This is a genomic window from Streptomyces sp. NPDC059010 (genome assembly GCF_042740355.1).
Lineage (GTDB): Bacteria > Actinomycetota > Actinomycetes > Streptomycetales > Streptomycetaceae > Streptomyces.
The window spans coordinates 26,403-81,363 of the sequence record NZ_JBHYJA010000017.1 but is presented as its reverse complement, the minus strand read 5'-3'; the positions used below and the strand labels follow the sequence as shown (position 1 = coordinate 81,363).

Annotated in this window: 53 protein-coding genes, 1 other RNA gene, 3 pseudogenes and 2 riboswitches (1 of these 59 running past the window's edge); of the genes and pseudogenes, 32 read left to right on the top strand and 25 right to left on the bottom strand. The window is 70.8% G+C overall.

From position 1 onward, the window contains the following. A protein-coding gene (locus ACFWYS_RS20135; RefSeq protein WP_384770390.1) for an esterase/lipase family protein crosses the window boundary here: on the bottom strand, positions 1-270 show its beginning. The gene continues 1,257 nt to the left of window position 1, outside the view; the window shows 270 of its 1,527 coding nt (coding positions 1-270); the start codon lies at positions 268-270; the stop codon falls past the left edge of the window. Between the two features lie 153 nt (positions 271-423). Between ACFWYS_RS20135 and ACFWYS_RS20130 the strand changes: the two genes are divergently transcribed. From ACFWYS_RS20130 to ACFWYS_RS20065, 14 genes are all read left to right on the top strand, one after another. Next, complete coding sequence (locus ACFWYS_RS20130) at positions 424-1,473, top strand: hypothetical protein (RefSeq protein ID WP_384770387.1); 1,050 nt, start codon at positions 424-426, stop codon at positions 1,471-1,473. 146 nt (positions 1,474-1,619) lie between these two features. Further along, complete coding sequence (locus tag ACFWYS_RS20125) at positions 1,620-2,666, top strand: lytic transglycosylase domain-containing protein (protein ID WP_384770721.1); 1,047 nt, start codon at positions 1,620-1,622, stop codon at positions 2,664-2,666. Between the two features lie 54 nt (positions 2,667-2,720). After that, positions 2,721-3,740 carry a sigma-70 family RNA polymerase sigma factor gene (locus ACFWYS_RS20120; protein ID WP_384770384.1) on the top strand — a complete coding sequence of 340 codons (1,020 nt, stop codon included), beginning with the start codon at positions 2,721-2,723 and terminating at the stop codon, positions 3,738-3,740. A 122-nt stretch (positions 3,741-3,862) separates the two neighbouring features. Next, the gene (locus ACFWYS_RS20115; RefSeq protein ID WP_384770381.1) at positions 3,863-4,810 is read left to right on the top strand and encodes an ABC transporter ATP-binding protein; all 948 of its coding nucleotides are present in this window, start codon (positions 3,863-3,865) and stop codon (positions 4,808-4,810) included. Next, entirely contained in the window at positions 4,807-5,586 is a 780-nt protein-coding gene (locus tag ACFWYS_RS20110) for an ABC transporter permease (protein WP_272115347.1), read from the top strand. Before ACFWYS_RS20115 ends, ACFWYS_RS20110 begins: the two co-directional genes overlap by 4 nt. A gap of 3 nt (positions 5,587-5,589) precedes the next feature. Next, entirely contained in the window at positions 5,590-6,393 is an 804-nt protein-coding gene (locus tag ACFWYS_RS20105) for an MlaE family ABC transporter permease (RefSeq protein WP_384770378.1), read from the top strand. Between the two features lie 23 nt (positions 6,394-6,416). Further along, entirely contained in the window at positions 6,417-7,667 is a 1,251-nt protein-coding gene (locus tag ACFWYS_RS20100; RefSeq protein ID WP_384770375.1) for an MCE family protein, read from the top strand. Further along, on the top strand, positions 7,664-8,719 hold the full coding sequence (locus ACFWYS_RS20095; protein ID WP_384770372.1) for an MCE family protein: 1,056 nt from the start codon (positions 7,664-7,666) through the stop codon (positions 8,717-8,719). The genes ACFWYS_RS20100 and ACFWYS_RS20095 overlap by 4 nt, the downstream gene beginning before the upstream one ends. Next, complete coding sequence (locus tag ACFWYS_RS20090) at positions 8,716-9,876, top strand: MCE family protein (protein WP_384770370.1); 1,161 nt, start codon at positions 8,716-8,718, stop codon at positions 9,874-9,876. The genes ACFWYS_RS20095 and ACFWYS_RS20090 overlap by 4 nt, the downstream gene beginning before the upstream one ends. Then, the gene (locus ACFWYS_RS20085; protein WP_384770367.1) at positions 9,873-11,021 is read left to right on the top strand and encodes an MCE family protein; all 1,149 of its coding nucleotides are present in this window, start codon (positions 9,873-9,875) and stop codon (positions 11,019-11,021) included. Before ACFWYS_RS20090 ends, ACFWYS_RS20085 begins: the two co-directional genes overlap by 4 nt. Further along, positions 11,018-12,304, top strand: coding sequence for an MCE family protein (locus ACFWYS_RS20080; protein WP_384770364.1), 1,287 nt, complete (start codon positions 11,018-11,020; stop codon positions 12,302-12,304). Before ACFWYS_RS20085 ends, ACFWYS_RS20080 begins: the two co-directional genes overlap by 4 nt. Continuing rightward, positions 12,301-13,578, top strand: coding sequence for an MCE family protein (locus ACFWYS_RS20075; protein ID WP_384770361.1), 1,278 nt, complete (start codon positions 12,301-12,303; stop codon positions 13,576-13,578). Before ACFWYS_RS20080 ends, ACFWYS_RS20075 begins: the two co-directional genes overlap by 4 nt. Then, complete coding sequence (locus ACFWYS_RS20070; RefSeq protein WP_384770358.1) at positions 13,575-14,063, top strand: hypothetical protein; 489 nt, start codon at positions 13,575-13,577, stop codon at positions 14,061-14,063. Before ACFWYS_RS20075 ends, ACFWYS_RS20070 begins: the two co-directional genes overlap by 4 nt. Positions 14,064-14,087: 24 nt before the next feature. Then, complete coding sequence (locus ACFWYS_RS20065; protein ID WP_384770355.1) at positions 14,088-14,843, top strand: hypothetical protein; 756 nt, start codon at positions 14,088-14,090, stop codon at positions 14,841-14,843. 28 nt (positions 14,844-14,871) lie between these two features. On the opposite strand, the gene rnpB is transcribed toward ACFWYS_RS20065, so the two are convergent. From rnpB to ACFWYS_RS20050, 3 genes and pseudogenes are all read right to left on the bottom strand, one after another. Further along, an RNA gene (gene rnpB, locus ACFWYS_RS20060) (RNase P RNA component class A) lies at positions 14,872-15,278 on the bottom strand. A 115-nt stretch (positions 15,279-15,393) separates the two neighbouring features. Next, positions 15,394-16,173 (bottom strand): annotated as a pseudogene (locus ACFWYS_RS20055) (DMT family transporter); the annotation flags it as partial. Positions 16,174-16,193: 20 nt separating this feature from the next. Beyond that, positions 16,194-17,018, bottom strand: coding sequence for a helix-turn-helix domain-containing protein (locus tag ACFWYS_RS20050; protein ID WP_384770352.1), 825 nt, complete (start codon positions 17,016-17,018; stop codon positions 16,194-16,196). A gap of 107 nt (positions 17,019-17,125) precedes the next feature. On the opposite strand from ACFWYS_RS20050, the gene ACFWYS_RS20045 reads away from it, so the two are divergent. Then, positions 17,126-17,911 (top strand): MerR family transcriptional regulator, encoded by a 786-nt coding sequence (locus ACFWYS_RS20045; RefSeq protein ID WP_384770350.1) that lies wholly within the window; start codon positions 17,126-17,128, stop codon positions 17,909-17,911. Beyond that, complete coding sequence (locus ACFWYS_RS20040) at positions 17,911-18,522, top strand: hypothetical protein (RefSeq protein WP_384770347.1); 612 nt, start codon at positions 17,911-17,913, stop codon at positions 18,520-18,522. The genes ACFWYS_RS20045 and ACFWYS_RS20040 overlap by 1 nt, the downstream gene beginning before the upstream one ends. Here ACFWYS_RS20040 and ACFWYS_RS20035 read toward each other — a convergent pair. Continuing rightward, positions 18,473-19,918, bottom strand: coding sequence for an RNB domain-containing ribonuclease (locus ACFWYS_RS20035; RefSeq protein WP_384770345.1), 1,446 nt, complete (start codon positions 19,916-19,918; stop codon positions 18,473-18,475). The genes ACFWYS_RS20040 and ACFWYS_RS20035 overlap by 50 nt on opposite strands. Positions 19,919-19,991: 73 nt before the next feature. Here ACFWYS_RS20035 and yaaA point away from each other — a divergent pair, with 73 nt between their 5' ends. Beyond that, complete coding sequence (gene yaaA / locus ACFWYS_RS20030; RefSeq protein WP_384770342.1) at positions 19,992-20,774, top strand: peroxide stress protein YaaA; 783 nt, start codon at positions 19,992-19,994, stop codon at positions 20,772-20,774. A 94-nt stretch (positions 20,775-20,868) separates the two neighbouring features. Further along, positions 20,869-21,546, top strand: a complete 678-nt coding sequence (gene eda / locus ACFWYS_RS20025) for a bifunctional 4-hydroxy-2-oxoglutarate aldolase/2-dehydro-3-deoxy-phosphogluconate aldolase (protein ID WP_384770339.1) — start codon at positions 20,869-20,871, stop codon at positions 21,544-21,546. On the opposite strand, the gene ACFWYS_RS20020 is transcribed toward eda, so the two are convergent. Genes ACFWYS_RS20020 through ACFWYS_RS20010 form a run of 3 tightly spaced genes read right to left on the bottom strand, consistent with a single transcriptional unit; the run spans position 21,529 to position 24,352 of the window. After that, entirely contained in the window at positions 21,529-22,743 is a 1,215-nt protein-coding gene (locus tag ACFWYS_RS20020; RefSeq protein ID WP_384770336.1) for a bifunctional RNase H/acid phosphatase, read from the bottom strand. The genes eda and ACFWYS_RS20020 overlap by 18 nt on opposite strands. 11 nt (positions 22,744-22,754) lie before the next feature. Next, on the bottom strand, positions 22,755-23,498 hold the full coding sequence (locus ACFWYS_RS20015) for a zinc ribbon domain-containing protein (RefSeq protein ID WP_384770718.1): 744 nt from the start codon (positions 23,496-23,498) through the stop codon (positions 22,755-22,757). Then, positions 23,495-24,352 carry a Nif3-like dinuclear metal center hexameric protein gene (locus ACFWYS_RS20010; protein WP_384770333.1) on the bottom strand — a complete coding sequence of 286 codons (858 nt, stop codon included), beginning with the start codon at positions 24,350-24,352 and terminating at the stop codon, positions 23,495-23,497. The genes ACFWYS_RS20015 and ACFWYS_RS20010 overlap by 4 nt, the downstream gene beginning before the upstream one ends. Positions 24,353-24,597: 245 nt before the next feature. On the opposite strand from ACFWYS_RS20010, the gene ACFWYS_RS20005 reads away from it, so the two are divergent. Then, positions 24,598-25,764 (top strand): hypothetical protein, encoded by a 1,167-nt coding sequence (locus tag ACFWYS_RS20005; protein ID WP_384770715.1) that lies wholly within the window; start codon positions 24,598-24,600, stop codon positions 25,762-25,764. Positions 25,765-26,103: 339 nt separating this feature from the next. Here the strand turns inward: ACFWYS_RS20005 and ACFWYS_RS20000 are convergent, their stop codons facing one another. The 3 genes from ACFWYS_RS20000 to ACFWYS_RS19990 are packed head-to-tail and all read right to left on the bottom strand — an operon-like array spanning position 26,104 to position 29,093. After that, a complete protein-coding gene (locus ACFWYS_RS20000; RefSeq protein WP_384770330.1) occupies positions 26,104-27,066 on the bottom strand; it encodes a 3-oxoacyl-ACP reductase in 963 nt (320 codons plus the stop codon). Between the two features lie 25 nt (positions 27,067-27,091). Next, positions 27,092-28,168: a Zn-dependent alcohol dehydrogenase gene (locus tag ACFWYS_RS19995; protein WP_384770327.1), complete on the bottom strand. Its 1,077-nt coding sequence runs from the start codon at positions 28,166-28,168 to the stop codon at positions 27,092-27,094. Positions 28,169-28,217: 49 nt separating this feature from the next. Beyond that, entirely contained in the window at positions 28,218-29,093 is an 876-nt protein-coding gene (locus ACFWYS_RS19990) for a MaoC/PaaZ C-terminal domain-containing protein (RefSeq protein WP_384770324.1), read from the bottom strand. A 339-nt stretch (positions 29,094-29,432) separates the two neighbouring features. Here ACFWYS_RS19990 and ACFWYS_RS19985 point away from each other — a divergent pair, with 339 nt between their 5' ends. After that, complete coding sequence (locus ACFWYS_RS19985) at positions 29,433-30,065, top strand: response regulator (RefSeq protein ID WP_384770712.1); 633 nt, start codon at positions 29,433-29,435, stop codon at positions 30,063-30,065. A 17-nt stretch (positions 30,066-30,082) separates the two neighbouring features. Here ACFWYS_RS19985 and ACFWYS_RS19980 read toward each other — a convergent pair whose 3' ends face one another. From ACFWYS_RS19980 to ACFWYS_RS19960, 5 genes and pseudogenes are all read right to left on the bottom strand, one after another. Further along, positions 30,083-30,847 carry a hypothetical protein gene (locus ACFWYS_RS19980; protein ID WP_384770321.1) on the bottom strand — a complete coding sequence of 255 codons (765 nt, stop codon included), beginning with the start codon at positions 30,845-30,847 and terminating at the stop codon, positions 30,083-30,085. A gap of 17 nt (positions 30,848-30,864) precedes the next feature. Continuing rightward, positions 30,865-31,686 (bottom strand): inositol monophosphatase family protein, encoded by an 822-nt coding sequence (locus ACFWYS_RS19975; RefSeq protein ID WP_384770319.1) that lies wholly within the window; start codon positions 31,684-31,686, stop codon positions 30,865-30,867. 10 nt (positions 31,687-31,696) lie between these two features. Further along, complete coding sequence (locus ACFWYS_RS19970) at positions 31,697-32,704, bottom strand: NAD-dependent epimerase/dehydratase family protein (RefSeq protein WP_384770316.1); 1,008 nt, start codon at positions 32,702-32,704, stop codon at positions 31,697-31,699. Positions 32,705-32,879: 175 nt separating this feature from the next. Beyond that, positions 32,880-33,254 (bottom strand): annotated as a pseudogene (locus ACFWYS_RS19965) (hypothetical protein); the annotation flags it as partial. 49 nt (positions 33,255-33,303) lie between these two features. Beyond that, positions 33,304-34,647, bottom strand: coding sequence for an RNA-guided endonuclease InsQ/TnpB family protein (locus tag ACFWYS_RS19960; protein ID WP_384770710.1), 1,344 nt, complete (start codon positions 34,645-34,647; stop codon positions 33,304-33,306). 26 nt (positions 34,648-34,673) lie between these two features. On the opposite strand from ACFWYS_RS19960, the gene tnpA reads away from it, so the two are divergent. After that, a complete protein-coding gene (gene tnpA, locus ACFWYS_RS19955; protein WP_384770312.1) occupies positions 34,674-35,105 on the top strand; it encodes an IS200/IS605 family transposase in 432 nt (143 codons plus the stop codon). 99 nt (positions 35,106-35,204) lie between these two features. Here tnpA and ACFWYS_RS19950 read toward each other — a convergent pair. From ACFWYS_RS19950 to ACFWYS_RS19935, 4 genes and pseudogenes are all read right to left on the bottom strand, one after another. Beyond that, positions 35,205-35,318, bottom strand: a pseudogene (locus tag ACFWYS_RS19950) (SAM-dependent methyltransferase); the annotation flags it as partial. A 238-nt stretch (positions 35,319-35,556) separates the two neighbouring features. Beyond that, positions 35,557-36,396, bottom strand: coding sequence for a hypothetical protein (locus tag ACFWYS_RS19945; protein ID WP_384770309.1), 840 nt, complete (start codon positions 36,394-36,396; stop codon positions 35,557-35,559). Further along, positions 36,393-36,935 (bottom strand): SigE family RNA polymerase sigma factor, encoded by a 543-nt coding sequence (locus ACFWYS_RS19940; protein WP_384770306.1) that lies wholly within the window; start codon positions 36,933-36,935, stop codon positions 36,393-36,395. The genes ACFWYS_RS19945 and ACFWYS_RS19940 overlap by 4 nt, the downstream gene beginning before the upstream one ends. A 166-nt stretch (positions 36,936-37,101) precedes the next feature. Beyond that, positions 37,102-38,544 (bottom strand): MFS transporter, encoded by a 1,443-nt coding sequence (locus tag ACFWYS_RS19935; protein ID WP_384770304.1) that lies wholly within the window; start codon positions 38,542-38,544, stop codon positions 37,102-37,104. A gap of 198 nt (positions 38,545-38,742) precedes the next feature. Here ACFWYS_RS19935 and ACFWYS_RS19930 point away from each other — a divergent pair, with 198 nt between their 5' ends. The 6 genes from ACFWYS_RS19930 (at position 38,743) to ACFWYS_RS19905 (ending at position 44,902) form a co-directional block, all read left to right on the top strand. Further along, on the top strand, positions 38,743-40,485 hold the full coding sequence (locus ACFWYS_RS19930) for an MFS transporter (protein WP_384770301.1): 1,743 nt from the start codon (positions 38,743-38,745) through the stop codon (positions 40,483-40,485). A 188-nt stretch (positions 40,486-40,673) separates the two neighbouring features. After that, positions 40,674-41,324 (top strand): class I SAM-dependent methyltransferase, encoded by a 651-nt coding sequence (locus ACFWYS_RS19925; protein ID WP_384770299.1) that lies wholly within the window; start codon positions 40,674-40,676, stop codon positions 41,322-41,324. Between the two features lie 143 nt (positions 41,325-41,467). Next, positions 41,468-42,421 carry an N-acetylmuramoyl-L-alanine amidase gene (locus ACFWYS_RS19920; RefSeq protein ID WP_384770296.1) on the top strand — a complete coding sequence of 318 codons (954 nt, stop codon included), beginning with the start codon at positions 41,468-41,470 and terminating at the stop codon, positions 42,419-42,421. 164 nt (positions 42,422-42,585) lie between these two features. After that, entirely contained in the window at positions 42,586-43,404 is an 819-nt protein-coding gene (locus ACFWYS_RS19915; RefSeq protein ID WP_384770293.1) for a hypothetical protein, read from the top strand. 107 nt (positions 43,405-43,511) lie between these two features. After that, a complete protein-coding gene (locus ACFWYS_RS19910; RefSeq protein ID WP_384770291.1) occupies positions 43,512-44,525 on the top strand; it encodes an LLM class F420-dependent oxidoreductase in 1,014 nt (337 codons plus the stop codon). A gap of 83 nt (positions 44,526-44,608) precedes the next feature. After that, positions 44,609-44,902 (top strand): hypothetical protein, encoded by a 294-nt coding sequence (locus ACFWYS_RS19905; protein WP_384770288.1) that lies wholly within the window; start codon positions 44,609-44,611, stop codon positions 44,900-44,902. A 20-nt stretch (positions 44,903-44,922) separates the two neighbouring features. On the opposite strand, the gene ACFWYS_RS19900 is transcribed toward ACFWYS_RS19905, so the two are convergent. The 3 genes from ACFWYS_RS19900 to ACFWYS_RS19890 are packed head-to-tail and all read right to left on the bottom strand — an operon-like array spanning position 44,923 to position 48,148. Further along, entirely contained in the window at positions 44,923-45,996 is a 1,074-nt protein-coding gene (locus ACFWYS_RS19900; protein ID WP_384770285.1) for a prenyltransferase/squalene oxidase repeat-containing protein, read from the bottom strand. After that, entirely contained in the window at positions 45,993-46,727 is a 735-nt protein-coding gene (locus ACFWYS_RS19895) for a class I SAM-dependent methyltransferase (RefSeq protein WP_384770283.1), read from the bottom strand. Before ACFWYS_RS19895 ends, ACFWYS_RS19900 begins: the two co-directional genes overlap by 4 nt. Continuing rightward, complete coding sequence (locus tag ACFWYS_RS19890; RefSeq protein WP_384770280.1) at positions 46,721-48,148, bottom strand: glycosyltransferase family 4 protein; 1,428 nt, start codon at positions 48,146-48,148, stop codon at positions 46,721-46,723. The genes ACFWYS_RS19895 and ACFWYS_RS19890 overlap by 7 nt, the downstream gene beginning before the upstream one ends. Positions 48,149-48,358: 210 nt before the next feature. Here ACFWYS_RS19890 and ACFWYS_RS19885 point away from each other — a divergent pair, with 210 nt between their 5' ends. Next, the gene (locus ACFWYS_RS19885; RefSeq protein WP_384770278.1) at positions 48,359-48,991 is read left to right on the top strand and encodes a TetR family transcriptional regulator; all 633 of its coding nucleotides are present in this window, start codon (positions 48,359-48,361) and stop codon (positions 48,989-48,991) included. A gap of 18 nt (positions 48,992-49,009) precedes the next feature. Further along, positions 49,010-49,188: riboswitch (TPP riboswitch) on the bottom strand. Positions 49,189-49,253: 65 nt separating this feature from the next. Here the strand turns inward: ACFWYS_RS19885 and ACFWYS_RS19880 are convergent. Together ACFWYS_RS19880 and ACFWYS_RS19875 are read right to left on the bottom strand one after the other, a co-directional pair. Next, positions 49,254-49,487: a ferredoxin gene (locus ACFWYS_RS19880; RefSeq protein ID WP_384770707.1), complete on the bottom strand. Its 234-nt coding sequence runs from the start codon at positions 49,485-49,487 to the stop codon at positions 49,254-49,256. 16 nt (positions 49,488-49,503) lie between these two features. Then, on the bottom strand, positions 49,504-50,961 hold the full coding sequence (locus tag ACFWYS_RS19875) for an aldehyde dehydrogenase (protein ID WP_384770275.1): 1,458 nt from the start codon (positions 50,959-50,961) through the stop codon (positions 49,504-49,506). Between the two features lie 174 nt (positions 50,962-51,135). Here ACFWYS_RS19875 and ACFWYS_RS19870 point away from each other — a divergent pair, with 174 nt between their 5' ends. The 4 genes from ACFWYS_RS19870 (at position 51,136) to ACFWYS_RS19855 (ending at position 54,857) form a co-directional block, all read left to right on the top strand. Continuing rightward, positions 51,136-52,164, top strand: coding sequence for an MBL fold metallo-hydrolase (locus ACFWYS_RS19870; RefSeq protein WP_384770272.1), 1,029 nt, complete (start codon positions 51,136-51,138; stop codon positions 52,162-52,164). A gap of 53 nt (positions 52,165-52,217) precedes the next feature. Then, the gene (locus tag ACFWYS_RS19865) at positions 52,218-52,658 is read left to right on the top strand and encodes a nuclear transport factor 2 family protein (RefSeq protein ID WP_384770269.1); all 441 of its coding nucleotides are present in this window, start codon (positions 52,218-52,220) and stop codon (positions 52,656-52,658) included. An 82-nt stretch (positions 52,659-52,740) separates the two neighbouring features. Further along, a riboswitch (cobalamin riboswitch) is annotated at positions 52,741-52,863 on the top strand. A gap of 114 nt (positions 52,864-52,977) precedes the next feature. Continuing rightward, positions 52,978-54,186 (top strand): prenyltransferase/squalene oxidase repeat-containing protein, encoded by a 1,209-nt coding sequence (locus ACFWYS_RS19860; protein ID WP_384770267.1) that lies wholly within the window; start codon positions 52,978-52,980, stop codon positions 54,184-54,186. Continuing rightward, on the top strand, positions 54,183-54,857 hold the full coding sequence (locus ACFWYS_RS19855; RefSeq protein ID WP_384770265.1) for an SCO2322 family protein: 675 nt from the start codon (positions 54,183-54,185) through the stop codon (positions 54,855-54,857). The genes ACFWYS_RS19860 and ACFWYS_RS19855 overlap by 4 nt, the downstream gene beginning before the upstream one ends. Positions 54,858-54,961: the final 104 nt, after the last annotated feature.

Genomic DNA, 54,961 nt, shown 5'->3' with positions numbered 1-54,961 from the left:
GCGGACCTCGTTCGCCTGACGGGCGGCCAGATAGGCCCGCTGGTTGCCCTTGACGAGGAGGTCGTAGCCCTCTTCCTGCATCAGCCGCAGCAGCGGGCTCTCGAACTGGCGGAAGAGCGGCTCGTTGTCGGCGCCGACCCGGACGTGGGTGGAGCCCTCGTTGAAGCCGTAGAAGGGGTCGTCCACGGCCTTGTTGATCCCGCTCGTGCCGCCGGCGAATCCGCGGACGTAGACGATGGGGAGTTTGCGGTTGTCGCGGTTGTCGTCCACGCCTTGCCTCCAGAATGCCGGGGTCCACCACTCCTGAGTAGATGAACTCCGGAACATCGGCCTCCAGGAATAGCCCGGAACGGTGATGGAAGTGGCGGGCCAGGTGGGGGCGTGTCGTACTGGAGGTTCCCGAGGGAAGGCACGGAGGCCCGGATGTCCGCGCGGCAGAGGATCAATCTCGCGCCCTGGCTGGAGCTGCCGCTGACCGTGATCTCCCGGCTGCGCACCCAGCTGGCCATGGCGGAGAGCGGCGGCGCGGGGGACGTCGACGGCCGGCGCCGGGCGGTGCTCGACGGGGCGCGGGGGCATCTGGACGAGGCCGAGCAGGCATGCCTGAACGTGCCGAGGTTCCAGCCGAGAGCCGGCACGCTGGAGCGCATCTGGTCGAATATCCGGGCCGCCGACGCCGATCTGCTCTCCATCGCCTCCGACGACGAGGTCCGCGCGAGGACCCCCGAGATCCTGGGCATGGTGCGCCGGAACCTGTCGGAGACAAGTCCCCAGCGGGAGGCCGTGCAGGACGTCGCCGACAAGGTCGAGGCCGGTCAGGCCCCCCTCACGGACCGGGACCGCAGCATCCTGGTCAGGGCGCTCGCCTTCGCCTACGCGTCCCTCGGCGGCAGGCACCGACGCGTACGCGTCCTGGCGGACCTGCTCTGGATCTTCACGGGAGCGGCGATCCTGGGCCTGATCGCGCTGGCGGTGTGGGGCTACGCCGACGAGGACGCGGTGGACCTGTGCTTCCAGCCGCAGCCGCCCGGCAACCGGGTGGTCTGCCCCACCGGCGAACACCAGGTCCCGCCCGAGGGCCCGCCCCCCATGGCCGAGGCCCCCGCCGTCACGGACGTCGTCACCAGCAAATACGCCAGGAACCAGGACGTCCTCACCGTGGAGTTCGCGGGGCTCATCGGAGCGTCCCTCACCGTGGTCACGGCGGTGCGCCGGATCCAGCCGGACCACGCCACCCAGTACCAGTTCCGTCTGCCGCTCGCCGCCGCCGTACTGAAGTTCCCCATGGGCGCCCTGTCCGCCGTCGCCGGAATCCTGCTCATCAAGGGCGCCTTCGTCCCCGGCCTGAGCAACCTCGACAGCTCCGCCCAGATCATCGGCTGGTCGATCGTCTTCGGAGCGGCCCAGCACCTGGTCACGCACATCGTGGACCAGCGGGCGGAGGAGGCGCTGAGCGGCGTACGGAAGCCGTAGCGGCGAGGCGGCGCACGAACCCGTGCGACGGACCTGCCGCCCTTCCCCGTAGAGCAGACGACAGGCATCCGTCTGCGGGGAGGGGACAGCACGTGGCAGGGCACGGAATCAAAGCCGCCAAGGGTACGGCGGCCGCGGTCGCGGCGATGGTCGCGCTGACGGCGTCAGGGGCACCGGGGGTGGTCGCGGATCGGGCCCCGGCACCGGGCCGGCCCCCCGCCGAGCACGGTCCCAGCGTCTCCGGCGACACCCCGTACCGCACCGAACTGCCCCCGCTGCGGACCACGCAGCGCACCGGCGAGGCGGCGCCGGCCGACGCGGCACCGGCCGACGCGGGCGCCCCGCTTCCGGCGAGCGTGTTCGCCGCGTACCGCCGTGCGGAGGACCGCCTCGCGCGCGAGGCACCCGGCTGCCGGCTGCGGTGGCAGTTGCTGGCGGCGATCGGGCAGGTGGAGTCCGGGCAGGCCCGGGGCGGGCGGGTGACCTCGGACGGTACGACCGTGACGCCGATCCTCGGACCACGGCTGGACGGCGTCGCCTTCGCACGGATCCGGGACACCGACGGCGGCGTCCACGACGGGGACGCGGTGTACGACCGTGCGGTCGGGCCGATGCAGTTCATCCCGTCGACGTGGGCCCGCTGGGGCGCGGACGGCAACGGTGACGGGCGTGCGGATCCGAACAACGTCCATGACGCGGCCCTCGCCGCCGGGCGCTACCTGTGCGCGGGCGGGCGGGATCTGTCCGTTCCGGCCGAGCTGGACCGGGCGGTCCTCGGCTACAACCACTCGGCGGCCTATCTGCGCACGGTGCGGGCCTGGTACGCGTACTTCCTGGACGGGCACCGGGTGGTGCCGGACGGTTCGGCCGGTTCCCCGGTACGTCCCGAGCCGTCGCGTTCGCCCGCGAAACCGAGGGAGGTCTCGTCGCCGCGCCCCTCCGCCCACCCGGCACCGACCCCGTCCCCGTCGGCCCCCGCCTCGCCGACCCCCGCCTCGCCGACCCCCGCCCCGTCACGGCCGGTCACCGCCCCCGAGGAGCCGGAAGAGACGGCACGGCCCCAACTCCCCCGCCCCGCCCCGGACATCGAGCTCCACGCCGACGATCTGCTCTCCGACGACGCCCCGCTGACCAGTAACAGCGCGAAATCGATGACCGCCTCCCCCTCCACAACCTCCGATACTCGGCGGTAATGTCGCCCCCCGCCGGACGGGACGAGACCGGCGGATGAGTGCGAAGGGGCCCTCATGGCGACGGAGAGGTACGCGGCCGACGAGCGTTGGCAGCGCATGTGGAGTCATCGCGAGCAGCTGCTCAAGGTGGCCCGGCGCAGGTCGATGAGTGCGGAGGACGCAGAGGACGCGGTGCACGAGGCGATGCTGCGCGCCGCGGAACGCCCCGACCTGGACGACCAGCGCCTCGCGGCCTGGCTGACGACGGTCACGATGCGGCTGTGCGTCGACCGCTACCGGCAGGTGAACCGCGAGGCCGAGGTCCGCACCAGCCCGCCCCTCGTCGCCCCCGGCCCTGTGCCCGTCGATGAGGCGGTGTGCGACCGGGCCGAGGCGAAGTGGCTGGCGGTGCGCAGCGGTGAGCTGCCCGCGCGGCAGGCCGAGGCGCTGCGGCTGAAGTCGCAGGACCTCGACGTCGGGCAGGTCGCGGTCCGGATGGGGCTCAGTTACCGGACCGTCGAGTCGCTGCTGGCCCGGGCGCGACGGACGCTGCGGCAGTCGCTGGCGGCGACGCTCGGGTTCGCGCTGTTCCTCATCGGGTGGGGCCGGCCCCGCGGCGCCGGCCGGGTGCAGGCCGTGGGGGTGGCCTCGACGGCGGCGACGCTGGTGGTGGCGGGGTTCGTGCTGCCGTACGCGCTCGACTCGGACGGGGGTGCGGGCGGGGGCGGTACGGCTCCGCGGCCCGTCGTCGCCACACCGGGTGTGGAGGCGCTGCGGACGGACGGGAGTGGTGAGGGCCGTACGCCTCGGCGGAACGCCCCCACGGCCACGGCGGCCGAGCGGAAGGCGGTTGAGTCGCCGTCCGGCGAATCGATCCTCCCGCTGTCCGTGCCGTCGCTGCCTCAGGCGTCGGTGCCGGAGGTCCCCGTGTCGCCGCTGCCGGAGCTGTCGGCGCCGGAGGTCGCGGTCCCGCGGGTGCCCGACGCGCCCGAGGTACCCGAGGCACCCGACGTTCCGGAGCTGCCCGAAGTACTCGACGTTCCGGTCACACCCTCTGCCTCGCTCCCCCTTCCGACGGCGACGCCCCTGCCGTAGATCCGCGCAAATCCCCCACCCGAAACCCGCCCGAAAAAAATCCGCCACAGAAACGACGGACTCCCGCCCCCTCCCCGTAGAGCAGATGTCAGAACTGCTCCACAGGCTGAAGGGCGGACCGGATGGGTGTCGAGATCTGTGTGGAAGGGCTGACCAAGTCCTTCGGTCACCAGGTCATCTGGCAGGACGTCTCGCTGACGCTGCCCGCCGGGGAGGTCTCGGTCATGCTCGGCCCCTCGGGCACGGGCAAGTCGGTGTTCCTCAAGACGCTCGTGGGGCTGCTGAAGCCGGAGCGCGGATCGATCACGATCCAGGGCCGGGACATCACCAGGCTGCGCGAGCACGAGCTGTACGAGGTGCGGAAGCTGTTCGGCGTGCTGTTCCAGGACGGCGCGCTGTTCGGGTCGATGAACCTGTACGACAACATCGCGTTCCCGCTGCGCGAGCACACCCGTAAGTCCGAGAGCGAGATCCGGCGCATCGTGCTGGAGAAGATGGACATGGTCGGGCTGATCGGCGCCGAGGGGAAGCTGCCCGGTGAGATCTCCGGCGGGATGCGGAAGCGGGCCGGGCTGGCCCGGGCGCTGGTGCTCGACCCGGAGATCATCCTCTTCGACGAGCCGGACTCGGGTCTCGACCCGGTCCGGGTGGCCTACCTCAACCAGCTGATCGTCGACCTCAACGCCCAGATCGACGCGACCTTCCTGATCGTCACGCACGACATCGCCTCGGCCCGCCAGGTGCCGGACAACATCGGGCTGCTGTTCCGCCGCGAGCTGGTCATGTTCGGACCCCGCGAGGAGCTGCTGACCAGCGGCGAGCCCGTCGTACGGCAGTTCCTCAACGGCAGGATGCAGGGCCCGATCGGCATGGCGGAGGAGAAGGACGCGGCCCAGGTCGAGCAGGAACTGGCCGCCCTCGGCGCCGACGGCAACCTCACACAGTCTCCCGGCAGTCAGGCTCTCACTCCCCGCCTGCTGCCGGGGCCGGGCATCCCGCGGCCACCGCGCTGGGAGGCGATCGCCCGGCGCGAGGCGGCGCTGCACCAGAAGGCGGGGGCGAGCGCATGAGCCTGTCCCGTCTGTCTCCGATCGGAGCGCTGCGGCACTCGGGGAGCCTGTTCGCGATGGCGCTGGACGTCGTCCGGACCGTCCCCCGACGGCCCTTCCAGGCAAGGGAGTTCATCCAGCAGGCGTGGTTCGTCGCGAGCGTGACGATCCTGCCGACGGCACTCGTCTCCATCCCCTTCGGCGCGGTCATCGCGCTGCAGATCGGCAGTTTGACCCGGCAGCTCGGCGCCCAGTCCTTCTCCGGGGCCGCCTCGGTGCTGGCGGTGCTGCGCGAGGCCTCGCCGATCGTCACGGCGCTGCTGATCGCGGGTGCGGGCGGCACGGCGATCTGCGCGGACCTCGGGGCGCGGAAGATCCGGGACGAGATCGACGCGATGCAGGTGCTGGGCATCGACCCGATCCACCGGCTGGTGGTGCCTCGGGTGCTGGCGTCGATGGTGGTGGCCGTGCTGCTCAACGGCCTGGTGTCGGTGGTCGGCGTGGCGGGCGGCTACTTCTTCAACGTCGTCCTGCAGAACGGCACCCCCGGCGCCTACCTGGCCTCCTTCACCACGCTCGCCCAGCTCTCCGACCTGTGGGCGGCGGAGGTCAAGGCGCTGGTGTTCGGCGCGATCGCCGCGATCGTCGCCTCGTACAAGGGGCTCACGGCGAAGGGCGGTCCGAAGGGCGTGGGCGACGCGGTGAACCAGTCGGTGGTGATCACCTTCATGTTGCTGTTCGTGACCAACTTCGTGATGACCGCGGTGTACTTCCAAGTCGTCCCGCAGAGGGGCTGAGGCATGGCGCTCTTGAAGAGTCTTGAGAGTCTGGGTACCCAACTCTCCTTCTACGGCCGCTCGTTGGCGTGGACCGGCCGCACCCTGCGCCGCTACAAGAAGGAGATCCTGCGGCTGCTCGCCGAGGTGAGCTTCGGCCGGGGCGCGCTCGCGGTGGTGGGCGGCACGGTCGGTGTGATCGCCTTCCTGTCCTTCTTCACCGGCACGGAGGTCGGTCTCCAGGGCTACGCGGCCCTCAACCAGCTCGGCACCTCCAACTTCGTCGCCTTCCTCTCGGCGTACTTCAACACCCGCGAGATCGCCCCGCTGGTGGCGGGACTCGCCCTCTCCGCGACGGTCGGCGCCGGGTTCACGGCGCAGCTGGGCGCGATGCGGATCAGCGAGGAGACCGACGCGCTGGAGGTGATGGGGGTGCCCTCGCTGCCGTTCCTGGTGACGACGAGGATGATCGCCGGGTTCGTGGCCGTGATCCCGCTGTACGTGATCGGCCTGCTCTCCTCCTACCTGGCCGCCCGCACCATCACCACCGGCTACTACGGGCAGTCGGCCGGCACCTACGACCACTACTTCCAGCAGTACCTGCCCCCGGTCGACGTGCTGTGGTCGTTCGGCAAGGTGCTCGTCTTCGCCGTCCTGATCATCCTCGTCCACTGCTTCTACGGCTACTACGCGAGCGGCGGGCCGGCGGGCGTCGGCGTGGCCGTGGGCCGTGCGGTGCGGACCTCGATCGTGGCGATCAACGTCCTGGACTTCTTTCTGTCGCTGGCGATCTGGGGCGCCAGCACGACCGTACGGATCGCGGGGTGAGCCGCCGAATGAAGGTGCGCCGTATGAGGGTGCTGAGACTGCGGCTGTACGGCGTCGTGTTCATCGCCGTACTCGCACTGCTGCTGTCGTTGTCCGTCGCCGTGTACCGCCAGGCCTTCACGCCGGTGGTACGGATCACGCTGGAGGCCGACAGCCTCGGCAACCAGCTCGATCCACAGGCCGACGTCAAGCTGCGCGGGCTGCTGGTCGGCGAGGTGCGCGAGGTGCACGCCGACGGGACGAAGGCGCGGCTCGACATCGCGCTCAAGCCGGAGCATGTCGGGTACATCCCGTCGGACGTGCACGCACGGCTGCTGCCGAAGACGCTCTTCGGCGAGAAGTACGTCGACCTGGTGCCGCCCACCGGCACCGGGTCCGCGTCGGCCCGCCCGATCCGCGCCGGTGACGTCATCACCCAGGACCGCACCCGGGTCGGCATCGAGATGCAGCAGCTGATGAACGACCTGCTGCCCCTGCTGCGCACGGTCCGGCCCGGCAAGCTCAACGCCACGCTCTCCGCCTTCGCCACCGCCCTCGAAGGCCGCGGTGACCGCATCGGCGACAACCTCACCCGCCTGGAGGCCTACCTGCGCCGCCTCAATCCCCATCTGCCGTCCCTCACCGCGGACATCGCCCGCTTCGCCGAGGTCGCCGAGGTGTACGGCGACGCGGCGCCCGACCTGATGGAGCTGTTGCGCAACACGGTCACCACCAGCCGCACGCTCGTGGAGCAGAAGGACCGGCTGGCGGCCGCGCTGAAGACCACGGCGACCGTCGCGGGCACGACCGAGGACTTCCTCGACGTGAACGGCGGCCGGCTGATCACCCTCGGCAGCGTCTCGCGCCCGACGCTTGAGCTGTTCGCCCGCTACTCCCCCGAGTACCCGTGTCTGCTGGCCGGCCTGGTCCGGCAGGAGAGGGCCTCGGAGGAGGCGTTCCGGGGCGGGAAGATGCACATCACCCTGGAGGTCGTACGGCCGCAGGGGGCGTACGAACCCGGCGAGGAGCCGCGCTACGGCGAGCGGTCGGGGCCCGACTGCCGCGATCTGCCGAGTCCCCCGGTGCCGGCGCCCGGCGTTCACCTCAACGACGGTTCACGGTCGGTGAGTTCGTCCGCGTCCGGGCCGCGCGGGGCGTCCGCCACCCGGGCCGAGCAGCGGGCCGTCGGCTCGCTCGTGGCGCCCGTCCTGGGCGTGCCCGCCGACGAGGTGCCGCCGGTCGCGACGCTGCTGTTCGGGCCGTTGGCACGCGGGACGGCGGTGAGTGTGGCATGAGGAGCACCGGAGGGGCCCGGCAGACGGCTGCCCCGCTCATCAAGTTCTGCCTCTTCGCGCTGGTGACGGTGGTGGCGACGGCCCTGCTGGCCGCCACCATCGTGAACATCTCCCTCGCCCGGGAGCATCGCTATCACGCGGTGTTCAGCGACGTCACCGGACTGGAGGAGGGCGACGACATCCGGGTGGCCGGGGTGCGGGTCGGCGAGGTCGAGGGCATCCGGATCAAGGGCCGGACGCTGGCCGAGGTCACCTTCACGGTCACCGAGAACCGGCCGCTGCTGACCAGCACGGGCGCGGTCATCCGGTACCGCAACCTGGTCGGCCAGCGGTACGTCGCGCTCACCGAGGGCACGGGCGACGGCACCCGGCCGCTGCGCCCCGGCGCGACGATCCCGCTGTCGCGCACCCAGCCCGCCCTTGACCTCAACGCGCTGCTGAACGGCTTCAAGCCGCTGTTCGCCGCGCTCAGCCCGAACGACGTCAACCAGCTCGCCACCGAGATCATCAGGACCCTTCAGGGCGAGGGCGGCACCGTCAACAGCCTGCTGATGCACACGGCGTCGCTCACCTCGACGCTGGCCGGCCGCGACAAGCTGATCGGCTCGGTGATCGACAACCTCGGCACCGTGCTGGAGACCCTCGACAAGCGCGGCGCCCGCTTCTCCGGCCTGCTCAAGCAGCTGCGCCGGGTCATCTCGGGGCTGTCCGCCGACCGCAAGCCGATCGGGCAGTCCCTGGTGAGCATCGGCGATCTGACGGAGGCCACCTCGGGCCTGCTGAAGGACGCGCGCCCGCCGCTGAAGGACGACCTCGCCGAGCTGACCGATCTCACCGGAACGCTGAACGACAACGACAAGACCGTGGAGGGCGTGCTGAAGCGGCTGCCGAACAAGCTGGGCGAGCTGACGGGGACGGCGTCCTACGGCTCGTGGTTCAACTTCTACCTGTGTGACTTCGACGGCCGGATCGTGCTGCCGAAGACGAAGTCGGCGTCACAGCGGGCGCTCACGCCGGAGATGCATGTGGCGAGGGCGAGGTGCGGGGCATGAGCCGCAAGAACCGCCCGGAGCCGCTGTTCAAGGTCCGCGTGGAACCGCCCAGGCTGCCGCGGATACGGCTGCCGAAGGTACGGCTGCTGCCGCGCCGCAAGCCCCGCCCACAACCGCTGTTCAAGGTGCGGGTCGAGCCGCCCCGCATACGGCTCCCCCGTATCCGGCGCCCGCGCCTCTCCCCCTTCCGCGAGCGCAATCCCGTCGTCATCGGCGCGGTGGGCCTCACCGTCCTCGCGCTGCTGGCCGTGGCCGCGTTCAACGCCGACCGCCTGCCGGTGATCGGCGACGGCGAGACGTACAGCGCGGCCTTCGCGGAGGCGGGCGGGCTCAAGCCGGGTGACGAGGTGCGGATCGCCGGGGTCAAGGTCGGCAAGGTGAAGGAGGTCGACCTGGACGGCGACCACGTCAAGGTCACCTTCAAGATCAAGGGCGAGCCGGGCTTCGGCACCGACACCGGCGCGTCGATCCGGGTCAGGACGATCCTCGGCGCGAAGTACCTCGCCCTGCACCCGAAAGGGAAGGGCCAGTTGCAGCCCGGTACCGAGATACCGCTGAAGCGCACGGTCCCCGCGTACGACGTCGTACAGGCGTTCAGCGATCTCACCACCACGACGGAGAAGGTCGACACCGACCGCGTGGCGAAGGCCCTGGACACCCTCTCCACCACCTTCGAGGACTCCCCGGAAGAGGTACGGGCCTCCCTCAACGGCCTGTCGCGGATCTCCCGGACCGTGGCCTCGCGCGACAAGGCGCTGCGCGAGCTGCTCGCCCACGCGAAGGGTGTCACGGGCGTCCTGGCCGACCGCTCCGGGGACTTCACGGCCCTGGTCAAGGACGGCGACAAGCTGTTCAAGGAGATCAGCAGGCGCCGCGAGGCCATCCACCGGCTGCTGAAGAGCTCCGCCGCGCTCGGCATCCAGCTCTCCGGCCTGGTCCAGGACAACGACAAGGAGATCGGGCCCGCCCTCAAGGGCCTGAACGGCGTGGTGGACATGCTCGAACGGAACCAATCCAGTCTGGACCGGAGCATCAAGCTCCTCGCGCCATATGTACGGCTCTTCACCAACACCCTGGGCAACGGCCGCTGGTTCGACTCCTACGTCCAGAACCTGGTCGCCGCTCCGGTGGAGCCGAGGACGGGAGGGGTGCGGTGAGCGGCCGTCGGTATTGGAAGAGGTGGGCGGCCCTGTGCTTGGCGCTGGTCCTGGTCGCCGCGCTCATGTACGTCCTGTGGCCGCGCCCGGAACCGGTCCGTGTCACCGCGTACTTCCCGCGCACGGTCGGCATCTACCCCGGCTCGGACGTCCGTGTGCTGGGCGTCCGGATCGGTGAGGTCGAGACGATCACGCCGGAGGGCGGCCGGGTCCGGGTGGAGCTGAAGTTCGACGCGGACCGCAAGGTCCCGGCGGACGCCCAGGCCGCGATCATCAACTCCTCGGTCGTCAGCGACCGTTACGTACAGCTGCTGCCGGTGTACCGGGGCGCCGGTCCGGTGCTGCGGTCCGGGGACGAGATCCCCGAGTCGCGTACGGCCGTACCCGTCGAACTGGACCGTGTCTTCGACAGCCTCCACACCACCGCCGAGGCGCTCGGCCCCAAGGGCGCCAACAAGGACGGCGCCCTGTCCCGGCTGCTGGGCGTGAGCGCGGACAACCTGGACGGCCAGGGCAAGAACCTCAACCAGACGGTCGAGGACCTCTCGAAGGCGGTCACCACCCTCTCCGACGGGCGCACCGACATGTTCGGCACGGTCCGCAACCTCCAGGTCTTCACGGCGGCGCTGGCGGCCGACGACAAGAGCGTGCGGTCGTTCAACAGCAGCCTCGCGAAGGTCGCCGACCAACTCGCCGGTGAGCGCCAGGACTTGGCGGCCGCGCTGAAGAACCTCGGGACGGCGCTGGGCGACGTGTCCGCCTTCGTCAAGAGGAACAAGAACTCACTCACCTCGAACGTGGAGGGTCTCAGCAAGGTGACCAAGGTGCTCGTCACCCAACGGGCGGCGCTGCAGGAGCTGCTGGAGGTGGCGCCGACCGGCCTGTCGAACCTCAACAACGCCTACAACCCGTCGGCCGGCACCCTCGACACCCGCAACAACGCCGACCAGGCGCAGGATCCGGCGTCGCTGCTGTGCTCGGTACTGAGGACGACGGGAGACGAGGGCGGCAAGAACCCGGACTGCGCGGAGCTGAGGGAGTTGTTCGACTCCCTGCCGGAGGTACCGGCGGTGCCGCAGGACGGCGCGGCGGTCACGGGCACGGTCGACCGCACGCTCGGCGGAATCCTGGGGGCGAGGGCATGAGCGGGCTGCGCAAGGGCGGAGCGGTGGCCTGGGCGGCGGTCGGCTCGCTGTTCCTCACCGGCTGCGAGTTCAACGGCTGGTACGACGTCCAACTACCCGGCGGCGCGGCCTCGGACGGCCACGCCTACCACGTCACCGTCGAGTTCCGTGACGTACTCGACCTGGTGCCGCAGTCGGCGGTCAAGGTCAACAACGTGACCGTCGGTGCGGTCGAGAAGGTGCAGCTGCGGGGCTGGCACGCGCGCGTACGCCTCCGGGTCGCCGACTCGGTGCGGCTGCCCGGCAACGCGATCGCGGAGCTACGGCAGACCAGCATGCTCGGCGAGAAGTACGTGGCGCTGTCGAAGCCGACGAGCACGGCGCCGGTCGGCCGCCTCACCGACGGCGATGTGATCCCCCTGTCCCGCAGTGGCCGCAACCCGGAGATCGAGGAGGTGCTGTCCGCGCTGTCGGCCCTGCTCAACGGCGGCGGGGTGGCCCAGCTCAAGACGATCACCGTGGAGCTGAACAAGGCGATGGAGGGGCGGGAGAACCGGGTCAGGTCGCTGTTGAAGGAGCTGGACGTCTTCCTGGGCGGACTGGACCGACAGAAGGCGGACATCGTCCGCGCGCTGAAGGCCGTGGACCGGCTCGCCGAGCGACTCGGCAAGGAGAAGAAGACCATCGCCGAGGCGGTGGAGGAGATGCCACCCGCTCTCAAGGTCCTGGCCGACCAGCGCCGCGACCTGACGAGGATGCTGACGGCCCTGTCGAAGCTGGGCCGGACCGGCACCAAGGTGGTCAACGCCTCCCACGACGACACGGTCGCCAACCTCCAGCAGCTCCGCCCGATCCTGCAACAGCTCAACAAGGCGGGCGACGATCTGCCCAACTCCCTTGAGCTGATGACGACTTACCCGTTCCCGCGCAACGCCGTGGACGCCATCAAGGGCGACTACGTCAACCTGCACATCACGGCGGACCTCGACCTGGCCGGGATCTACGGCAACCTGACGGACAAGCCGGGCGGAGACGGGGGCAAGGACCGGCCCGAGCTCCCCGGGACTCCGGACGCACCTGATCTCCCGGATGTCCCGAACCTCCCGGAGCTGCCCGGCGTGCCGACGCCCACGGCGTTGCCGAACCGCCCGAGCGCGCCGTCGTCACCCTCGGCCCCGTCCGGGGGCGGCGGAGACCCGCTGTGCCCGCCGGTCTGCACGGCCGGCTATGCGACCGAGGGCGACTGGCCCGAGGGAATCGACCTGGAACTCGCCGAGCTGATGCTGAAGGGGGTCCAGCCGTGATCACCCGTACCGTCAAGGTCCAACTCCTGGCCTTCGCCACCCTCACCGCCGTAGGAGTGTCGTACGTGGGCGCCGAGTACACGGGGCTGGTGGACGACGTCCTGGACCGCGGCTACACGGTCCGCGCCGACTTCGCCGACTCCGGGGGCGTCTTCCCCGGCGCCGAGGTGACGTATCGCGGGGTGCCGGTGGGCAAGGTGGGCGCGATGCACCTGACGGGCAAGGACGGCGTATCGATCGCCCTGGACCTGGACGACGACGCGCCCCGCATCCCGGAGAACACCCTCGCCGTGGTGGCGAACCGCTCGGCGGTGGGCGAGCAGTACGTCGACCTCCAGCCGCGCGCCTCCCACGGCCCGTACCTTCTGGACGGCAGCGGCATCCCGCGTCGCAACACCCGCGTACCGCTGCCGACGACGGACATGGTCCTCAGCCTGGACCGCCTGGTGAACTCGGTCGGCAGGAAAGACCTCCAGGTGACGGTCGACGAGCTGGGCGAGGCCTTCGCCGGAACCGGCCCGGACCTGAGCCGCCTGGTGAACTCGGGCAACGAGCTGGTGGAGTCGGCGTCGGACGCCCTGCCGGAGACGATCACGCTGATCGAGGACTCCCGGAAGGTCCTGAAGACACAGGCGGACCAGGGCTCGTCGATCAAGTCCTTCGCACACGATCTGGCGGCCCTGTCGGCCCAGCTGAAGGCGAGCGACGGGGACCTGCGCAAGCTGATCGGCAACGCGCGACCGGCGGCGCAGGAGGTGAACTCGCTGCTGAAGTCGGCGGGGCCCGAGCTGTCGGTCCTGCTGGCGAACCTGATCAGCGGCGGCCGGGTGACGCTGGCCCGCCTCCCCGGCGTGGAACAGGCCCTGGTCACCTTCCCGGCGATGGTGGCGGGCAGCTACACGGTCATCCCGGGCGACGGCACCACCCACTTCGGCCTCGTGGTGAACGCGGACGACCCACCCGCCTGCACCCAGGGCTACGGCACGACCCGCCGCGACCCGTCGGACACCAGCACACGCGAGGCGAACACGAACGCCCGCTGCACGCTGCCGCGGGGCAGCGAGTCCTCGGTGAGGGGCGCGCAGAACGCGCCCGGCGCATCGGCCTCGTACGGCAGCTCGAACCAGTCGGCGTACGTCACCCCGTACGACCCACAGACCGGCACCACCACCGGCCCGGACGGAAGGGCCCTGAAGATCGGCACGACGGGCGGCCAGCGGGCCGTGTTCGGAAAGGAGTCGTGGCAATGGCTGCTCGTTGGCCCCATGGCATGAAGCTGAAGCGACCGAGGACGCTGACGGCCGCCCTCGTCACGGCGACCACCGTGACCGCGGCCCTGGCGATCTACCTGTCCCTGGGCCTGCACGCCCAGCACGAGACGGACCAGCGCCGCCAGGACATCCTGTCCGCGGCCCGCCAGTCGGCACTGAACTTCACCTCGCTCGACTACCGGCACTACGGCCGCGACAGCGCGAACGTCCTGTCGGGCGCGACCGGCGACTTCAAGAAACAGTTCGCGGCACAGACGGCCCAGCTGACGAAGCTGGTGGCCCAGAACAAGTCGGTCTCCGAAGGCCAGATCCTGGAGGCGGGCATCGTCCGCTCCGACACCGACTCGGCCCGCGTCCTGGTGGTGGCCGACAGCAGGGTGACGAACACGGCGGTACCGAAGGGCGAGGCACGCACGTACCGCCTCCAGCTCGACCTGGTCCACCGGGACGGCCACTGGCTGACGTCGGACGTCGAGTTCGTCGGCTGACAAGCACCAACGAGGAGTACGACCATGACGAAGACGACAGCCGGCCGCGCCCCCGGCACCCGGCGCACCATGACGGCGGCGGCCCGCGCCGCGGCCAAGCGCGCCGAGCGCGGCCACAGCGAACCGGCCCCGGAGCCCACGTCCGCCGGACGCACCGTACTCATCGACGCCCCGAAGAACGGCTGGACCGACCCGCCCGAGCCGTCACCGGAGTCCTTCGAGCCCGAGGGAGCCGCCCCGCCGGAGGAGCCGGACAGCCCCCGACACCAAAGGCTGCTCACCGCACTCCCGCTCACCGCACTGCTCACGGTCCTGCTCACGGCGGGCCTGGTGGCGGCGGCCGTACTGGGGTGGCAGTACCGGGACGGACACCTGACGGAGAGCGCCCGGGCCGAGGCGGTCGCGGCGGCCCGCCGGGCGGCACCGGCCGTCCTGTCCTACGACTACCGCCACCTGGACCGGGACTTCGCGACGGCCCGCACCCATCTGACCGGCGACTTCCGCGACGAGTACGCGAAGACCACGAAGGCCGTGGTCGGCCCGACAGCCGAGAAGTACCACGGCGTGGTGAAGGCAACGATCGCCGCCCCTGCCTCCGGCGGTTCCCCGGCGACGTCCGTCGTATCAGCCACGCCGGAGAAGGTCGTCGTCCTCCTCTTCGTCAACCAGGTCACCGAGAGCACCCAGGTCTCGGGCTCGCGGGTGGATCTGAACCGAGTGCGGATGACGATGTCCCGCACGGACGACGGGTGGAAGGTGAGCGCGGTGGACGCGCTCTGAACCTGTCGGCGGCGAACAGGCCGAGCGGCAGACGAGTCGGGCTGTACGCCGGGTTCTGTTCCCAGGGTTCCTCGCGGAGCCCTGGGCGACGGCCATCCATCTAGGACCGGTGTTGCCACCGGCCTCGTGCGGTCTACCCGCGGACTCGGGCGGGCAGCCCTCGAACGTCCGCGCAGGGTCGCCTTTTACAGCGGCCCCTTCTTGACCTTGCTCCGGGTGGGGTTTACCTAGCTGCCCAGGTCGCCCTGGGCACTGGTGGTCTCTTACACCACCGTTTCACCCTTACCGAGGACCGAGGTCCCCGGCGGTTTGCTTTCTGTGGCACTGTCCCGCGGGTCACCCCGGGTGGCCGTTAGCCACCACCCTGCCCTGTGGAGCCCGGACGTTCCTCGGGGAGGTCCACAAGGGCCTCCACGCGGCCGTCCGCCCGGCTCGTCTGCCGTGTCGACCATGTTACCGGGCGGGCGTCCCTCTTCGGTCCACCGCTCGTCGCCAGGACCGATCCCGCCAGGATCAGGGCGAAGGCCGCCACGATGCCGGTGGTCAGGGGCTCGTCCAGGAACACCGCCCCCGCCGCCACCGCGACCGCCGGGTTGACGTAGGTGAAGACCGTCGCCCGGGTCGGGCCGACCTCCTTGATCAGCTCCAGGAAGGCCACGAAGGCGACCGCCGTGCAGATCACGCCCAGGGCGGCCAGGGCCGTCAGGACCTCGGCCGACGGGAGCGAGGACGGCCGGGTCAGGGCGGCCGCCGGCGCGTAGACCAGTGCGGCCAGCGCCAGGCACGGGGCCGTGAGCTGGAGGGACGGTATGTCCTTCAGCCAGCGCGCCGCGATCAAGGGGGCCGTGGCGTAGCCGAGCACCGTCAGCAGCACCTCGCCCAGCGAGCGGGCGTCGCCGCCGGTGAGGTGCGGGACGGTGAGGACCGCCACGCCGGCCAGGCCGAGGCCGAGGCCGGTCAGCCGCCGGGCGCCCAGGTGCTCGGCGCTGCCGAAGAAGCGGGCGAGGGCGATGCCGACGATCGGTACGCCCGCGATCAGCAGGCCGGCCGTGGAGCTGGAGAGGTGGCGTTCGGCGTCGGTCAGGGTCCACCAGGGGCCCATGATCTCTATGCACGCGAAGGCCAGCATCGGGCGCCAGTGGCGTCGTATCGTGCGGGTCAGTCCGCCCTGCCGGATCGCGAAGGGGAGCAGGAGCGCGGCGGCCAGCGCACATCGCGTGAACACCACCACCGACGGGGAGACCGCCTCCACCGCCACCTTGATCATCAGATACGGGATGCCCCAGACCACGCCCATCAGGGCGAACAGAAACCAGCCACGTGCAGTCATGCGGCCGAGTTTCGGCCGGGTCAGCGTCCGCTGTCTTGAACGCTGTTGCGGTACGCCGCCGGGGTCACGCCGAGTACACGGCGGAACCAGCGGGTGAGGTGTGCCTGGTCCGCGAAGCCGACCAGCCCCGCGACCTCCGCCGGGCGCAGGCCCGACTCCAGCAGACGGCGTGCCCGGTTCACCCGGTACTGGGCGAGCCATGCGTAGGGCGGTACCCCCATCGTCGTACGGAAGGCCCGGAGCAGCTGGTAGCGGGACAGGCCCAGGTCCGTGGCCAGGGCGGCGAGGGAGGGCGGGGCCGTGAGCTCGTCGGCGAGGCGGTCGCGTACGGCGTGCGCGATGCCGGAGGCGCCGGGGACCGTGTCGCTCGTCGCGCGGGCCGTGGAGTGGCGGCGGGCCAGGGCGGTCAGCAGCCAGGGGATGCGGGACTCGGCCTCCAGGGGGTCGGGGCAGGCGGCGAGTTCGGTGTGCGTGAGGCGTAGGGCGGTGGCCAGTTCGGGGTCGTCGAGGAGGGGGTCGTGGAAGTGCGGGACGGCGGTGCCGAGGGTGCCGTCGGTCAGCAGCGGCGTCCCGGCGTACAGGGCCCGGTAGGCGTAGCCCTCGGCGGCCGCCGGGCGGCCCGTGTGCATCTCCCCCGGTGCCAGTACGACGATGGAGCCCGGGCCGGGACGGATACGGCCGCCGCGGTAGTCGATGACCTCACTGCCGCCGACGCAGACGCCGATCGTGAACTCGTCATGGGCGTGCGGGGCGTACACATGCCGGTCGAAGCGGGCCGTCAGAAGATCGAGTGGGGGCCCGCCCCGGCCCAGCCGCGCTCTGGTCCACCGCGCCTGTTCAGCCACCTCGCACCCCCTGTCTCGTCAATGGAGCAACACCGCGAGGCCCGGTTTCCATGCCGCCGGAGGCGTCCGCTTGACCCTGCCGCAACGTCAGCGTTTCTACTGATCCCATGCGAATCGGAGAACTCGCCGTCGCCGTCGGCGTCACCACGCGGACCGTGCGGCACTACCACCATCAGGGGCTGCTGCCCGAGCCCGAGCGGCGGCCCAACGGATATCGGGACTACACGCTGCGGCATGCCGTCGTGCTGGCGCGGATCCGGCGGCTGACCGAGTTGGGGCTGGGGCTCGCGGAGGTGCGGGACGTGCTCGCCGAGGACGCGGGGAAGGATCTTGTCGAGGTGCTGAGCGAGCTCGACGAGGATCTCGCCCGGCAGGAGGCCGCCGTCCGGGAGCGGCGGGAGCGGCTGCGGGCGTTGCTGGAGACGGAGGGCGGGCTGCCTGTCGAGGGGCCCGTGTCGCCTCAACTGGCAGCTCTCTTCCGGGACATGGCGCCCGTCGTCGCCGACTCCCCCATGGCCGCCAAGGACCGCGAGGTGCTCGCGCTGATCGAGACCACGGCCGATCCCGAGGAGCGGGAGCAGCTCATGGGCGCGCTGGGGAGTGCGTTCGACCGACCGGGCGGCAAGGAGCGGGCCGTGGCCGCCTACGCCCTGCTCGACGAGCTCGCCGACGCCGACCCCGCCGACCCGCGCGTGGACGAGGCGGCCCGTGCCCTCGCCGACTGTCTGCCCCGCGATCTGCTCCCGGAGACGTTGGAGGTCGACCCCGACAGCAGCTTCCTGCGCGCCTTCTACGCCGACTTCGCCCCGGCCCAGGCGGAGGCCATCCGCCGCACCTTGCGCCTGCTCATGGACATGGACATGGGAATGGACATGGAAGGGGACGGACCGTGATGCGCGCCGCGCACGTCCTTGTCCGGCACGAGCTGCGACTCGTCGTCAGTCTCTGGCTGTGGGTCGCCCGGCGGCGGCACGGGCTCGGTGAGGGCACCGGCTTCGGGTACTCGCGCGGGCAGGGCCCGATGATGCTGGGGTTCGGATTCGTGGTCGCGATCGAGTCGATCACGATGTCCGTGCTGCTGCGGAACCACCCGGCCGTGCAACGGGCGTGGTTCATGGTGGACATGTACACCCTCCTGATCATCATCGGGATGCACGCCGCCTCCGTCGTACGACCGCACGTCCTCGACGCCGGCTCCCTGCGCGTCCGGCGTGCCGCGCACGTCGATCTGCGCATCCCGCTGGAGAAGATCGCGCACGTGCGGCGCGAGTTGCGCACCACCCATGAGCGGGCCGACGGTGAGCTCGACCTCGCTGTCGGGGCGCAGACCGCCGTGACGCTCGAACTCACCGAGCCCGTCGTCCACTTGACCTTCCTCGGCCGCCGTCGGGACATCCGCCTGGTCCGCTTCCACGCCGACGACGCCGACAGCCTCGTACAAGAAATCCAGGCGATCAGGCAGGCTCGAAGCGCACCTTCGCCGCTCCCGGATCTGCCTGTGTGAGCCGGGCCCGCAGCCGCTCCCCCAGCGGCAGCCGCTCCCCGTGCCCGGCCTCGATCCGGCCGATGATCGCCGGGGACTCCAACTGCACGGTCCCGACGGCGGGTCGGCGCTCATCGACCTCCACCACCCAGCCGTCGAACACCTCCCCCACCCGGTCCCTGAGCAGCGCCGCCTCCACGATGTCGACGCACTCCCGCTCGACCGTGCCCGCGCGCCGCGCGCCCTCGGCCATCCGGGCGGGCAGCGCGTCGAGGGCGGCCGACACCCAGTCGGGGACCGCCTCGCCCGCGGCGGCCGCGAGGCAGATCTCGGAGGCGTACCGGTCGGCGAGACGGCGCAGGGGTGCCGTGCAGTGGGCATAGGGGGCGGCGACGGCGGAGTGGGTGGTGATGCCGGGCAGCACTCCCTCCCTGAAGACCGTGTAGCCCGCGCCGCGCAACAGCGTCGTGCACTCCTGGAGGAAGGCCGCGTGGTGCGGGCGGTGCGGGTCCAGGGAGCGGACGAGTTCGGCGTACGAGACGTGGTGCGGCCACACGATGTGCAGGGCGTGTGCGGTGTGGCGGAGGCGGCCGACCGCACCGTCGGGGGCGGCGGGGAGGGTGCGCAGGATGCCGGTGCCGTGGGCCAGCATCAGGTCGGCGGCGGCCATTCCGGTCAGCAGGGAGAGCTGGGCGTTCCAGCCGTCGGCGGGGAGCGGTGCGCGATAGGCGAGTTCATATGTGTGGTCGTGCTCGACGATCTCCTGCTCCGGCACGCGCAGCGAGATCCCGCCGCGCTCCACCTCCAGCCGTTCCCGCAGCTCCCCGACCTCCTTCAGCAGCGCCAGCGGCTCCTCGGCGGTCCCCGCGTCGATCCGCCGCTGCACACCCGCGTAGTCCAGCTTGGCCCGGCTGCGGACGAGGGCGCGGCGGACGTCGACGGCGAGGGTACGGCCGTCCCCGTCGAGGTCGATCGTCCACAGGACGGCCGGCCGGTCCTGGTCCGGGAGCAGGCTCGCCGCGCCCTCGCTGAGCGGCTCGGGGTGGAGCGGGACGCGCTCGTCGGGGAAGTACAGGGTGGTCACCCTCCGGTGCGCCTCCCGGTCGAGCGCGCCCGACGGTACGACGAAGGCGGCGACGTCCGCGATGGCGTACCGGACGCGGTAGCCGGTGCCCTGCCGGGACAGGTGCAGCGCCTGGTCGAGGTCGGTGGAGGCGGGAGGGTCGATGGTGAGGAAGGGGATGTCCGTGGCGTCGTACGACGACGGTGGGGCGGGGGCCTTCGCGGCTTGCTCGGCCTCCGCCAGCACCTCGGGCGGGAAACCTCCCGAGACGCCGAGTTCGGTACGCAGCGTGGCGAGGGCGGCCCGGAGGGGGGCCTCGGGGGCGCCGGTCACGCGGATGTGGCGGCGGGGCATAGGACGAGCGTAGGGCCGGGGTCTTCCGGTGGCACGCCGTACGCTGTGGCGGAGTTCGATCTAAGGAGTACGTGTGCTTGTCCTGCTGCCGCCTTCCGAAGGCAAGGCCTCGTCCGGTCGGGGTGCGCCGCTGAAGCTGGAGTCGCTGTCCTCGCCGGGGCTGAGCGAGGCCCGGGAGGCCGTGCTCGGTGAACTGGTCGAGCTGTGCAGCGGCGACGAGGGCAAGGCACGCGACGTCCTCGGGCTGAGCGAGGGGCTGCGGGGCGAGGTCGCCAAGAACACCGAGCTGCGGACGGCGGGGGCGCGGCCCGCCGGGGAGATCTACACGGGTGTCCTCTACGACGCTCTCGGCCTGGCGTCGCTGGACGCGGCGGCGAAGCGGCGGGCGGCCCGGTCACTGCTCGTCTTCTCCGGGCTGTGGGGTGCCGTCAGGGTCACCGACAAGATCCCCTCGTACCGCTGCTCGATGGGTGTGAAGCTCCCCGGCCTCGGCGCGCTCGGCACGCACTGGAGGGCGCCGATGGCGGACGTGCTGCCCGAGGCCGCCGGGGACGGGCTGGTGCTGGATCTGCGGTCGTCGGCGTACGCGGCGGCGTGGAAGCCGAAGGGCGAGGTGGCCGGGCGGACGGCGTCGGTACGGGTGCTGCACGCGCCGACCCGGAAGGTCGTCAGCCACTTCAACAAGGCGACGAAGGGGCGGATCGTACGGAGCCTGCTGACGGAGGGCGCCGCACCGAAGGACCCGGCCGAGCTGGTGGAGGCGCTGCGGGACCTCGGGTACGAGGTGGAGGTGGAGGCGCCGGTCAAGGGCGGGAAGGCGTGGACGTTGGATGTGCTGGTGACGGAGATCCACTGAGCGGGGTCCCACACTGACCGAATCCCCATTGCAGTCGATTGCAGCATGCGCAACGACCTTTGCGCACTGTGCTCGCCCTGGGCAGGATGACGCCATGACCTCAGTCCTGGATCTCGCGCCCGTCGTCCCCGTCGTGGTGGTGGACGACCCCTCCGACGCCGTACCGCTGGCCCGGGCGCTGGTCCGGGGCGGGCTGCCCGCGATCGAGGTGACGTTGCGGACGCCGGCCGCGCTGGAGGCGATCCGGGTGATCGCGGAGGCGGTGCCGGACGCGGTGGTCGGGGCCGGCACGGTGATCACGCCGGAGCAGGTGACGGACGCGGTCACGGCGGGGGCGCGCTTTCTGGTGAGCCCCGGCTGGACGGACGTACTGCTGGATGCGATGCGCGCGTCCGGGGTGCCGTATCTGCCGGGGGTGTCGACCACGTCCGAGGTGGTGGCGCTGCTGGAGCGCGGGGTGCGGGAGATGAAGTTCTTCCCCGCGGAGGCGGCGGGCGGCACGGCGTATCTGAAGTCGCTGTACGGCCCGCTCCCGCAGGCCCGTTTCTGCCCGACGGGTGGGATAGGCCCGGCGTCGGCCCCCGGCTATCTCGCCCTCCCCAACGTCGGCTGTGTGGGCGGGAGTTGGATGCTTCCGGCGGACGCGGTGGCGGCGCGGGACTGGGGTCGGGTCGAGGCGCTGGCGCGGGAGGCGGCCAAGCTGAAGGGCTCAGGGGCGCAGGGATCAGGGGCGAAGGGCTCAGGCGCGCAGGGATCAGTCGCGCAGGTGTGACGTGTCGTTGACGAGGCGGACGCTGGCGTTGCCGTCGGCGTAGTACGCGATCGCCGACAGGGAGGCCGCCGAGAGTTCCATGCGGAACAGGGACTCGGGCGGGGCGCCCAGGGCGAGGCGTACGAACGTCTTGATCGGGGTGACGTGCGTGACGAGGAGGACCGTGCGGCCGGCGTACGCCGCGACCAGCTTGTCGCGGGTGGCGGCGATACGGGTCGCCGTCGCGGCGAAGCTCTCGCCGCCGCCGGTGGGACGCGCCTCGGGGTCGGTGAGCCAGGCGGTGAGGTCGTCGGGGTGACGTTCGCGGACCTCGCCGAAGGTGAGGCCCTCCCAGGCGCCGAAGTCGGTCTCGCGCAGGCCGTCGTCGATGCTCACGTCGAGTCCGAGGTGGGCGGCGACGATACCGGCGGTCTCCCGGGTACGGGTCAGTGGCGACGCCACGACGGCCTGGATGGTGCCACGCCGGGCGAGCGCGGCACCGGCTCGCTCGGCCTGTTCCCGGCCGACGTCGGAGAGGGAGGGATCGGTGCCGCCGCTTCCCGAGAACCGCTTCTGCGGCGTGAGCGGCGTCTCCCCGTGCCGGAGCAGTACGAAGGTGGCCGGCGCCCCCATGTCGGCGGGCCCCCACCCGGTACCCGCCGAGGCCACGCTCTGGGCGGCCCGGACATCGGCCTCGGCCTTCACAGCGCCGCCGGCGGTGGGCTCCGGCGCGGCCTTCGCGGCGCGCGCGGCCCGCGCGTCAGCCGCCTCCAGCTCCGCCGTGGAACTCGCCGCCGACCACTGCTCTCCCCGCTTCCCGGCGTCCATCGCCTCGTTGGCCAGCCGGTCCGCGTGCTTGTTCTGCTCCCGGGGGATCCACTCGTACGTCACCTGGGGAGCCGGAAAGACCCGTGCCGCCTCGAAGGCCAGCGGCTTCATGTCGGGGTGCTTGATCTTCCAGCGGCCCGACATCTGCTCGATGACCAGCTTGGAGTCCATCCGGACATGGACGGTGGCCGCGGGGTCGAGTTCGTGCGCGGCACGCAGGCCCGCCACGAGGCCCCGGTACTCGGCGACGTTGTTCGTGGCGACGCCGATGTACTCGGCCACCTCGGCGAGCGTCTGACCCGTGGCCGCGTCGATGACGACCGCACCGTAGCCCGCGGGCCCGGGGTTGCCCCGTGACCCGCCGTCGGCCTCGATGATGAACTCCCGCACGGCACCGTCTCCTAGAGGCCCGACTCGGCCGTGCGCACCAGAATCCGGCGGCAGTTCTCGCAGCGCACCACCGTGTCCGGCGCCGCCTGGCGGATCTCGCTGAGCTCGGTGATGGCGAGCTCCTGGCGGCAGCCCTGGCAGGTGCGCTGGTACAGCTTGGCCGCACCGATGCCGCCCTGCTGCTGGCGCAGCTTGTCGTAGAGCTTGAGGAGGTCGGCCGGGACGGCGCCCGAGATGACCTCGCGCTCCTTCGTCACCGTCGCCACCTCGCGGTCGATCTCCTCGAACGCGGCGTTGCGGCGGCCGGTCGCGTCGTCGATCTTCGACTCGACGGAGGCGACCCGTCCGGTCAGCTCCGTGACCCGCTCCTGCGCGGACTCACGGCGCTCCATGACCTCCAGGACGATGTCCTCCAGGTCCCCCTGGCGCTTGGCGAGGGAGGCGATCTCGTGCTGGAGGTTCTCCAGGTCCTTCGGCGAGGTGACGGCGCCGGAGTCCAGGCGCTGCTGGTCGCGGGCGGCGCGCTGGCGCACCTGGTCCACGTCCTGCTCGGCCTTGGTCTGGTCGCGGGCGGTGTCGCTCTCCTCGGTCTGCGCGGCCACGAGCAGGTCGCGCAGCTGCGTGTGGTCCTTGGTCAGCGACTCGATCTCGGCGTGCTCGGGCAGGGAATTCCGCTTGTGCGCGAGCTGCTGCAGGCGGACGTCCAGGGCCTGGACGTCGAGAAGTCGGATCTGGTCGGCCGGCGCGGCGTTCAGTTGGGGGCTCCCGTAGTACTAGTGGGCGGGTTGGACGCCGCGTGGGCGGTCCAGGGGTCGGTGACCGTCTTGGAGACATGGACCCGCAGGTCCCAGCCATGGCGGTCGGAGATCTCGTCGAGCTGGGCGGCGGCCAGCTCGCACCAGGGCCATTCGGTGGCCCAGTGCGCCGCGTCGAGCAGCGCGAGAGGACTGTGGGACACGGCCTCGGACGCCGGGTGGTGGCGCAGGTCCGCGGTGAGGAAGGCGTCGACGCCGGCGGCGCGCACCTGGTCGAAGAGACTGTCGCCGGAGCCGCCGCTGACCGCGATCGTACGGACCGTCGCCTCGGGGTCGCCGGCCACGCGGATGCCCTGCGCGGTGGCGGGCAGCCGCTCGGCGGCGCGGGCGGCGAGTTCACGGACGGTCAGCGGGTGGTCGAGTTCGCAGATACGGCCCAGGCCGCGGCGGCCGTCGGGGTCGGCCGGGTCCGGGACGAGCGGGCGTACGACACGCAGGTCCAGCGCACCGGCCAGGGCGTCACTGACTCCCGGGTCGGCGGTGTCGGCGTTGGTGTGCGCCACGTGCAGCGCGATGTCGTTCTTGATCAGCGTGTGGACGACCCGGCCCTTGAAGGTGGAGGCCGCGACCGTCGTCGTACCGCGCAGGTAGAGCGGGTGGTGGGTGACCAGCAGGTCGGCGCCCAGCTTCACCGCCTCGTCCACGATCTCCTGGACCGGGTCGACGGCGAACAGGACCCGGGAGACCTCCTGGTCGGGGTCGCCCACGACGGTGCCGACCGCGTCCCAGGACTCGGCCCGCTCGGCGGGCCACAGGGTCTCCAGCGCGGCGATGACTTCAGACAGACGGGGCACGAGAGAAAGGCTACCTGCCTGTTCCGTACGGCCGTACCGGTGGCGGAAGCGCGGGATCGCCCCCGGCCTCGCGCGTGGGCCGGCCGCTGTCGCGCTCTTTGGTCACCCTTGGCCCGGCTCAGCACAATCGCCCCCGTTTCCTCAGGCGAATCGTTCCTCGGCCACCCCTTTGTGTGAAGGGAAACGTCGCCTGTCCCACGCCTGTGCGTGCGAAAACTAGCTTCGTGACCGGAGGTGACCGGACCATGACGGCCTGTGCGATCGAGCCCGCCGCGGAGCACGAGGACGGCGACGCGCCTCGACCGGAATGCACCATCACGGCGGACGGTTCCTACGCCGCCCGTCTCGCGCCGGCCGGCGACTGCTGGTTCCCGGAGCGCTGGACCCTGGACGGCCCCGAGCCCTACGCCGTGCCGCTGCCCGCCCATCAGCCGGAGGAGCCCGGCACCGAGGTGCAGCCCATGGGCGACGGGCGGGTCCTCATCCGCCGCCGCACCGACGGACGGCACTTCTTCTCGCTGCTCTACCCGACCGGACCCGGCACCGGTGAGCTGCCGCTGGGTGCGGTCCAGTGCCCGGAGGAGGGGACCCGGCTGCGGCTGCTGCCCCCGACGCCGGGCGGCGACGAGGCGTACGCCCTCGCGGTGGGCCGGCGCTCCAGCGCGGTGTGGCTGGTGGCGGGGGGTGCCTTCGGGCCCGAGCAGGTCGCGGAGGTGCCCGGTCGCTGCTCGGTCGGGGTGTGGCTGGACCGGGGCGGGCGGATGCTGGCCCTCGACCGGGAGTCGGGGGGCCGTACGAAGACCGTCGTGGTCGATCTGGGCCGGGGCGGCGAGGTGTCGCCGCTGCTGCAGATCGCGGACGACAGCGACGACCGGCTGCTGCTCGCCGACCCGGACAGCGGGCTGCTGCTGATCCGCTCGGACGCGCCGTCGCCCGGGCAGGAACGGTTGGGCTGGGGGGTGCTGGGCAGCACGCTGCCGGTGCGTTTCCCGGAGTGTCTGCGGATGCCGGAGTGCGCGGTGACGCCGTTCGCGATCCAGCCGGGGCAGGTGCTGACGCCGGAGAGCTGCGGGGTGGCGCTGCGCATCGACGGGCCGGTGGGGAGCTGGGTCGGCGTGTGGCGGCCCGCCGAACGGCAGGTGCGTCATCTCGCGGCGCCCGAGGGGTGGTTGGCGGGGGCGGGGTTGTGGACTCGGGACGGGGTGCTGCAACTGCCGTATGCCACGCGGGAGGTACGGTGCGGGGTGGCTCGGGTGGAGGCGCCCCCGGCGGAGGCCGGACAGGTGCCGGGCCCGGAAGCGAGACCGGATCCGCCGGCGTGCGAGCCGTCGGAAACGGACCCTCCGGATCCCGTCGTTTCCCGCCCTGTGCCGTTGCAGCAAGCGCCGTTGGGGAATCTTGTAACGAAGTAGTGCCGGTTGGCGTGCCCGCCTGGATTCGGCCGGTGGTGCGCCGGTTAAACTCGCCCGGCTGTAAGAAAGATCATGTCGACGGGGTGAGTTTTCCGATGAGCAACGCCAGCACGACCCAGCCGGGGCCGGCCGACGTTCATGACGTTCAGAAGGTCTCCGGTCACGGCAGGCACCGCGGTCCTGTTTCGGCCCACGACAGCGAGACGGCCCCTCGTGGCCGTCACCGCAAGCAGGTCGAAGAGACCGAGACGGCAGCCTGACGCCGCGCGCGAGCAACGGTATACGGCCCTGATCCTCCTGGAGGAGCAGGGCCGTTTCCGTGTCCGGCGGACTTGCCGGCTAGTCGTCCCGATGGCCGGCGGTCCAGCCTCGTTTCAGGCCGAGCACCTCGGCCGCCCCGAAGGTCTCCCCCGACGGCCGCTGCGCGTAGTGCGCGGTGAGCAGCGCGTCGAGCTCGTCGTAGGTGAAGGCCTCCTGCTTGCTGTCGAACTGGGCGGTGACCCGCGGTCGTTCGACGACGGCGACCATGCCGCCGTGGACGACGAGCAGCTGGCCGTTGATCCGGGCGGCGGCCGGGGAGGCCAGGTAGCCGACGAGCGGGGCGACATGCTCGGGGGCGAGCGGGTCGAGGCTGTCCGGTGGCTGTTCGAGGCCGGCGAAGACGTCCTCGGTCATCCGGGTGCGGGCGCGCGGGCAGATGGCGTTGGCGGTCACGCCGTATTTGGCGAGGGCGAGGGCGGTGGAGGTGGTGAGCCCGACGATTCCGCCCTTGGCCGCCGCGTAGTTGGGCTGTCCGGCGGAACCGGCGAGGAACGCCTCGGAGGAGGTGTTCACGATCCGCCCGTACACCGGTCCCCCCTCCGCCTTGGACCGCTCCCGCCAGTGCGCGGCGGCGAACCGGGTGGTGTTGAAGTGGCCCTTGAGGTGGACCCGGATCACCGAGTCCCACTCCTCCTCCGTCATGGAGAAGACCATGCGGTCACGCAGGATGCCCGCGTTGTTGACCAGGATGTCCAGCCTGCCGTACTCGCCGATCGCCGACTCGACCAGTGCGGCGGCCTGTTGGTGGTCGGCGACGTCCCCGGTGTGGGCGAGCGCCCTGCCGCCCGCGGCGCGGATCTCGGCGGCGACCTCCTCGGCGGGGCCGGTGGAGGCCTCGCCGGAGCCGTCCCGGCCGGGCTGTCCGTAGTCGTTGACGACGACGGCCGCGCCGAGCCGGGCGAGCTCCAGTGCCTCGGCCCGGCCCAGACCGCGCCCGGCGCCGGTGACGATCGCGGACAGGCCTTCGAGTGGCAGTGTCATCAACGCCCCTTCACAGCGGGTGGGTTCAGATCTCAATGCACGTACGCAGCGCGGTGCCCGTGCGCATCTGGTCCAGGGCCTCGTTGAGCTCGCTCAGCGGCACCCGGTGGGTGATCAGGCCGGCCAGGTCGATGCGGCCCGCGCGCCAGAGCGCGATCGTCCGCTCGTAGGAGCGCAGGACGTCGCCGCCGCCGTACATGGACGGCAGGATCCGCTTCTCGTCGAAGAACAGCTCGAACATGTTGAGCTGGAGGAAGTCGTCCATGGCGCCGGCGCCGACGATGACGAGGGTGCCGCCGCGGCGGGTGTTCTCGTACGCCGTGCGGGCGGTGGCCGACCTGCCGACGACCTCGAAGACGTAGTCGAAGCCCTCGCCCGCGGTGACCTGCTGTTTGGCGTCGGGCAGTTCGTCCGGGGAGACGGCCCTGGTGGCACCGAACCTGAGCGCGGACTCGCGGCGCGAGGCGACCGGGTCGACGGCGACTATCTCGGCGGCCCCCTTGAGCCGGGCGCCCTGGATCGCGGAGATGCCGACGCCGCCGCAGCCGATGACGGCGACCGACGAACCGGCCTCCAGGTCGGCGGTGTTGAGGGCGGCGCCGAGTCCGGTCGTCACTCCGCAGCCGATGAGGGCGGCGATGTCGAAGGGGACGTCGTCGGGGATGGGCACCGCGCAGCCGGCGTCGACGACGACCTCCTCGGCGAAGGTGCCGGTGCCGGCGAAGCCGAAGACGTCACCGCCGGGGCGCTTGAAGTTGGGGGTGCCGGCGTTCATGAACCCGGCCAGGCACAGTTCGGTCTGGCCGCGCTTGCACGCGGGGCAGGCGCCGCAGGCGGGGAGCCAGCAGACGACGACCCGGTCGCCGGGCTTCAGGTTCCGTACGCCTTCCCCGACTTCGAGGATCTCGCCCGCGCCCTCGTGACCGGGCACGAACGGCGCCGGCTGCGGGAGCACCCCCGCCATCGCGGACAGGTCCGAGTGGCACAGCCCGGTCGCCCGTACCCGGACCCTCACCCGGCCGGGGCCGAAGCCCACCGCCTCGACGTCGTCGAGTATTTCGAGCTTGTCCTGGCCGATCTCGTGCAGTACGGCTGCGCGCATGGTGCGGACTCCCCTCATACGGCGTGCTGGCTCACACGGCGTGCTGGACTCAGGTGTGTTCGACGACGGTGTCGGCGAGGACGGGCGCGTCGTCCCGCTCGACCGCGCTCACGGCGACCCGCACGGTGCCCTCGCCGGGCCACATGCGGATGCGCAGGGTCTCCCCCGGGTACACGACCCCGGCGAACCGGGTGGCGTACGACCGCACCCGGGTCACGTCCCCGCCGAGCAGCGTGTCGACGACCGCCTTGAGCGTGATGCCGTAGGTGCACAGGCCGTGCAGGATGGGCCGCTCGAATCCGGCGACCTTGGCGAACTCCGGGTCGGCGTGCAGGGGGTTCCAGTCGCCGGAGAGACGGTAGAGGAGGGCCTGGTCCTCGCGGACGGGCCGCTCGACGGTGCGGGCGGGCTCGCCGACCGGGGGTTCGAGGCGGGCGGAGGGGCCTCGGTCGCCGCCCCAGCCGCCCTCTCCGCGGATGAAGATCTGGGCGTCGTTGGTCCACAACGGGCCCTCGTCGTCGGCGACTTCGGTACGCAGGACCAGGACGGCCGCCTTGCCCTTGTCGTAGAGGGCGGCGATGCGGTTGGTCGCGGTGGCCGTGCCGGTCGCCGGGATGGGCCGGTGGATCACCAGGCTCTGGCCGCCGTGCAGGACGCGGGCGAGGTCGACCTCGATGCCGGGCATGGACAGCCCGCTGATCACTCCGGGCGAGCCGGCCCCCGCGACGGTGGCGAAGCTCGGCAGGACGTGCAGCCGGGACTCCAGGGTGTAGCGCAGTTCGTCGGGGTCGATGGCGGGGCTGCCCTTGTCGGGGTTCGCGCCGGCGCCGATGCCGAGGTGGTAGAGCTGGACGTCCCTGGAGTCCCAGGAGATCTCACCGGTCCGGGGCTCGGCCGCGAGGGCCTTGGCTGCGTCGATGGGCAATGCGGCTCCCTGAGAGTCAGAGACCTCGATACGGCCGTCCGCACCGTCGGCCGCACCGAGGTCGTCACGGGCCGTTCTAGAACGCGTTCCAGTCCGGCGCCCTCTGTATAGCCGAGGGCACCGCAGTTGTGAAGCCTCCTGACGGCGCATCAGATCGGTTCACCGGATCGGGGACGCACCGATCCCGTCGGACACCGGCACCACACAGCGGCTTCCGCACGAACGCCGTCGGCCGACGTGATCGCGGCGGGCGGCGCGGCTCGAAAACCGGTTCCCACCGGGGTCGCGCCATCTGGCTCTCACCAGGCCGGTTCCCCCTACGCTGGCCCTGTGAACGAAATGCCGCGGGACCACCGGCCCGCGAAGTCCATCAGGGTTCTGCTCGCCGGGGACCAGGGCATGACGCACGGGGCGCTCGCCTTACTGCTCGGGATGGAGCCGGACATCTCGGTCGTGGCGCAGGTGCCGGCCGGGGACGCGATCGTGGACGCCGCCCTCACACACCGCCCCGACGTCGCCCTCCTCGACATCGAACTCCCGGACCGGAGCGGCCTCGACGCCGCGGCCGAGCTGCGCGACCAGGCGCCCGACTGCCGGGTACTGCTCCTGACCACCCACGCCCGCCCCGGCCACCTCCACCGTGCCATGGCCGCGGGCGCCGCCGGTTTCCTGGTGAAGGACGCCCCCGTCGAGGAGTTGACCACCGCGATCCGCCGGGTCCTGACCGGCGAGAGGGTGATCGACCCGGCGCTCGCCGCGACGGCCCGCGATGCCGTCCCCAACCCGCTGACCCCCCAGGAGTGCGACGTCCTCAAGGCCGCGGCCGACGGCACGGCACCGATCGACATCGCCACCCGTCTGAACCTCCCCGAGCAGACGGTCCACGCCTGCCTCACCTCCGCCACCGCCAAGACAAGGGCCGGCAACCACAGGGAGGCCCTGCGGGAGGCCCGGCGGCAGGGGTGGCTCTAGGAGTCGGCCGCGAACGCTCACCCGCGCATACGCAACTCCGCCATGTACATGGGCTGTATCTCTATGCACTCACCTCGGGAGAACCGCGCGGACACCACGCAGACAAAGGCGAACCGGCTGCCGATACGCCGGCTCCCCACCATGTTCGAAAGCCGCCGCGGCGAGATCTTGATCAGGTCACCGAAGAGGTATTCAGCCGCGACATAGGTGCCGTAGGTGGTGAATCCGGCGCACAGTATGCGCCGATGGTATCTACCTCCTTGTCCGCGGTGAAAGGTGGCTATGACGAGGCCGCAGTCCCTGCCCGGGTAACCGTTCACTATGCCCGGTGTGAATGATTCGACGGAGAACGGCTGGCCGTTCTGCAGGTCTATCCTCAGCGTGTCGTCGATGTCGTCGAAGACGAAGTCGGCCATCTCGTGGTGAAGTGCCAGATCCTCCAGCATCGCACGCGCGGCCTCGTTCTTGGCCGGCCCGCCGAGAATGACCAGGTCTCGATCGAGACGGTTCCGGATGAAGCCGCTGAGATGGATGTAGACGTCCTTGCGGGGATAGAGCGAGGCCAGCACCCCGGCACAGCTCGCCACCGCCCGCACCTGACCGTATCCCGTGAGCGGACGGCTGGCAGGGGCACCGTGAATGGCTTCGGTCACCGCCGACGTGGTCAGGACGAGGTCGATCGGAGACGCGCGAGTGAACTGCAGGATGTGCCGGCCTCTGCCGAACCGCTGCACCCAGTACCACACCGCGGCAATGACCGGCAGCACTCCTATGACGGACATGACGGTACTGAAAACGATCATTCGCGGCCTACCGCATGTGTCCTGGAAAGACCCACGGCGGCCGCGATCTCTTCGAGGATCTCCGGAGTCCGGGCGACGATGAGATCGTACTCAAGCGGCACCTGGTCGGCTCCGTAGGAAGTACTGGGAATGGCGCACACCGAGCATCCGGCCTCCTCGGCGACCAGGGAAGCCGCCGCGAAGTCCCAGTACATCAGGCCGTATTCGAAGAACGCGGACCACGCTCCGCCGGCCACCCGGCAGATGTCGATGGAGGCCGCCCCGGTCTGGCGGGTGATCCAGCCACCCGAATACAGTTCGAAGAGCGCATCCGACATACGCCGGGCCACCGCCGAGCCGTTCTTGGGAACGCCGAAGGAGACAATCCTCTGACTCTCCCTCACCCGCTGCCACTCGTCGCCCTGTACGGCGAGGATCCGGTCGTTGCGGAAGGCTCCCCGGCGCTGCACCGCTTTGTAGAGGACACCCGTCCTGGGCAGATAGACGGCACCCGCCAGCGACTTCAGGTTCGCCGCATCGACCAGCGAGACCGAAATGGCGAAGTCATCGGTGCCGGCCACGGCGTTGAGGGTGCCGTCGATCGGATCGACGATCCAGCAGTGACCGGAGCGTCCGAAATACTCCTCGGGCCGCTCCTCCGACATGATCGGAACGTCCGCGATTGATTTCAGCGCTCTGCGGAGGAGCTCATCGGTCCGCTGGTCCAGGTCGGTCTGCACGTTGGGGCCGGACCGGGTGACTTTCACCGGTTCCAGCGCCGCACTCCGGAAGCGGTGCAACGCCCTGCCGAGTTCAGCGTCGATCCATGACAGATCCATGTGGCACCACTCATTCAGACTCGGCGAAGATTACGGCAGATCCAGCAGGATCTGAATCCAGCTCCCGGAGAAGCTGCTCGTTTATCCACTTGTACGTCAGTCGAATTCCGTGTTCCAGCGAAGTAGCCGCTCGCCACCCTAACTCGCCAAGAGCGCGCTCCGTGTCCGGAACTCGCGACTGAACACCGCATGGCGCGGTCAGGTCGAAGGAAAGGTCTACCCGGATTCCCGCGACGGATCCCACGAGGAGTGCGAGCTCCTCGATGGAAACCAACTCCAGACTGGCGAGGTTTACCGGCGCGTCATATCCCGAGCGAGCCAGGGACAGCAGGCCCGAGACACAGTCGTCGATGTAGAGGAAGCTCCTGGTCTGAGTTCCGTCGCCATTCACGCAAATGTCGGTGCGCCCCTGTAAGGACGCGAGCGCGACCTTGCGGCAGAGCGCGGCAGGAGCCTTCTCTCTGCCGTCGTTCCATGCCCCGTACGGGCCATAGACATTGAACAGACGCGCCACCCTGATGTTCGGGATCAGCCCGGCCGCATAGCTGCACAGGTGCTCGGAGAAGAGCTTCTCCCACCCGTATCCGCCTTCCGGATCCACGGGCTGCACCCGGCTCTCCACCAGCGGCTCCGCGTCCAGCCCCTGAAGGGACCTGGGGTAGATACAGGCCGAGGACGCGAAGACGAACGTCGACACCTGCGCATAGGTCGCGGCACGCAGCAAATTGACGGTCATCGCGGCCGAGGACGCGCAGCTGAAATCGTGGCGGCTTATGTAGTCTATGCCGCCCATGTCCGAAGCCAGATGGAACACCATGTCCACATCCCGCATCAGAAGGCAGCATAACCCCGGATCACGGAGATCACCGATGCGATTGTCGGTGTCCCATGACTGCCACCATTTTCCATATCGCTTGATGTCGGCACACCTGACCTCATACCCGAGATCCAGGAGCGCCTTCGCCAAATATCCCCCGATGAAACCACCGGCACCGGTGACAAGAACGCGACTGGCCACTGGCTCCCCCCTTCGGCCAGAAACGGGACTCGACTTCTACCGATCAAGGTGGTTGAGACCAATGACCACAAGTAGAAGTCGCGCTAGCGTTTCCTCTTCCCCGATCGGCTTCCATATACGCCCACGAACACGCCATCCTGGCGCCCCGGACCGCTCTGCCGAGGCCCTTCAGCAACTACAGGACCGACCGTCGGCGGAACAACGCCGTCCACAGAAAGCTTTCCCCGAACCATGGTGAATCGGCCGGTTCATCCTTCATACGCCGGAGCTCGATCTCCGTCAGGTCCGAGAAGATCCGGCGCAGGGACTCGGGGGTGTAGGCGAGTCCGCCGTGCAGGCGTGCGGAACCGTAGAACTCGGCGTCGGAGAGCTCCGACCCCATGCCTCCGGCCGCGAAGCAGGCGAGGGCGAAGTGGCCGTCGGGGGCGTTGCGGCCGGGGCCGCAGCCCAGGTCGAGGGCTCAGCCGCCGGTGACCAGGCCGCGGTCCAGGTAGGAGACCAGGTTCTCGTCGGGCTTGTCCACGAAGAACGGCACGGGCTTGGAGCGGTCGGTTTGAAGTTCTCCCCTCCCTTCGCAAGCTCAGGAAGGGGATTCCCGCCTACGTTGCTGCGGTGGGTTTGACGGTTTTACCCGCCCTGCGACCGCGCCTTCCGGCGGCCGGGACCTCCACGATGACGTGGCCGATCCGGTACAGGTGCAAGATGTTCCTCGCTGCGTTCCAGTCGGCGTTCGCCGTCCAGCCGCAGTCAGGGTTCTTGCATACGAACAGTTCTTGACTCTCTCGGCTGCCGGGGACGGTGAATCCGCAGGCGGAGCATCGCTGGGAGGTATGCGGAGCGGGGACCTTGACGAGCCGGCCGCCGTAGCGGGCGGTCTTGTACGTCAGCATCGTCATGGTCCGCCCCCACGCCTCCTGGGCGATGGAGCGGTTCAGTCCGGCCTTCGCGGCGGCCCCGTTGCGCAGGAACGCTCCCGCGTTGTCGGGGTCGGGCTTGGGCGCGGGGGCTTTGGTCATGCCGAGGATGTTGAGCTGTTCGACCACCAGCACGCCGTACGTTTGGGCGAGGTAGGTGGTCGTCTGGTGCTGCCAGTCAAGGGCTCGTCGCGTGGCTCTTGCTCGAAGCTGCTTGATCTGGTCGTAGGTGTGCTGCAAACGCTTGGAGGTCTTCTCCCCGCGTTTGCGGAACGTCTTGCGGTGCGCGGCCTGCCGCTCCAGCTTGAGGCGCTTGACCTTCTCCTTCGGGGTGAGCCACTTGTCACGGTCGGAGTCACCGTCTGGCAGGCGCGCAGGGCGCCCGTGGTCCTGGTGGTCCTTGTTCGACAGGGCCAGGGGGATGTTCACTCCGGCGTCGATGCCGGCCTCCGGCCCCCGGTGGGGCTCGGGGGCGCGTTCGAGGGTCTGGACACGGAAGGCGATGTGCCAGCCCAACGCGTCCTTGACCAGCCGGGCGCCGGTGATCCGGTTCTCCTTGTTAGCCCGCTTGCCCACCGGGAGATCCTTGGTCCAGCGGAAGCGGACCCGGCCCACCTTGGGAATGTTGACCATGCCCCACCGGCGGTGGACTCGGACGATGTTCAGGTCCCGGCTCTGCGGAATGTCCACGGACATCGGCGAGCGGAAGCGGCCCTTATAGTTCGGCTCGTCGGCCCGGCCTTCCCAGCAGTTCACCCAGGCACGCAGGTACGTCTTCAAGACGGCCTGCGCGGCCTGAGCGGGCAGGACGGCGAGGTAATCGAGGTCCTTGCGGGCCTGCCGGATCGCCGCATCAGCCAGTGACAGCTTCGCGTCGCTCTTCGGCGTCATCTGCCACCAGGAGTGCAGGCAGTTCCACATGGTGCGGGCCGCATGCGCATGGTCATCAATGAGCCGGATCTCGGCAGGGCGCAGCGCCAGTCGGGCACGGTGCCCGAACTGCCGCTTCACCAGGCCGAGTTCACTCACAGCGATCACATTACTACAGTTGGTTCATGTCGCCGCGCTGGAATCCAAATCCCGATGTCAGAACCGGCCGCCACGTCGTCTACAACCTGCACGTCCACTTGGTGTTCGTCACCAAGTACCGACGTAAGGCATTCACGGACGAGATGCTGACGCGCTGCGAGACGATCATGCGCGACGTGTGTACGGACTTCGAGGCCGACCTGAAGCAGTTCAACGGCGAACAGGACCACGTCCACCTGCTCGTCCACTACCCGCCCAAAGTCCAGCTCTCCAAACTGGTCAACTCCCTCAAGGGCGTCTCCGCCCGCCTGCTCCGCAAGGAGTACGACGCCCACGTGCGCCGGTACCTGTGGGGCGGACACTTCTGGTCCGGCTCCTACTTCGCCGGAAGCTGCGGCGGGGCGCAGCTGACCGTCGTACAGCAGTACATCGAGCAGCAGCAGCGTCCCGTGGGCTGAGGTTGACACTGCAGACCCATGCCCACAGCGCAGGTCAGAGCAGTCCTGAGATGGCCTTCACCATCCGGCCTGAAGCCGGAGCACTGGCCAAGATCAAAGGAAGAACTCGTCCCACCAGTCGGCGGCGCCGCTTGTCCAGCGGTCCGCCTCCCGCCCGAACATGCCGTCCAGGAGCCGCAGTACGTCGTCCACCGAGCGGATGTGCCGGTCCATCCGGTCCCCCTTTCCGGTGTGGCGATCGTATGCCGGAGCTGCCTGAACGCCCAGGTCAGGGAGTGCATGAGGGGCCCGGACAGACGCCGTCGACGGCCGTGTGCGGAGCGGGGGCGGTGGGGTTGGGGGCATCACCGCGGGGACGGGGCGAAGTCCCGGGAGCCCCCGCCCCCATGGCCGTCAGAGCGGCGTTCTCCGCGACGCCGACCGGGCTTTGTTCATCTGCTCTCCGCTTCGTCTACTTCGTCACCTTCGCCGACTTGTACTCCGTCCCCTGCGGTGCCAGGCACACGAACCAGTTCGTCGGCGATCCGTCCGCCGGGCGGATCACCTGGTCGTCGCTGTTGAGGTCGTATCCCTTGGGCACCCTGCGGACCTCGGTCGCCGTGCCGTCCGCCCAGGTGCAGGTGACGCGCTGGGCGGTCGTGGCGACCTGGCCGATGACCAGGCGGTGAGGGCCGGCGGAGTTCGGGTCCAGGGGGAGCGAGGCATGCTCGATGTCCTTGCCCGACAGGGTGTCCCCCTCGGCGAACGTGCCCAGCAGCGTCACCGACTGCTCGTCGTCCCCGACGCTGCGCCACACGAAGTACGAGCTCTTGCCGACCAGATCGGAGGACTGTTTCGCGTCCGCGGGCCGCTCGCCGTACGAGTAGTGGCCCATCGCCGCCCACTGGCCCGCCGCCTCCGCCTCGTCGCGCGGCGCCGGCCACACGTCGATGGCGACCCGCCACGCCTTGCCCTGGTCCGTTCCGATCGCCAGGGTGGTCCGCTGGGCCTGGTAGAGGTTGCGCTGCTCCTCGGTCGCCGGCTGTGTGGCCGCCGGTGGCGTCCGCTGTCCGTCCCCGCCCCGCAGCCCGGCCGCCGCGAGCCCACCCGTCGCCCCGGCCAGCACCAGCGCCGTCGCCGCGGTCACCGCCCATCGCCGCGCCCTGCGCCGCCGTCCGCCGCGCAGCACCGCCTGGTAGGGGGCTATGCCGATCTCGACCTCGTCCGCGGCGTCGGCCAGCAGCAGGGCGATGTCCGTGTTGGTCATGTCGTGGCTGGTCATGCCGTGGTTCGTCTCCCGGTCCGCGCTCATCGACTGCGCCCTCCCTGCGTCACCATCTCGGCCAGTCCCGGTATGGCGCGGAGTTTCGCGATCCCCTTGGCCGCGTTGCTCTTCACCGCGCCGACGGAACAGCCCATCGCCTCCGCCGTCTGTGTCTCGGTCAGGTCCTCCCAGTACCGCAGGACCACCGCCTCCCGCTGCCGTGGCGGCAGTTGGGCCAGCGCCGCCAGCAGAGCGCCCCGGTCCTCGGCCTGGGCGATGCGGTCGCCGCTGTCCGGTACCTCGCGCAGCAGGCCGGAGTCGTCCTTCGGTGCGAGGAACTCCCTGAGCCGTTTGCGGTGTTTACGTGCGTGCGCGTTGATCATCACGCGCCGGACATAGGCCTCCGGGTCATCGGCCGAACCGACTCTGCGCCAGGCCACATAGACCTGTTCGAGCGTCGACTGGACCAGGTCCTCCGCGGCGTGCTGCTCCCCCGTGAGGAGAAATGCCGTCCGCATCAGCCGCGGCCAGCGGCCGATGACAAAGCTCTGGAACTCCGAGTCCCGAGCCGCCTTGCGATCCCCCATGGGCACCTCCTTGATATTCAAAGGAGTCCATGGGCCGGCCGAACCGTTGCCCCGATCTCGAAAGTTCTCCTCGGCCGCAGGACGGCCTGGGGACGGCCCCGGGACTGCCTCAGGACGTCCGGACCGCCTTGGGGCATCCGGACCGCCTTGGGACATCCGGACCGCCTCAGGACGCGGACGATTTCCTGGGCAGCCACACCAGCATCAGCACCGCCCCCGCCAGCAGCACCACCGCCGACGTACGGAACACGAGCGCGTACCCCTCCGTCAGGGCCTGCGGTGTCTGTGTCAACGCCCCCGGCGTCCCGCTCCCCGCCGACCGGGCCGCGGCGATCGTGGACATGACCGCGAGCCCCAGCGAACCGCCCATCGTGCGGGAGGTGTTGACCAGCCCCGACACCAGCCCGGCCTCACCCGGCCGCGCCCCGGAGGTGGCCAGAGACGCGAGCGGCGTTATCCCCAGGCCCCCGCCCAGCATCATCAGGACGCCCGGAACCATGATCGAGGTCACGTACCCGCCCTCCACGCTCAGCGTCGACTGCCAGCCGAAGCCGACGGCCGCGACGAGCGTGCCCAGCACGGCCACGTTGCGTGCGCCGACCGCCCGCATCAGCCGCGGCGCCAGCTTGGAGCCGACGATCACGGACAGCGAGCTCGGCACCAGGGCCAGACCGGCTTCCAGCGGGGTGTAGTGCAGGACGTTCTGCGCGTACAGCGTCATGAAGAACCACATGCAGAACATCGCCGAGCCGGACAGGAACATCGCCACGTTCGCCGACGACACCGCCCGCAGCCGGAGCAGTCCGAGCGGCATCAGCGGAGCCGCCGTACGCGACTCGACGACGAGGAAGACGCCGATCAGGGCGGGACCGACCAGCAGCGGTACGACCGTGGCGGCCGCCGTCCAGCCGGACGCCTCCGTCTGCGAGATGCCGTACGCCAGCGTGCCGAGACCGGCGGTCACCAGCACCGCGCCCGGCAGGTCCAGTCGCCGCCCGTCGCCGTTCCGGCTCTCCGTCAGCCGGCGCATCGCACCGGCCAGCACCAGTACCCCCACCGGCACGTTGATCAGCAGCACCCAGCGCCACGACAGCAGGTCCACCAGCGCTCCGCCGACGAGTCCGCCGGCCGCGCCGCCGCCCGCGCCGACCGCCGTCCATGTCGCTATGGCCCGGGCCCGCGCGGCCCCCTCCGGCACCGCCGCCGTCACGATCGTCAGCGTCGACGGTGCCAGCACCGCCGCGCCCAGCCCCTGCACGGCCCGCGCGGCCAGCAACTGCCAGCCCTCCTGTGCCAGCCCGCCGCCCAGCGAGGCCAGGGTGAACAGGCCGAGCCCGACGAGGAACATCCGCTTACGGCCGTACAGGTCCCCGGCCCGCCCGCCGAGCAGCATGAACCCCGCGAAGGCGATCGCGTACGCGTTCACCACCCACTGCAGGCCCTGCGCGCTCAGCCCCAGATCGGCCCGCATCGACGGCAGCGCCACGTTCACGACGGACACGTCGAGGACGACCAGGAACTGCCCGGCGCAGGCGAGCGCCACCACCAGCCAGGCCGGAGGCGGGGCAGGGCGGGAGGTGCGGGTCGGGGTGTCGGCGGCTTCGAGCATGGGTGTCATGCTCTCAACGACCGGACACTCCTGGCATCGGGATTTCGGCCTAGGCCTGCGACCCCGGCGACCTAGGCCTGCCCTCCCTCTTTGCCCCTCCCCCCAAGAGAAGGTCAAGAGATCAAGAAAAGGTCAAGAAATCGTTAGCTGGCCAAAGCATCGGAATAGTTGCCCAGGCACACCGAGTTGTCCACTCACATGACACAAACGACGAACGACCAGCCCACCGGCAGAGCAACCGGCGCCCTCGTCCCGGTCCTCGCCTTCGCGGGCATCGTTGTCGCGGTGATGCAGACCCTGCTCGTCCCGGTCATCAAGGACCTGCCGCAGCTGCTGAGCACCGCGCCCAGCAACGCCACCTGGGTCCTGACCTCCACCCTGCTCTCGGGCGCCGTCGCCACCCCGATCATGGGCCGCCTCGGCGACCTGTACGGCAAGCGGCGCATGCTGATATCCAGCCTGGCCGTCATGGTGATCGGCGCACTCGTCAGCGCGGTCACCAGCGACCTGATCCCCATGATCGTCGGCCGTACCCTCCAGGGCTTCGCGATGGGCGCGATCCCCCTCGGCATCGGTCTGATGCGCGACATGCTGCCCCGCGAGCGGCTCGGCTCGGCGATGGCCCTGATGAGCTCCTCGATCGGCGTCGGCGGCGGCCTCGCGCTGCCCGCCGCGGCCCTGGTCGCCCAGAACGCCGACTGGCACGCCCTCTACTACGGCGCCGCCGGCCTCGGCGTCCTCTCCATCGCCCTGACCCTCCTCGTCGTACCGGAGTCCAAGGTCCGCGCGGAAGGCTCCTTCGACGTCCTCGGCGCACTCGGCCTGTCCGCCGGTCTCGTCCTCTTCCTCCTCCCCATCACCAAGGGCAGCGACTGGGGCTGGACGTCGGCCACCACGCTCGGCATGTTCGCCGGCTCGGCGATCGTCTTCCTCCTCTGGGGCGTCTACGAGCTCCGCGCGCAGGCCCCCCTGGTCGACCTGCGCACCACGGCCCGCCCCGCCGTCCTCTTCACCAACCTCGCGTCGATCATGGTCGGCGTCTCCTTCTACGTCGTCTCCCTCGTCCTGCCCCAGCTGCTCCAGCTCCCGAAGGAGACCGGCTACGGCCTCGGCCAGTCGATGGTCGTCGCGGGCCTGCTGGTGGCCCCGCTGGGCCTGACGATGATGTTCACGGCCCCCGTCTACGCCCGCCTCTCCGCGAAGTACGGCCCCAAGGTCACCCTGATCCTCGGCATGCTGATCATCGCGATCGGCTACGGCGCCGGCCTCGGCCTCATGAGCGCCCCCTGGCAGAGCCTGGTCATCGCGGTCGTCCTGGGCGCCGGCATCGGCCTCGCCTACTCCTCCCTCCCCGCACTGATCGTCGGCGCGGTCCCGGCCTCGGAGACGGGCGCGGCGAACGGCCTCAACACGCTGATGCGTTCCATCGGTACGTCCGTGTCGAGCGCCGTCATCGGCATGGTGCTGGCGAACACCGCGAACAACGTCGGGGGCGTCGAGATCCCGACCATGCACGGCTTCCGCGTCTCCTTCCTGATCGCGACGGCCGCGGTCGCCGTAGGCCTGCTCCTGGCCCTCTTCCTCCCGAAGCAGCGCCCGGCCGCCGCCCACCCGCAGCTGCGCGCCAGCAGCGAGGAGGACGCCAACCTGGAGCGCGCCGAGGAGGCCCTGCGCGGGTTCCGCGGCCGGGTCCTGGACGCCGGAGGCACGCCGGTGCCCCGCGCCAAGGTCACCCTGATCGACCGCCGGGGCCGCCAGGCCGGCGCGACCCTCTCCGCCCAGGACGGCAGCTACGCCCTCACCGTCCCCGCCCAGGGCTCCTACGTCCTGGCCGCCCGCGCCGACGGCCACGCGCCACTGGCCTCGTCGGCGACGCATGCGGGGGACGAGAGCGCGGTCGACCTGGACCTGTCGTTGCCCGCGGAGACGGTCACCGCCTGAGCCACCGGAGCGCCCGACTCACCCGAGTCATCCGGCTCACCCGAGTCGTCCGGCTTACCCAAGTCGTCCGGCTCACCCGAGTCATCCGGCTCAGCTGAGATCCACCCCACCCGCACCCCCTGTCGCTTCACCGGCAGGGGGTGCGGCAGCATGGGCGCCCATACGCTCGTACGACCGAAAGGAACCCCATGTCCACGGCCCCCAAGCCGGAGATCCTGGCCGCGTTCGAGGCGGCCAAGGGCTTCATGCCCGTGGACGAAGGGCTCGCGCTCTACGCGGCGGCCGTCGAGGCGGGCCGACTCGGCCTCCCCCTCCTGGAGGTCGGCACCTACTGCGGCCGCTCCACGATCCTGCTCGCCGACGCCGCCCGCGAGGCCGGGGTGACGGCCCTCACGGTCGACCACCACCGCGGCAGCGAGGAGCAGCAGCCGGGGTGGGACTACCACGACCCCGAGACGGTCGACCCCGAGCTCGGCCTGATGGACACGCTGCCGACGTTCCGCCGCACACTGCACAAGGCCGGGCTGGAGGACCACGTGGTCGCCCTGGTCGGCCGCTCGCCGCAGGTGGCGGAGGTCTGGGGCACCCCCCTCGGCCTGGTCTTCATCGACGGCGGCCACACCGACGAGCACGCGAACGCCGACTACGAGGGCTGGGCCCCGCGTGTCGCCGAGGGCGGACTGCTCGTCATCCACGACGTGTTCCCGGACCCGAAGGACGAGTTCACCGGCCAGGCCCCGTACCGGATCTACCTCCGGGCACTGGAGTCCGGGGCGTTCACGGAGGTGTCGGCGACGGAGTCGCTGCGGGTGCTGCGGCGCATGGGGGAAGGCGCCTGATCTCGCGAGGGCACGCGCCTGATCCGCCGGGGACAGGGGCCGGATCTGCCGGGGACAGGGGTCTGATCTGCGCGGTCTGATCTTCCGCGCGGCTCGGCCGGGGCTTCCCGCGAAGGCCGTGGTCGCCCCGTATGGTGGCAGGCGTGTCGTACGTAGGTCCGGACTTCGATCCTCCCCAGCCCCGCCGCCGTCGCGGCCGCGCCCTGACCGTGGCGGCCGCAGCTCTCGTGCCGGGGGCGCTGCTGGGGTGGGTGATGTACGAGGCGTTGGGTGACTCCGCCGACGCGGACGGGTCGGGCAACGCGGCCGTACGGCCGTCGGACACGGCACCGACGATTTCCGCGACGAGCGACGACAAGCCGCCGGGCCCGACCCCCACCGACGACCCGACGGCCGACTCCACCTCCGCCCCCGCCGCCTCCGGCTCCCTCAAGGGCAAGGTCGTCGTCATCGACCCGGGCCACAACCCCAACAACTTCCAGCACACGGCCGAAATCAACCGCAAGGTGGACATCGGGACCAACTGGAAGGAGTGCGACACGACGGGCACGTCCACCAACGACGGCTACACCGAGGCGAAGTTCACACTGGACGTCGCCCACCGGCTGCGCACGCTGCTCCATGAGCAGGGCGCCACGGTGAAGTTCACACAGGACGGCGACCGCTCCTGGGGCCCCTGCGTCGACGAGCGGGCCGAGATCGGCAACAAGGCCCACGCCGACGCCGTCGTCTCCATCCACGCGGACGGCGCCTCCACCGGCCAACGCGGCTTCCACGTCATCCTCCCCGGCAAGGTGGACAAGGGCGCCGCGAACACCGGCCCCATCGTCACCCCCTCCCGTGACCTCGGCGAGCGCATCGCCGGCTCCTTCGTCCGCGTCACGGGCAGCGCCCCCTCCAACTACGTCGGCGCCGGCACCGGACTGGTCACACGCGAGGACCTCGGCGGTCTCAATCTGTCAACGGTTCCCAAGGTGTTCATCGAGTGCGGCAACATGCGCGATAGCAAGGACGCGGCACTGCTCACCGACGGCGCGTGGCGACAGAAGGCAGCGCGGGGGATCTCTGAGGGAATCGTGAGTTTCCTGCGCGGGTAGTGATCAGCGGGCTGATCCCGGCGGACACCCTCGTCGGTCGGACGATAAGGTCGTCCATACGATGAGGGGCCACCCCTGCGCTTCGCACCGGGGCCTTACGGCGACATGGTGACAGCGACGCCTCCAGCGATGCCGATGACGAGACGACTGACGAAGGACCTGAAGTGAATATCCGCTCCCTCACTAGAGGCGACGGCGTGGTGATCGGGGCAGCGGTATTGCTGTTGATCGCGTCGTTCCTCGACCTCTACTCCGACGAAGGTGCCGCGGGCATCGACATGCCGAACGCCTGGGGCAGCGGACCGCTCCTGCTGGGCGTTGTCCTGGCGGGCCTCATCGGTGCCGCGCTCATCGTGGTCGCCCGGGGGCTGCCGCAGGTGCCCAAGGTCGCCGGTCTGGACCTCGGCCAGTTCGGGATCGCCTTCACCGTCTTCGCCGCCTGGAGCGCACTCGGCAACGTCTTCGACCCAGCGGGCGGCCTGAACAACGTCGGCGGAGGCTCTTCCGGCCCCGACGCGGGCACTGGGCTGATCCTCATGCTGATCGCCACCCTGCTCCTCGCCGCCGCCGCCATCGCCACCCCCCTGGTCCCCGCCCTCCAGGCCGCCCTCCTCCCGGCCCCCCGCCCCGCCGCCCCGCAGCCCTACGGCGGTCAGCCGCAGGGTGGTTACGGGTACCCGGGTGCCGGTGCGCCGCAGCCGCAGCAGCCCTACGGTGGGCAGCCTCAGCCGGGTCAGCCCTTCGGGGGTGGGCAGCCGCAGGCTCCCGCTCCTGCGCCCGCCGCTGACTTCTCGCCGTTCTGGTTCGCCGTGCCCGTGGCGCGTCCGCTGTTCGCGGAGGACGGTTCGCCGACTCCGATCGCCGAACTCGCGCCGGGTACCTGGTACCTGGCCGTCGAGCAGCGCGGTCCGGCCCTGGTCGCCCAGACGCAGGACGGCCGTCGCGGCGTGCTGCAGGACACCTCGGGTATCCAGCGCGGCTGAGCAGCCAAGCCGTATGACGACGGCCCCTCACCCTTCCCGGTGAGGGGCCGTTGTCGTACAGTCGCAGCCCCACACTCCCATCTGACGCTCCGTCAGGAGGCAGGCGTATGCGGCTCGGGCTGGCACTCGGCTACTGGGGGCGTGGCCCCTCCGCGGACCACGTCCCCCTCGCCCAGGCGGCCGAGCGGCTCGGCTACGACTCCGTCTGGACCGCTGAATCCTGGGGTTCGGACGCCTTCACGCCGCTCACCTGGATCGCCGCCCAGACGTCACACATCAGGCTCGGCACGGCCGTTGCCCAGATGGCCGCCCGGTCCCCGACCACGACCGCCATGCACGCCCTCACCCTCGACCACCTCTCCGGCGGCCGGATGATGCTGGGGCTCGGGCTGTCGGGACCGCAGGTGGTGGAGGGGTGGTACGGACGGCCGTTCCCCGCCTCGCCGCTGACCGCCACGCGCGAGTACGTCGATGTCGTACGGCAAGTCCTCGCGCGCCAGGGCCCCGTCGAGCTCGACGGGCGTTTTCACTCCCACCCGTACCGGGGTCCGGACGCCACCGGTATCGGCAAGGCTCTGAAGTCCATCACCCACCCCCTCCGGGCCGACCTCCCCGTCCTCCTCGGCGCCGAGGGTCCCAAGAACGTCGCCCAGACCATCCGGATCGCCGACGGCTGGCTGCCGCTGTACTGGTCGCCGAGCAGGCCGGAGGGGGTGTACGGGGAGGCGGTGGCCGATCTGCCGGAAGGGTTCGTCGTCGCTCCCATGGCTCAGGTGCGGGTCTGTGACGACGTCGCCGAAGGGCTGCTTCCCGTCAAGGTCATGCTCGGCTTCTACATCGGCGGCATGGGCCACGCGGCCCGCAACTTCCACGCCGATCTCATGGCTCGGATGGGGTACGAGGGGGAGGCGCGGCGGATTCAGCAGTTGTTCCTCGACGGACGCCGGGACGAGGCCGTCCTCGCCGTGCCCGATGCCTTCGCCGACGAGATCTCTCTCGTCGGGCCGCGTGAACGGATCGCCGAGCGGCTGGAGTTGTGGCGGAAGGGGCCGGTGACCGATCTGCTCGCCCTCGCGCCCGACCCGCACACCCTGCGGGTGCTCGCCGAGCTCAATTCATAGCCCGCCGGGGAGCCCGACTCGTAGCCCGGCGCATAGCCCTGCGCGTCGGGTTTCATCCAGGATTCAAGGGCTACTCGTCGGGCATGTCCCCTCGATATCGCAACGGTGCGAACCAGGCCGGCACGGTCATAGCGATCGTCGCCGACGTGATGGCCTTCATCCTGGGCCTGTGGATCCTGATGTACCTGTTGGACGCCAACCGTGCGAACGACCTCGTCCAGTTCGTCCATGACGCGGCGCGGTGGCTGGCGGGCTGGTCGCACGACCTGTTCACGTTCGACGCGGAGTGGGCGAGGGTCGTGGCCGGGTACGGGCTGGCGGCGGTGGTCTACCTGTTCGTCGGCCACGCGATAGCCAATCGAGTCCACCGCCACTAGAACGCCCCGCACCCGGGCTCTCAGGCGTCGCAGCAGTCCGGGTCCAGCCCCATGGGCAGCCGGTCCCCGCCGAACACCGCGCAGGTCGCCTCGTGCCCGCCCAGCGCGGCGACGGCCAGCAGCAGCGACCCCGCCGTCCAGGTCGTCAGCTCGCGCGGCCAGACGGCGTCGTCGTCGAAGACGTACCCGGTCCAGTACAGCCCGCTCTCCGCATCCCGCAGATGCTGGATGGACTGGAGGATCTCCAGCGCCCGGTCGGACTCCCCCATCGCCCACAGGGCGAGCGCGAGTTCGGCCGATTCGCCGCCTGTCACCCAGGGGTTGGGCACGACACACCGCACCCCGAGCCCGGGAACGACGAACCGCTCCCAGCTCTCCTCCATCCGGGACTTGGCCTCGGCGCCGGTCAACGCCCCGCCCAGCACCGGGTAGTACCAGTCCATCGAGTAGCGGTCCTTGTCCAGGAACCGCTCGGGGTGACGGCGGATCGCGTGCCGCAGGGCACCCGCGGCCAACTCCCAGTCCGGCTGTGTCTCTTCCCGCTGCTCGGCGATGGCCAGAGCGCACCGCAGCGCATGGTGGATGGACGACGAGCCCGTCAGCAGGGCGTCGGCCGTCGCCGTGCCGTCCTCGTCGCGCCGCCAGCCGATCTGCCCGCCGGGCTGCTGGAGCCGGAGGACGAACTCGATCGCGGAGTAGACGGACGGCCACATGCGGTCGAGGAACGTGTCGTCGCCGGTGGAGAGGTAGTGGTGCCAGACGCCCACGGCGATGTAGGCGACGAAGTTGGTCTCGCGCCCGGTGTCGGTGACGTCGTCGAAGGCGCCGTCCTGGTAGGCGGCGTACCAGGAGCCGTCGTCGTTCTGGTGCGTCGCCAGCCAGTCGTAGGCGCGCTCGGCGGCGGTGTGCTCACCGGCCGCGTCCAGGGCCATCGCCGCTTCGACGTGGTCCCACGGGTCGAGGTGGTGCCCGCGGAACCACGGGATCGCCCCGTCCTCCCGCTGCACGGCGAGGATCCCCGCCACGGTCGCGGCGGCCTGCTCGGCGGTGAGGACCCCGGGCAGGACGAGGTGTTCTGTCCGGGGGGTGGTCACTTGGCGTCCACCCGGGGGAGGTGCGGCTTGGTCGCGTACGCCACGAAACTCTTGCCGATCAGCGGGTTCAGCGCCTGTTCGGCGACCCGGGTGGCCAGTGGTTTCTTCATGATGTCCCAGACCAGCAGCTTGTGGTACGCGCGCACCGGCAGCGCCTTGTCGTTGTCGACGCCGAACGCGCACTTCAGCCACCAGTAGGGCGAGTGCAGGGCGTGGGCGTGGTGGGTGCCGTACGGCTTCAGGCCCGCCTCGCGGATCTTGCCGAGCAGTTCGTCCGCCTTGTAGATGCGGATGTGGCCGCCCTCGACCTCGTGGTACGCGTCGGACAGCGCCCAGCACACCTTCTCGGGGCCGTAGCGCGGGACGGTGATGGCGATCCGGCCGCCGGGCCTGAGCACCCGCACCATCTCGGCGAGTACGCCCTTGTCGTCCGGGATGTGCTCCATGACCTCGGAGATGATCACGACGTCGAAGGACTCGTCGGGGAAGGGGAGGGCCAGGGCGTCGCCCTCCATCGCCGTCGCGGTGGCCCCTTCGGGTGCCTCGCCCGCCTCCTTCATCGCCGCGAACCACTTCGCGACCTCGCGGATCTCCTCGCCGTTCTGGTCCAGCGCCACGACCTGGGCGCCGCGCCGGTAGCACTCGAACGCGTGCCGGCCGGCACCGCAGCCGAGGTCCAGGACGCGGTCGCCCGCGGCGAGCGGGAACCGGGAGAAGTCGACGGTCAGCACGTGGCCCTGCTTTCGGGGTTGGATGCGGCGAGTTCCTTGGTGGCGAAGGTCTGTGCGGCCGCGGGGCGGTCCGGTGCCGGGCTCGCGGAGGAGCGGGCCTGCTCGCTGCCCGCCGAGCGGGCGATGGCCTCGCGGTACCGGGCCACGGTGCCCTCGGCGGCGCGCGCCCAGGTGAAGTGCCGTAGCACCCGCTCGCGTCCGGCGGTGCCGAGTCTCGCGCGCAGCTCGGGGTCGGCCAGCAGTCGGTTCAGCCCGGCGGCCAGTGCTCCCGCGTCGCCCGGCGGCACCGCCAGACATGTCTCGCCGTCCCGTCCGGCGACCTCGGGGATCGCCCCGCCGGTCGTGGCGACCAGCGGGGTGCCCGTCGCCATGGCCTCGGCGGCCGGCAGGGAGAAGCCCTCGTACAGCGACGGCACGCACGCGACCTGCGCCGAGCGCACCAGGTCGACGAGTTCGGCGTCGGAGATGCCCTTGACGAACTCGACGGCGTCTTCGAGGCCGTACCGCTCCATGGCCTGCGCGACCGGGCCCTCCTCGGGCCGCTTGCCGACGACGACGAGGTGGGCGTCGGGGTGCTCGGCGCGGACCTTGGCGAGTGCCTCGACCAGGAACACGAGGCCCTTCAGCGGGACGTCGGCGCTGGAGGTGGTCACGATGCGGCCCGGTATCCAGCGTACCGAGGGATCAGGCGAGAACAGGTCGGTGTCCGCGCCGATGTGCACGACGTGGATACGGTCCTGCCGTACGCCGAGATGGTCGACGATCTCCTCGCGGGACGTGCCCGACACGGTGAGGACCGACGGCAGGCGGCGTGCCACCCGCTTCTGCATGCGGGTGAAGGCGTACCAGCGGCGCACGGACAGCCGCCGGCGCCGGCCCTCGGCCGCGTCCAGTTCCAGTTGGCGGTCGACGGTGATGGGGTGGTGGATGGTGGTGACGAGGGGCGCGCCGACGTCGCCCAACAGGCCGTATCCCAGCGTCTGGTTGTCGTGCACGACGTCGAACTCGCCGCGCCGGGCGCGCAGATGGCGGCGGGCGCGGAGCGAGAACGTCAGCGGTTCGGGGAAGCCGCCGGTCCACATGGTCGCCACTTCCAGCGCGTCGATCCAGTCGCGGTACTCGTCGCGTCCCGGGGTGCGGAAGGGGTCCGGCTGGCGGTAGAGGTCGAGGCTGGGGAGCTCGGTGAGGGTGAGGCGGCCGGCGTGGTCGGCGTCCTCGTCGAGGACCGGGTAGGGCTGGGAGCCGATGACCTCGACGCGGTGGCCGAGGCGGGCCAGCTCGCGGGAGAGGTGTCGTACGTAGACGCCCTGGCCGCCGCAGAACGGGTTCCCTTTATAGGTGAGAAGCGCGATGTCGAGCGGTCGCTCGCCGTCGGCGGCCGGGTCCTCCGAGGGCCCTGCCTCCCTGGCCTCAGCGGTCACTCTGGGCCCCCTTCTCCCTGCATTGTCCCGCGAGATTACGCGGGGAGGCTAATCTAGAACAAGTTTCAGACTTGATCGTTCAAGAGGCTCTGAATCTACCGGCAGGTAGTGCCGCTGTGAGCGATGGATCAGGTGATTCACGCCACGGCCGCCGCCCTGGCATGCTCTGTCCGGTCACCCACCCTCACCGACTGTCACGGAACGGGATCCATGCCTGCGGAAGCCAGTAGCGCGAGCTCCTCCTCCCCGCCCCTCACCGAGCGGCAGGAGGCCCGGCGGCGGCGCATTCTGCACGCCAGCGCGCAGCTCGCCAGCCGGGGCGGTTTCGACGCCGTGCAGATGCGGGAGGTCGCGGAGTCCTCACAGGTGGCCCTGGGCACCCTGTACCGCTACTTCCCGTCCAAGATCCATCTGCTGGTCGCCACGATGCAGGACCAGTTGGAGCACATGCACGGCACGCTGCGGAAGAAGCCGCCACAGGGGGAGACGGCGGCCGAGCGGGTCGCGGAGACCCTGATGCGCGCCTTCCGTGCCCTGCAGCGCGAGCCGCACCTCGCCGACGCCATGGTCCGCGCCCTGACCTTCGCCGACCGCAGCGTCTCCCCCGAGGTCGACCAGGTCTCCCGCCAGACGACGGTGATCATCCTCGACGCGATGGGCCTGGAGAACCCGACGCCCGAACAGCTCTCCGCCGTCCGCGTCATCGAGCACACCTGGCACTCGGCCCTGATCACCTGGCTTTCGGGCCGCGCCTCGATCGCCCAGGTCAAGATCGACATCGAGACGGTGTGCCGCCTGATCGACCTGACGAATCCGGAGGGATCAGGCAAGGCCGGCAAGTAAGGCCCCCGGGTATGACTGAGACCTACGAGACGGGTTCCCTTCGCCGGTATGGTCCGGATCAGGTTCCGGGGGTCGCCGTCCGGCCCGACTGCTGCCTTCCGGCCTCTCAGCCCGGACCGTCGATGTCGGCCCCAGCGGAAGCCGTCTGCTTCTCGCCAGAGTCGGCTACTCCGGTTCGGACTCCCTCACTCGCCTCGTAGGCCGATTTCCAGAATAGAACATCCCATCGGAAATGAACCCCCCGAAAGGGATTTTTCTGGCGTTATTCCTCCGGGGGAAAGACCGGCTCCCCGCTCTCCAGCATCGTGATCACGATCGCCTCCACCGGGCAGCTCTCCGCCGCCGCGAGGATCCGTTCGTTCGCGTCGGTCTCCGGGGCGGCCGGATGGGACTGGCGGCCGGTGTCGAGGCGGAAGTCGCCGGGGGCGTGGTGGACGCACTGCGCCGAGCCGATGCACACCGACCGGTCGACCTCGACATGCCAGCGGTCACCCATTGCGCTCACCCATCCCCTACGCCTCCCAGCCCGCCGGGAGGTGGATCATCTTGTGCTCCAGGTACTCGCCGTAGCCCTCGGGGCCGAACTCCCGCCCCAGGCCCGAGTTCTTGTAGCCGCCGAACGGGCCCAGCATGTCGAGACTGAAGGTGTTCACCGAGTAGGTGCCGGTACGGACCCGGCGCGCGACCTCGATGCCGTGCGCGGTGTCGGCCGTCCAGACGCTGCCGCTCAGGCCGTAGTCGGAGTCGTTGGCGATCTTCACGGCCTCGGACTCGTCGCCGTAGGGGAGGAGGCAGATCACCGGCCCGAAGATCTCCTCGCGGGCGATCCGCATGGAGTTGTCGACGTCCCCGAAGAGCGTCGGCTCGACATACCAGCCCCGCTCCAGCCCCTGTGGGCGCCCGCCGCCGACCAGGATCTTCGCGCCCTCCTCCTGGCCGATCCGGATGTAGTCGAGGTTCCTGCGCTGCTGCCGCTGCGCCACCAGCGGGCCCACCTGGGTCGCCGGGTCCAGCGGGTCGCCGACCACCAGCGCGCCGGCCGCCGCGGCGAAGGCCTCGGCGAACTCGTCGTAGCGGGAGCGCGGGAGCAGGATGCGGGTCTGGGCGACGCACGCCTGGCCGTTGTTCATCCAGGCCGCCGGGACGACTCCGGCGACGGTCGCCTCGACGTCCGCGTCCGGCAGGACGACGGCCGCCGACTTGCCGCCCAACTCCAGTGTCACGCGGGTGAGATTGCGGGCGGCGACCTCCATGACGCGCTTGCCGGCGGCCACCGAGCCGGTGAAGGAGACCTTGTCGACCGACGGGTGCCCGACGAGGTACTCGCTCACCTCGCGGTCCGCGGGAAGGATGGACAGCACGCCCTCCGGCAGCCCGGCGTCCTTCGCGATCTCGGCGAGGAGATAGGCGTCCAGCGGTGACTCGGGCGACGGCTTGAGCACGACCGTGCAGCCGGTGAGCAGCGCGGGGGCGAGCTTGGCGGCGGCGACGAACTGCGGGACGTTCCAGGGGACCACGGCCGCCACGACGCCGACCGGTTCGCGCCGGACGAGGATCTTGCCGAGGACGCCGTCGCGGGTCTCCTCGTAGGTGAAGTTCCGCGCGACCGTGATCGCCGCGTCCCAGACCATCATCGCGCCGAGGGCCTGGGCGAGGACGCTCCAGGAGTACGGGGAGCCGTTCTCGGAGGAGATCACGCGGGCGATCTCCTCGTGCCGTACGGCGATTCCGTCCTTGATGCGGGTGACGACCTCGATGCGCTCGTCGAGGCTCATCCGTGGCCAGGGCCCCTCGTCGAACGCCTTGCGCGCCACCGCCACCGCCCGGTCGACGTCGGCCGACGAGGCATGCGGGACGCGTCCGATGACCTCCTCCGTGTGCGGCGAGATCACCTCGATGACGTCCTTGCCCAGGGGGTCGGTCAACTCCCCGCCGATGAACAGCTGTCCGTGTTCCACGAGCTCGGTCATGGCCGACTGCCTCCCCGGAGCGCAACTCTGACGATCCATCAGATCTACGCACTGATACCAGTTCCGCCCCGAGTAGTCCACGGACCGCACGTAGATGACTCGGGCTCCCATCGGAACCTGTTCTAGTTATAGTGATCCGGTCGGCCGGAACGTGTCGCGGCGATTGGGGAACCCATGACGCAGATGTACGACCACGGCGGCGGCGTGAAGTCGATCCGGGTCCCCATCCCCGACAACCCTCTCGGCCACACCCTGGTGTACGTCGTCGACACCGACCGGGGCCCGGTGCTCGTCGACACCGGCTGGGACGACCCGGCGTCCTGGGACACCCTCGCGGAGGGGCTCGCGGCCTGCGGCACCGCGCCCGCCGAGATCCACGGCGTGGTGATCACCCATCACCACCCCGACCACCACGGCCTGTCCGGCAAGGTGCGCGAGGCCTCCGGCGCCTGGATCGCGATGCACGCGGCGGACGCGGCGATCGTACGGCGCACCCGGACGACGCGGCCCGAGCGGTGGTTCTCCTACATGGCGGCCAAGCTCACGGCGGCCGGCGCCCCCGACGCGCACGTGGCCCCGCTGCGCACCGCCCGCCGGCCGAGCACGCTCCCCGGCTTCTCCCCCGCCGCACCCGACCGCGAGATCGTCCCCGGCGAACTCCTCGACCTCCCCGGCCGCCGCCTGCGCGCGATCTGGACCCCGGGTCACACGCCCGGCCATGTCTGCCTGCACCTGGAGGAGGACCACCCGGCCCGGCTCCCGGGCCACGGACGCCTGTTCTCCGGCGACCATCTGCTCCCCGGGATCACCCCGCACATCGGCCTCTACGAGGACCCCGACGACACGACCGTCACCGACCCCCTGGGCGACTACCTGGCCTCCCTCGAACGTGTCGCCCACCTGTCCCCCGCCGAGGTCCTCCCGGCCCACCAGCACACGTTCACCGACGCGCCGTCACGCGTACGGCAGTTGCTGGACCACCACGAGTCCCGCCTCACCGGCCTCCTCACCCTCCTCGCCGAACCCCTCACTCCCTGGCAGCTCGCCGAGCGCATGGAGTGGAACCGCCCCTGGGACCAAATCCCGTACCCCTCAAGGAACATCGCGATCGCGGAGGCGGAGGCGCATCTGCGACGCCTGGTGAAGCTGGGGAGGGCGGAGGCGGTGACGGGGAGCGAGCCGGTGACGTACGTGGCGGTCTGAGGCGACGTCCGTGGCGGCTTGAGGTGACGTACGGGGCCGTTTAATACGTGCCCATGGAGCTCCTTCTCGCCGAACGCGCCTGTGAGCGCGTCATCATCGACTTCGTCCACCGCCTCGACCTCGGCGAACCGGCCTCTGTCGCCGAGCTGTTCACCGAGGACGGCGTCTGGTCCTGGCCGGAGGGCGATCGGTCGGTCGAGGGCAGGGACGCGCTTCGCGCGTACTTCGGCTCCCGCCCCGCCGACCGGCTCTCCCGCCGCATGATGTCCAACGTCCTCGTCACGGTCACGGCCCCGGACACGGCGACCGCGACCTCGTACTTCACGACCTACCGCGTCGACGGCCACGAGGGCGGCATCGTCCCGGCGGGCCCGCCCGTCCAGATCGGCCACTACGAGGACGCCTTCCGCAGACAGCCGGACGGCACCTGGCTGCTCACCTCGCGGACCCTCCACCTCCCCTTCGGCGGCCCCACCCCGAGGGCCGACGGCTGAGCCTCCTGTGCTGCGGGGGTCGCGCCGCCGGGCCCGACCGCCCGCCCGCACAGGCGCCCCTCAGGGGGCCGGTTACGGGCGGGTAGAGTGTCGGCGTCGTCATCACACCCGTACAGGGGGAAGCCGGTGCAAAACCGGCGCTGACCCGCAACCGTGAGCCTGCAACTGGCAAGCCGGATCGCCCGGTACGGATTCGTGACCGGCTCACGTACCCCGGCAGTGGGCCGGAGTGCGGCACCGTCGAGGTATACGGAGCCGAGCCGCCCGGGGGTCCTCCCTGTGCTGCCCGGTTCCCCTTAGGGAAGGGCACCCGCCGATCATGTACGTCCGCCGCAGCGCCGCGGTCCTGGCCGCCGTCACCGTGATCGGCGTCGCGACCCCGGTCGCCCAGGCCGCCACCCCGTCGCCGTCCGCCTCGCTCCCGGCCGGGCTGTACGGCACCACCGACCCGACGTACGACGGCGTCTGGCGCCAGTCGCTCGCGCTGATCGCGCAGAACCGGATGAAGCTGGAGCCGGCCGCCAAGGCGGTCGACTGGCTGGCCGGGCAGCAGTGCGCCGACGGGGCGTTCACGGCCTTCCGCGCCGACCCTTCCAAGGCGTGTGACGCCAAAGCCATGGTGGACACCAACAGCACGGCCGTCGCCGTCCAGGGCCTGGCCGCGGTCGGTGAGCGCGACACCGAGGTCAAGAAGGCGGTGACCTGGCTGAAGTCCGTGCAGAACAAGGACGGCGGCTGGGGCTACACACCTGGCGGAGCCAGCGACGCCAACTCGACGTCCGTCGTGATCGGGGCGCTCCACGCCTTCGGCGACGACCCCGCCGAGATCCGCAAGGACGGCAAGTCACCCTACGACGCTCTGCTGAAGCTCGCCCTGCCGTGCGCGAAGGGCGGCGCCTTCGCCTACCAGCCCGACAAGAAGGGCAAGCTGTCGGCCAACGCGGACGCTACGGCTGCGGCCGTCGTCGGCGCGCTGGGGATGGGCATATCGCCGCGGGGCGGTGAGAAGAAGGACATCGCCTGCACCGACGCGGCTGACCTCACTCCGGAGCAGGCTTCGGCCAACGGCGCCTCCTACCTGGCGGACGCCGTGGCGAAGGACGGCCACCTGAAGTCCGCCCTCGCCGGCGCCGAGGACCAGCCCGACTACGGCAACACCGCCGACGTGGTCGTCGCGCTCGCCGTACAGGGTGGTGCCTCGGCGGCCCAGAAGCCCCTGGAGTGGCTGGAGAAGAACGCCGCGGCCTGGGCGAAGCAGAGCGGCCCCGCCGCCTACGCCCAGCTGATCCTCGCCGCCGACGCGGCGGGCGCCGACCCGCGTGACTTCGGCGGCACGGACCTGGTCAAGCAGCTCAACGCACAGGGTCCCGCACCGCGGACGACGGCGGCGGAGTCGGCAAAGGCGTCCGAGCAGAAGGCGGACGACGACAACGGCGTCGGCGTCTGGTGGATCGTCGGCGTCTGCCTGGTCGCGGGCATCGGCGTCGGCTTCCTGCTGAGCGGCCGCACCAAGGGCCGTCGCCCGTGATCCGGCGCACGCTCGCCACGCTCCTGGCCGCGCTGGTCCTCCTGACCGGCGCGGCCCAGGCCGCCCAGGCGACCGGCTACCGCTACTGGTCCTTCTGGGACCGCGCCGGCGACACCTGGACCTACGCCACCCAGGGCCCCTCCACCGCCCGCCCCTCCGACGGCGACGTCCAGGGCTTCCGGTTCGCGGTGAGCGAGGACTCCAAGGACGCGGCACGGCCGAGGGGCGCCGCCGTGTTCGAGGTGATCTGCGCGCGCACCCCGGCCCAGGACGGCAAGAAGCGGGTGGCGCTGGTCATCGACTTCGGTACGGCGGCGGACGCCCCGTCGGGCGAGACGCCCCCGGCCCGCCGTACGGTATGCGCCCGCGTGAGCGAGGACGCGACCGCGGCAGAGGCCCTCGCAGCGGTGGCCGAACCCCTGCGCTACGACACGAACGCCCTGCTCTGCGCGATCACCGGATACCCGGAGAAGGGGTGCGGCGAGCAGGTGTCGGGAGCGAAGGAACCGACGGCCGCGGAAGACCAGAACGCCTCTGGGAAGAGCGCCACGGAGCAGAACGCCGACTCGGGCGACGACGGCCCCGCACTGGGCCTGGTGGCCGGAATCGCCGTGGTGACGGTTCTGGGCGCGGCAGCGCTCTGGCAGGCACGGCGGCGCAGGGATGCCTGAGCGCTCCGCTGACTCTATCGATCTGCGGCTGCCCCCCCGGGGCGCGCGAGGGCGGGGGGGGCGAGGCGCCACCGAGGGGGCGGGGGCGGCCCCGCGGGGGGGCG

What these genes read in the sequence shown, in the direction of transcription:
- ACFWYS_RS20095 (WP_384770372.1), top strand. Translation starts at nt 7,664, where the DNA reads ATGAGGAGCACCGGAGGGGCCCGGCAGACGGCTGCCCCGCTCATCAAG.
- ACFWYS_RS19905 (WP_384770288.1), top strand. Translation starts at nt 44,609, where the DNA reads ATGTCCCCTCGATATCGCAACGGTGCGAACCAGGCCGGCACGGTCATA.
- ACFWYS_RS20090 (WP_384770370.1), top strand. Translation starts at nt 8,716, where the DNA reads ATGAGCCGCAAGAACCGCCCGGAGCCGCTGTTCAAGGTCCGCGTGGAA.
- ACFWYS_RS20065 (WP_384770355.1), top strand. Translation starts at nt 14,088, where the DNA reads ATGACGAAGACGACAGCCGGCCGCGCCCCCGGCACCCGGCGCACCATG.
- tnpA (WP_384770312.1), top strand. Translation starts at nt 34,674, where the DNA reads ATGTCGCCGCGCTGGAATCCAAATCCCGATGTCAGAACCGGCCGCCAC.
- ACFWYS_RS19935 (WP_384770304.1), bottom strand. Translation starts at nt 38,544, where the DNA reads ATGCTCGAAGCCGCCGACACCCCGACCCGCACCTCCCGCCCTGCCCCG.
- ACFWYS_RS20105 (WP_384770378.1), top strand. Translation starts at nt 5,590, where the DNA reads ATGGCGCTCTTGAAGAGTCTTGAGAGTCTGGGTACCCAACTCTCCTTC.
- ACFWYS_RS19930 (WP_384770301.1), top strand. Translation starts at nt 38,743, where the DNA reads ATGACACAAACGACGAACGACCAGCCCACCGGCAGAGCAACCGGCGCC.
- ACFWYS_RS20005 (WP_384770715.1), top strand. Translation starts at nt 24,598, where the DNA reads ATGACGGCCTGTGCGATCGAGCCCGCCGCGGAGCACGAGGACGGCGAC.
- ACFWYS_RS20130 (WP_384770387.1), top strand. Translation starts at nt 424, where the DNA reads ATGTCCGCGCGGCAGAGGATCAATCTCGCGCCCTGGCTGGAGCTGCCG.
- ACFWYS_RS19875 (WP_384770275.1), bottom strand. Translation starts at nt 50,961, where the DNA reads ATGACCGAGCTCGTGGAACACGGACAGCTGTTCATCGGCGGGGAGTTG.
- ACFWYS_RS20120 (WP_384770384.1), top strand. Translation starts at nt 2,721, where the DNA reads ATGGCGACGGAGAGGTACGCGGCCGACGAGCGTTGGCAGCGCATGTGG.
- ACFWYS_RS19870 (WP_384770272.1), top strand. Translation starts at nt 51,136, where the DNA reads ATGACGCAGATGTACGACCACGGCGGCGGCGTGAAGTCGATCCGGGTC.
- ACFWYS_RS19910 (WP_384770291.1), top strand. Translation starts at nt 43,512, where the DNA reads ATGCGGCTCGGGCTGGCACTCGGCTACTGGGGGCGTGGCCCCTCCGCG.
- ACFWYS_RS19945 (WP_384770309.1), bottom strand. Translation starts at nt 36,396, where the DNA reads ATGAGCGCGGACCGGGAGACGAACCACGGCATGACCAGCCACGACATG.
- ACFWYS_RS19860 (WP_384770267.1), top strand. Translation starts at nt 52,978, where the DNA reads ATGTACGTCCGCCGCAGCGCCGCGGTCCTGGCCGCCGTCACCGTGATC.
- ACFWYS_RS20000 (WP_384770330.1), bottom strand. Translation starts at nt 27,066, where the DNA reads ATGACACTGCCACTCGAAGGCCTGTCCGCGATCGTCACCGGCGCCGGG.
- ACFWYS_RS20080 (WP_384770364.1), top strand. Translation starts at nt 11,018, where the DNA reads ATGAGCGGGCTGCGCAAGGGCGGAGCGGTGGCCTGGGCGGCGGTCGGC.
- ACFWYS_RS20040 (WP_384770347.1), top strand. Translation starts at nt 17,911, where the DNA reads ATGCGCGCCGCGCACGTCCTTGTCCGGCACGAGCTGCGACTCGTCGTC.
- ACFWYS_RS19980 (WP_384770321.1), bottom strand. Translation starts at nt 30,847, where the DNA reads ATGTCCGTCATAGGAGTGCTGCCGGTCATTGCCGCGGTGTGGTACTGG.
- ACFWYS_RS19995 (WP_384770327.1), bottom strand. Translation starts at nt 28,168, where the DNA reads ATGCGCGCAGCCGTACTGCACGAGATCGGCCAGGACAAGCTCGAAATA.
- ACFWYS_RS20070 (WP_384770358.1), top strand. Translation starts at nt 13,575, where the DNA reads ATGAAGCTGAAGCGACCGAGGACGCTGACGGCCGCCCTCGTCACGGCG.
- ACFWYS_RS19865 (WP_384770269.1), top strand. Translation starts at nt 52,218, where the DNA reads ATGGAGCTCCTTCTCGCCGAACGCGCCTGTGAGCGCGTCATCATCGAC.
- ACFWYS_RS20125 (WP_384770721.1), top strand. Translation starts at nt 1,620, where the DNA reads ATGGTCGCGCTGACGGCGTCAGGGGCACCGGGGGTGGTCGCGGATCGG.
- ACFWYS_RS19885 (WP_384770278.1), top strand. Translation starts at nt 48,359, where the DNA reads ATGCCTGCGGAAGCCAGTAGCGCGAGCTCCTCCTCCCCGCCCCTCACC.
- ACFWYS_RS19975 (WP_384770319.1), bottom strand. Translation starts at nt 31,686, where the DNA reads ATGGATCTGTCATGGATCGACGCTGAACTCGGCAGGGCGTTGCACCGC.
- ACFWYS_RS19925 (WP_384770299.1), top strand. Translation starts at nt 40,674, where the DNA reads ATGTCCACGGCCCCCAAGCCGGAGATCCTGGCCGCGTTCGAGGCGGCC.
- ACFWYS_RS20100 (WP_384770375.1), top strand. Translation starts at nt 6,417, where the DNA reads ATGAGGGTGCTGAGACTGCGGCTGTACGGCGTCGTGTTCATCGCCGTA.
- ACFWYS_RS19985 (WP_384770712.1), top strand. Translation starts at nt 29,433, where the DNA reads ATGCCGCGGGACCACCGGCCCGCGAAGTCCATCAGGGTTCTGCTCGCC.
- ACFWYS_RS20035 (WP_384770345.1), bottom strand. Translation starts at nt 19,918, where the DNA reads ATGCCCCGCCGCCACATCCGCGTGACCGGCGCCCCCGAGGCCCCCCTC.
- ACFWYS_RS19940 (WP_384770306.1), bottom strand. Translation starts at nt 36,935, where the DNA reads ATGGGGGATCGCAAGGCGGCTCGGGACTCGGAGTTCCAGAGCTTTGTC.
- eda (WP_384770339.1), top strand. Translation starts at nt 20,869, where the DNA reads ATGACCTCAGTCCTGGATCTCGCGCCCGTCGTCCCCGTCGTGGTGGTG.
- ACFWYS_RS20110 (WP_272115347.1), top strand. Translation starts at nt 4,807, where the DNA reads ATGAGCCTGTCCCGTCTGTCTCCGATCGGAGCGCTGCGGCACTCGGGG.
- ACFWYS_RS20115 (WP_384770381.1), top strand. Translation starts at nt 3,863, where the DNA reads ATGGGTGTCGAGATCTGTGTGGAAGGGCTGACCAAGTCCTTCGGTCAC.
- ACFWYS_RS20045 (WP_384770350.1), top strand. Translation starts at nt 17,126, where the DNA reads ATGCGAATCGGAGAACTCGCCGTCGCCGTCGGCGTCACCACGCGGACC.
- ACFWYS_RS19880 (WP_384770707.1), bottom strand. Translation starts at nt 49,487, where the DNA reads ATGGGTGACCGCTGGCATGTCGAGGTCGACCGGTCGGTGTGCATCGGC.